49 protein-coding genes (2 of these 49 running past the window's edge) are annotated in these 57,671 nt (G+C 60.3%); 15 read left to right on the top strand and 34 right to left on the bottom strand.

The genetic code is table 11. The features are described from left to right. Together ACMFWR_RS29345 and ACMFWR_RS29340 are read right to left on the bottom strand one after the other, a co-directional pair. On the bottom strand, nucleotides 1-323 hold the 5' portion of the coding sequence (locus tag ACMFWR_RS29345) for a TetR/AcrR family transcriptional regulator (RefSeq protein ID WP_413195889.1). Its footprint begins 271 nt before the window's first position; 323 of the gene's 594 nt are visible here — the first part of the coding sequence; its start codon is at nucleotides 321-323; the stop codon falls past the left edge of the window. 171 nt (nucleotides 324-494) lie between these two features. Next, complete coding sequence (locus tag ACMFWR_RS29340; protein ID WP_413195888.1) at nucleotides 495-1,160, bottom strand: response regulator transcription factor; 666 nt, start codon at nucleotides 1,158-1,160, stop codon at nucleotides 495-497. Between the two features lie 534 nt (nucleotides 1,161-1,694). Between ACMFWR_RS29340 and ACMFWR_RS29335 the strand changes: the two genes are divergently transcribed. The 7 genes from ACMFWR_RS29335 to ACMFWR_RS29305 all read left to right on the top strand — a co-directional run bounded on the left by ACMFWR_RS29335 (nucleotide 1,695) and on the right by ACMFWR_RS29305 (nucleotide 7,054). Beyond that, nucleotides 1,695-2,618, top strand: a complete 924-nt coding sequence (locus tag ACMFWR_RS29335) for a DNA-3-methyladenine glycosylase family protein (protein WP_413195887.1) — start codon at nucleotides 1,695-1,697, stop codon at nucleotides 2,616-2,618. Between the two features lie 376 nt (nucleotides 2,619-2,994). After that, a complete protein-coding gene (locus ACMFWR_RS29330; RefSeq protein WP_413195886.1) occupies nucleotides 2,995-3,546 on the top strand; it encodes a carboxymuconolactone decarboxylase family protein in 552 nt (183 codons plus the stop codon). A 187-nt stretch (nucleotides 3,547-3,733) separates the two neighbouring features. Further along, nucleotides 3,734-4,126, top strand: a complete 393-nt coding sequence (locus ACMFWR_RS29325) for a RidA family protein (protein WP_413195885.1) — start codon at nucleotides 3,734-3,736, stop codon at nucleotides 4,124-4,126. A 350-nt stretch (nucleotides 4,127-4,476) separates the two neighbouring features. After that, nucleotides 4,477-4,995 carry a DUF1993 domain-containing protein gene (locus tag ACMFWR_RS29320; protein WP_413195884.1) on the top strand — a complete coding sequence of 173 codons (519 nt, stop codon included), beginning with the start codon at nucleotides 4,477-4,479 and terminating at the stop codon, nucleotides 4,993-4,995. A 93-nt stretch (nucleotides 4,996-5,088) separates the two neighbouring features. Further along, nucleotides 5,089-5,403 (top strand): high-potential iron-sulfur protein, encoded by a 315-nt coding sequence (locus ACMFWR_RS29315; protein ID WP_413195883.1) that lies wholly within the window; start codon nucleotides 5,089-5,091, stop codon nucleotides 5,401-5,403. Between the two features lie 141 nt (nucleotides 5,404-5,544). Further along, nucleotides 5,545-6,147, top strand: coding sequence for a methylated-DNA--[protein]-cysteine S-methyltransferase (locus tag ACMFWR_RS29310; protein WP_413195882.1), 603 nt, complete (start codon nucleotides 5,545-5,547; stop codon nucleotides 6,145-6,147). Between the two features lie 88 nt (nucleotides 6,148-6,235). After that, on the top strand, nucleotides 6,236-7,054 hold the full coding sequence (locus ACMFWR_RS29305) for an isocitrate lyase/PEP mutase family protein (RefSeq protein ID WP_413195881.1): 819 nt from the start codon (nucleotides 6,236-6,238) through the stop codon (nucleotides 7,052-7,054). A gap of 229 nt (nucleotides 7,055-7,283) precedes the next feature. On the opposite strand, the gene ACMFWR_RS29300 is transcribed toward ACMFWR_RS29305, so the two are convergent. Beyond that, nucleotides 7,284-7,790, bottom strand: coding sequence for a YkgB family protein (locus tag ACMFWR_RS29300; RefSeq protein ID WP_413195880.1), 507 nt, complete (start codon nucleotides 7,788-7,790; stop codon nucleotides 7,284-7,286). A gap of 380 nt (nucleotides 7,791-8,170) precedes the next feature. Here ACMFWR_RS29300 and ACMFWR_RS29295 point away from each other — a divergent pair, with 380 nt between their 5' ends. Continuing rightward, nucleotides 8,171-8,476, top strand: coding sequence for a carboxymuconolactone decarboxylase family protein (locus tag ACMFWR_RS29295; RefSeq protein WP_413195879.1), 306 nt, complete (start codon nucleotides 8,171-8,173; stop codon nucleotides 8,474-8,476). Nucleotides 8,477-8,536: 60 nt separating this feature from the next. Here ACMFWR_RS29295 and ACMFWR_RS29290 read toward each other — a convergent pair whose 3' ends face one another. Beyond that, nucleotides 8,537-10,099: a carboxylesterase/lipase family protein gene (locus tag ACMFWR_RS29290; protein WP_413195878.1), complete on the bottom strand. Its 1,563-nt coding sequence runs from the start codon at nucleotides 10,097-10,099 to the stop codon at nucleotides 8,537-8,539. 160 nt (nucleotides 10,100-10,259) lie between these two features. Further along, nucleotides 10,260-11,165, bottom strand: coding sequence for a LysR family transcriptional regulator (locus tag ACMFWR_RS29285; RefSeq protein ID WP_413195877.1), 906 nt, complete (start codon nucleotides 11,163-11,165; stop codon nucleotides 10,260-10,262). A gap of 107 nt (nucleotides 11,166-11,272) precedes the next feature. Between ACMFWR_RS29285 and ACMFWR_RS29280 the strand changes: the two genes are divergently transcribed. Further along, nucleotides 11,273-12,388: an NADH:flavin oxidoreductase gene (locus ACMFWR_RS29280; protein WP_413195876.1), complete on the top strand. Its 1,116-nt coding sequence runs from the start codon at nucleotides 11,273-11,275 to the stop codon at nucleotides 12,386-12,388. Between the two features lie 113 nt (nucleotides 12,389-12,501). Here ACMFWR_RS29280 and ACMFWR_RS29275 read toward each other — a convergent pair whose 3' ends face one another. The 3 genes from ACMFWR_RS29275 to ACMFWR_RS29265 form a co-directional block, all read right to left on the bottom strand. After that, nucleotides 12,502-13,941, bottom strand: a complete 1,440-nt coding sequence (locus ACMFWR_RS29275) for an ATP-binding protein (RefSeq protein ID WP_413195875.1) — start codon at nucleotides 13,939-13,941, stop codon at nucleotides 12,502-12,504. Between the two features lie 123 nt (nucleotides 13,942-14,064). Continuing rightward, nucleotides 14,065-15,579 carry an ATPase domain-containing protein gene (locus ACMFWR_RS29270; protein ID WP_413195874.1) on the bottom strand — a complete coding sequence of 505 codons (1,515 nt, stop codon included), beginning with the start codon at nucleotides 15,577-15,579 and terminating at the stop codon, nucleotides 14,065-14,067. A gap of 226 nt (nucleotides 15,580-15,805) precedes the next feature. Beyond that, a complete protein-coding gene (locus ACMFWR_RS29265; protein WP_413195873.1) occupies nucleotides 15,806-16,516 on the bottom strand; it encodes an SDR family NAD(P)-dependent oxidoreductase in 711 nt (236 codons plus the stop codon). A gap of 113 nt (nucleotides 16,517-16,629) precedes the next feature. On the opposite strand from ACMFWR_RS29265, the gene ACMFWR_RS29260 reads away from it, so the two are divergent. Then, nucleotides 16,630-17,523 (top strand): LysR family transcriptional regulator, encoded by an 894-nt coding sequence (locus ACMFWR_RS29260; protein WP_413195872.1) that lies wholly within the window; start codon nucleotides 16,630-16,632, stop codon nucleotides 17,521-17,523. Nucleotides 17,524-17,624: 101 nt separating this feature from the next. On the opposite strand, the gene ACMFWR_RS29255 is transcribed toward ACMFWR_RS29260, so the two are convergent. Continuing rightward, nucleotides 17,625-18,737 carry an NADH:flavin oxidoreductase gene (locus ACMFWR_RS29255; RefSeq protein WP_413195871.1) on the bottom strand — a complete coding sequence of 371 codons (1,113 nt, stop codon included), beginning with the start codon at nucleotides 18,735-18,737 and terminating at the stop codon, nucleotides 17,625-17,627. Nucleotides 18,738-18,785: 48 nt separating this feature from the next. Beyond that, nucleotides 18,786-19,526, bottom strand: a complete 741-nt coding sequence (locus ACMFWR_RS29250) for an SDR family NAD(P)-dependent oxidoreductase (protein ID WP_413195870.1) — start codon at nucleotides 19,524-19,526, stop codon at nucleotides 18,786-18,788. A 122-nt stretch (nucleotides 19,527-19,648) separates the two neighbouring features. Here ACMFWR_RS29250 and ACMFWR_RS29245 point away from each other — a divergent pair, with 122 nt between their 5' ends. After that, a complete protein-coding gene (locus ACMFWR_RS29245; protein ID WP_413195869.1) occupies nucleotides 19,649-20,539 on the top strand; it encodes a LysR family transcriptional regulator in 891 nt (296 codons plus the stop codon). Here the strand turns inward: ACMFWR_RS29245 and ACMFWR_RS29240 are convergent. The 3 genes from ACMFWR_RS29240 to ACMFWR_RS29230 all read right to left on the bottom strand — a co-directional run bounded on the left by ACMFWR_RS29240 (nucleotide 20,536) and on the right by ACMFWR_RS29230 (nucleotide 24,677). Next, nucleotides 20,536-21,669: a hypothetical protein gene (locus tag ACMFWR_RS29240; RefSeq protein ID WP_413195868.1), complete on the bottom strand. Its 1,134-nt coding sequence runs from the start codon at nucleotides 21,667-21,669 to the stop codon at nucleotides 20,536-20,538. The two genes, ACMFWR_RS29245 and ACMFWR_RS29240, sit on opposite strands and share 4 nt — an antisense overlap. A 316-nt stretch (nucleotides 21,670-21,985) precedes the next feature. Beyond that, nucleotides 21,986-23,329: a dicarboxylate/amino acid:cation symporter gene (locus tag ACMFWR_RS29235; RefSeq protein WP_413195867.1), complete on the bottom strand. Its 1,344-nt coding sequence runs from the start codon at nucleotides 23,327-23,329 to the stop codon at nucleotides 21,986-21,988. A gap of 181 nt (nucleotides 23,330-23,510) precedes the next feature. After that, nucleotides 23,511-24,677 carry a mandelate racemase/muconate lactonizing enzyme family protein gene (locus ACMFWR_RS29230; protein WP_413195866.1) on the bottom strand — a complete coding sequence of 389 codons (1,167 nt, stop codon included), beginning with the start codon at nucleotides 24,675-24,677 and terminating at the stop codon, nucleotides 23,511-23,513. A gap of 132 nt (nucleotides 24,678-24,809) precedes the next feature. Here ACMFWR_RS29230 and ACMFWR_RS29225 point away from each other — a divergent pair, with 132 nt between their 5' ends. Next, nucleotides 24,810-25,772 carry a LysR family transcriptional regulator gene (locus tag ACMFWR_RS29225; RefSeq protein WP_413195865.1) on the top strand — a complete coding sequence of 321 codons (963 nt, stop codon included), beginning with the start codon at nucleotides 24,810-24,812 and terminating at the stop codon, nucleotides 25,770-25,772. Between the two features lie 105 nt (nucleotides 25,773-25,877). Here the strand turns inward: ACMFWR_RS29225 and ACMFWR_RS29220 are convergent, their stop codons facing one another. From ACMFWR_RS29220 to ACMFWR_RS29185, 8 genes are all read right to left on the bottom strand, one after another. Next, nucleotides 25,878-26,513 (bottom strand): DsbA family protein, encoded by a 636-nt coding sequence (locus ACMFWR_RS29220; RefSeq protein ID WP_413195864.1) that lies wholly within the window; start codon nucleotides 26,511-26,513, stop codon nucleotides 25,878-25,880. A 118-nt stretch (nucleotides 26,514-26,631) separates the two neighbouring features. Then, a complete protein-coding gene (locus ACMFWR_RS29215; RefSeq protein ID WP_413195863.1) occupies nucleotides 26,632-27,759 on the bottom strand; it encodes an alkene reductase in 1,128 nt (375 codons plus the stop codon). 283 nt (nucleotides 27,760-28,042) lie between these two features. Further along, complete coding sequence (locus ACMFWR_RS29210) at nucleotides 28,043-28,918, bottom strand: GNAT family N-acetyltransferase (RefSeq protein ID WP_413195862.1); 876 nt, start codon at nucleotides 28,916-28,918, stop codon at nucleotides 28,043-28,045. Between the two features lie 243 nt (nucleotides 28,919-29,161). Next, nucleotides 29,162-29,533, bottom strand: a complete 372-nt coding sequence (locus ACMFWR_RS29205) for a hypothetical protein (RefSeq protein ID WP_413195861.1) — start codon at nucleotides 29,531-29,533, stop codon at nucleotides 29,162-29,164. Nucleotides 29,534-29,725: 192 nt separating this feature from the next. Further along, nucleotides 29,726-30,667, bottom strand: a complete 942-nt coding sequence (locus tag ACMFWR_RS29200; protein ID WP_413195860.1) for a hypothetical protein — start codon at nucleotides 30,665-30,667, stop codon at nucleotides 29,726-29,728. Between the two features lie 141 nt (nucleotides 30,668-30,808). Beyond that, nucleotides 30,809-31,216 (bottom strand): response regulator transcription factor, encoded by a 408-nt coding sequence (locus tag ACMFWR_RS29195; protein WP_413195859.1) that lies wholly within the window; start codon nucleotides 31,214-31,216, stop codon nucleotides 30,809-30,811. Beyond that, a complete protein-coding gene (locus ACMFWR_RS29190) occupies nucleotides 31,209-31,358 on the bottom strand; it encodes a hypothetical protein (protein ID WP_413195858.1) in 150 nt (49 codons plus the stop codon). The genes ACMFWR_RS29195 and ACMFWR_RS29190 overlap by 8 nt, the downstream gene beginning before the upstream one ends. Nucleotides 31,359-31,738: 380 nt before the next feature. After that, nucleotides 31,739-32,965, bottom strand: a complete 1,227-nt coding sequence (locus ACMFWR_RS29185) for a helix-turn-helix transcriptional regulator (protein WP_413195857.1) — start codon at nucleotides 32,963-32,965, stop codon at nucleotides 31,739-31,741. Nucleotides 32,966-33,177: 212 nt separating this feature from the next. Between ACMFWR_RS29185 and ACMFWR_RS29180 the strand changes: the two genes are divergently transcribed. The 3 genes from ACMFWR_RS29180 (at nucleotide 33,178) to ACMFWR_RS29170 (ending at nucleotide 38,368) form a co-directional block, all read left to right on the top strand. Continuing rightward, on the top strand, nucleotides 33,178-35,325 hold the full coding sequence (locus tag ACMFWR_RS29180) for a multicopper oxidase family protein (RefSeq protein ID WP_413195856.1): 2,148 nt from the start codon (nucleotides 33,178-33,180) through the stop codon (nucleotides 35,323-35,325). A 46-nt stretch (nucleotides 35,326-35,371) separates the two neighbouring features. Further along, the gene (locus ACMFWR_RS29175; protein WP_413195855.1) at nucleotides 35,372-35,860 is read left to right on the top strand and encodes a hypothetical protein; all 489 of its coding nucleotides are present in this window, start codon (nucleotides 35,372-35,374) and stop codon (nucleotides 35,858-35,860) included. Between the two features lie 387 nt (nucleotides 35,861-36,247). Beyond that, nucleotides 36,248-38,368 carry an FAD-dependent oxidoreductase gene (locus tag ACMFWR_RS29170; RefSeq protein WP_413195854.1) on the top strand — a complete coding sequence of 707 codons (2,121 nt, stop codon included), beginning with the start codon at nucleotides 36,248-36,250 and terminating at the stop codon, nucleotides 38,366-38,368. Between the two features lie 92 nt (nucleotides 38,369-38,460). On the opposite strand, the gene ACMFWR_RS29165 is transcribed toward ACMFWR_RS29170, so the two are convergent. From ACMFWR_RS29165 to iolG, 13 genes are all read right to left on the bottom strand, one after another. Continuing rightward, the gene (locus ACMFWR_RS29165; protein ID WP_413197382.1) at nucleotides 38,461-38,958 is read right to left on the bottom strand and encodes a hypothetical protein; all 498 of its coding nucleotides are present in this window, start codon (nucleotides 38,956-38,958) and stop codon (nucleotides 38,461-38,463) included. Nucleotides 38,959-39,019: 61 nt separating this feature from the next. Next, nucleotides 39,020-39,529, bottom strand: coding sequence for a tetratricopeptide repeat protein (locus ACMFWR_RS29160; RefSeq protein WP_413195853.1), 510 nt, complete (start codon nucleotides 39,527-39,529; stop codon nucleotides 39,020-39,022). Next, a complete protein-coding gene (locus ACMFWR_RS29155) occupies nucleotides 39,529-44,661 on the bottom strand; it encodes a cellulose synthase subunit BcsC-related outer membrane protein (RefSeq protein ID WP_413195852.1) in 5,133 nt (1,710 codons plus the stop codon). The genes ACMFWR_RS29160 and ACMFWR_RS29155 overlap by 1 nt, the downstream gene beginning before the upstream one ends. Continuing rightward, on the bottom strand, nucleotides 44,637-45,773 hold the full coding sequence (gene bcsZ / locus ACMFWR_RS29150) for a cellulose synthase complex periplasmic endoglucanase BcsZ (protein ID WP_413197381.1): 1,137 nt from the start codon (nucleotides 45,771-45,773) through the stop codon (nucleotides 44,637-44,639). Before bcsZ ends, ACMFWR_RS29155 begins: the two co-directional genes overlap by 25 nt. Before the next feature lie 119 nt (nucleotides 45,774-45,892). Beyond that, nucleotides 45,893-48,340 carry a cellulose biosynthesis cyclic di-GMP-binding regulatory protein BcsB gene (gene bcsB, locus ACMFWR_RS29145; protein WP_413195851.1) on the bottom strand — a complete coding sequence of 816 codons (2,448 nt, stop codon included), beginning with the start codon at nucleotides 48,338-48,340 and terminating at the stop codon, nucleotides 45,893-45,895. Nucleotides 48,341-48,343: 3 nt separating this feature from the next. Further along, nucleotides 48,344-50,593, bottom strand: coding sequence for a UDP-forming cellulose synthase catalytic subunit (gene bcsA / locus ACMFWR_RS29140; protein WP_413195850.1), 2,250 nt, complete (start codon nucleotides 50,591-50,593; stop codon nucleotides 48,344-48,346). A gap of 109 nt (nucleotides 50,594-50,702) precedes the next feature. Beyond that, nucleotides 50,703-51,503 (bottom strand): cellulose biosynthesis protein BcsQ, encoded by an 801-nt coding sequence (gene bcsQ / locus ACMFWR_RS29135; RefSeq protein ID WP_413195849.1) that lies wholly within the window; start codon nucleotides 51,501-51,503, stop codon nucleotides 50,703-50,705. After that, the gene (gene bcsP, locus ACMFWR_RS29130; protein ID WP_413195848.1) at nucleotides 51,500-52,318 is read right to left on the bottom strand and encodes a cellulose biosynthesis protein BcsP; all 819 of its coding nucleotides are present in this window, start codon (nucleotides 52,316-52,318) and stop codon (nucleotides 51,500-51,502) included. The genes bcsQ and bcsP overlap by 4 nt, the downstream gene beginning before the upstream one ends. A gap of 61 nt (nucleotides 52,319-52,379) precedes the next feature. Beyond that, complete coding sequence (gene bcsD / locus ACMFWR_RS29125; protein ID WP_413195847.1) at nucleotides 52,380-52,862, bottom strand: cellulose biosynthesis protein BcsD; 483 nt, start codon at nucleotides 52,860-52,862, stop codon at nucleotides 52,380-52,382. Nucleotides 52,863-53,774: 912 nt separating this feature from the next. Continuing rightward, nucleotides 53,775-54,428 (bottom strand): DsbA family protein, encoded by a 654-nt coding sequence (locus tag ACMFWR_RS29120; protein WP_413195846.1) that lies wholly within the window; start codon nucleotides 54,426-54,428, stop codon nucleotides 53,775-53,777. 124 nt (nucleotides 54,429-54,552) lie between these two features. Beyond that, the gene (locus ACMFWR_RS29115; protein WP_413195845.1) at nucleotides 54,553-56,055 is read right to left on the bottom strand and encodes an ATP-binding protein; all 1,503 of its coding nucleotides are present in this window, start codon (nucleotides 56,053-56,055) and stop codon (nucleotides 54,553-54,555) included. Between the two features lie 251 nt (nucleotides 56,056-56,306). Next, on the bottom strand, nucleotides 56,307-57,362 hold the full coding sequence (locus ACMFWR_RS29110; RefSeq protein ID WP_413195844.1) for a Gfo/Idh/MocA family oxidoreductase: 1,056 nt from the start codon (nucleotides 57,360-57,362) through the stop codon (nucleotides 56,307-56,309). A gap of 208 nt (nucleotides 57,363-57,570) precedes the next feature. Beyond that, on the bottom strand, nucleotides 57,571-57,671 hold the final stretch of the coding sequence (gene iolG, locus ACMFWR_RS29105; protein WP_413195843.1) for an inositol 2-dehydrogenase. 958 nt of this gene lie beyond the right edge of the window; 101 of the gene's 1,059 nt are visible here — the last part of the coding sequence; the start codon falls outside the window, past its right edge — the gene reads right to left on this strand; the stop codon is at nucleotides 57,571-57,573.

Genomic DNA, 57,671 nt, shown 5'->3' with positions numbered 1-57,671 from the left:
GAGTTCACGACCATGCAGCCCTTTCGCTCATGGTCGGTCAGCGATCGCTCGACGATCTCACCCAGAAAATGCTTGATCGCTTCGCGCGCCGGCAGCTTTGAGAAACGACGCACCGGCTCCGCGTAGGTCTGCTCGATGTAGTAATGGAGCGTCCGGGCGAATAGTGCGCGCTTGTCACCGAACGTGTTGTACAGGCTCGCGCTTGTGATCTGCATCGCGCCCGCCAGATCCCGTACGGAACTCGCCTCGTAGCCGTGCGTCCAGAAGTGAAGCAACGCTGCATCGAGTGCACCAGGTTCATCGAATTCTTTCGGCCGCGCCATGAGAGGTTCCTTGCTCGTCGCAGGCGATGGAGGAAGTCTGCACTCCCTCTCCCAGCCCGCCCGGCGCCTTCATTCTAGCAATACGCTCACGGCAGGGTGCGTCACCCCCGCGCATCGTAGCTGCCACGCGGGTCTTGATTGTTTTTCTGTGCTTGCGCTTGTCGTGCCGTCTTATCGGCTGGTCTGAATCCGCTCTTCCATCTTGACGAGTTCGGCAAAGGACTTCGCCTTCATTTTCGTCATCAGCTGTCGTCGATGGACCTTGACTGTGATCTCACTCAAATTGAGTTCGGATGCAATTTGCTTGTTCATGAGTCCGCGTGCGACGAGGGAGAACACCTTCTGCTCGCGCACCGTCAGCGACTCGTATCGCGAGCGCAAGTCGCGCTGCATATGCATGGCTTCGCGATCCGCCCTGTCGTGCATCAGCGCCGAACGTACGGCATCGATCAAGTGCTGGTCCCGGAACGGCTTGGACAAGAAGTCCCGCGCACCTGCCTTCATCGCCTGAACCGTCATTTCGACATCGCCGTGCCCGGTCACAAAAATGATGGGCACGCGAACGCCGGAGGTGGTGAGCACTTGCTGCAACTCAAGACCACCGACGCCGGGCATGCGGACATCGACGATCAGGCAGTTCGGCAATTGCGCCGACTCGCTCTCAAGCGTCTTGAGGCGATGCAGCAAGGAAACCGCTGAGGCATAGGGTTCGACGGCCACGCCGACGGAGGCCAGCAGGCCGGCGATCGCCTCTCGAACAGACGCATCATCGTCGACCACGTAAACGAGTGGGCTCGTGTCCGTTAGCGCGTCATTGAGGTGGGCCTGCGTATTCACGACCGTTTCCTTTTGCCGTTTCGTATGAGCATTGACTCCAGAACGATGCACCGACGAACCTGCTGGTCGCGACGCACGCAAAATATCGACGCGGGCCAGCTTGGGCGAGCCCGAGCTTGGGACGTCGTTGATCGACGCATTCGCCGGCGAGCAATTTAATGCGCGGCGCGATGGGCCACGAATCGTCGCAAACGTATCTGGGTCGATATCAGAATGTACTTTCGGCATTCTAGATCGATCGATTTAAAATGCAAGCCCAAGAGAAAGAATGACTCCAATCGCGTATTGAACAGACAAAATTGTGCGATCCACTGCAAGCGATAATCCTCCTGAGACATCGTCGTGTCATCAAGTGTCCCTCTGTTTTGGCTGCAAGTTCGACACGAATCACCCCGGACTCCAAAGCACATCACCAGGACACCTTGCGCGCGCGACGAGACTACGCTTGGAGACTTTGACTTTGCTCGCTCGCACGTCGCGGCTCCAGGCATGAATCCGGTGAATGACGACTCGCGGCCTCGCACATCACAAGACATGACATCCCGTTTCAGTTCAAGCTCCATCACACTTGAGTTGCCCTACGAGCCGCCGCTCGACTGGGCTCATATGCTGCGATTCTTCGCGGGCCGGGCATCGACCGGTGTTGAAACGGTCGAGGGCGAACACTATCGGCGTGCCATCGAATGGGACGGTGCAAGCGGAACACTCGACGTCGTCCGCCACGCTCGCAAGCACTGCCTGGTCGCACGCATCGAAGGCGAGGTCTGCCAATACGCTGAAGCGCTCATCGCTCCGCTAAAACGCCTGTTCGATCTCGACGCGAGTCCGGCGGCCATCGCGCGTTGTTTGTCCGCTGATCCGTGGCTCGCTTCGTTGATCGCGACGTCGCCCGGTTTGCGAGTGCCAGGTGCGTGGTCTGGTTTTGAGCTGGTGGTCAGGACAATTGTCGGACAGCAAGTCAGTGTCAAGGGTGCGTCGACGATCACGAACCGTATCGTCGAGCGCGCGGGCAAACGCGTTCAGTCACACGCACACGATGGAACGGCATGGCAATTCCCTACGCCGTCCGAGCTCGCCGCAGCGGACCTGACCGGGGTCGGCATGCCGACAAAGCGCATCGCCGCAGTCCAGAACTTCGCACGCGCTGTTGCGGACGGCCGAGTGCCGATTGACGTTCCGAACGCCGACCTCGGCACGGTTCGCGAATCCATGCTGGCGTTACCCGGCATCGGCCCATGGACGGTCGAGTATGTTGCAATGCGCGCACTTCGCGATCCCGATGCATGGCCAGGCTCCGACCTCGTGCTGATGCAGGCCATCGCTCGCCGCGACCCCGCACTCACAGGACTCAGGCAGCAGAACAGCCGGTCAGAAAACTGGCGACCCTATCGTGCCTACGCGGCGATGCATGTGTGGAACGGCGTCGCGCTGGAAGCGGGCGTCGCACGCGGCGGTTGACCACCCGGGAACTCCGACCGGGTCTTTCCATTCACGATACGTTCGCGCGCTATACGTATGTATATTGCAGCGCGACGCCCCCCTTTCTAAGCTTCCCTCCGAACGCTTCGCGTTCCGCACCCGTTCGCTCTGTTGAGCCGCGCACCCTGTGCCGGCCCTTCGATTCACGAACAAGGATCAAAGACACAATCGCCGGACTTTCTGTTGGGTCGGCACGCCTACGATAGCAACTGTTGAACAGGCATTCACTCTTAGCGGTTTCCAAGAATCCTTGCCTGCTTTGCTTAGCGCGACCTTGTCGATCCAAGACGTTTGAGAAGGTCGCAGATATTGATCCTGTGGAGCGCGCAACGCTCTCAACTCAATGGAGCTTTAAATGTCACTGATTCCCGTCCCGACCCGCGAAGAGATTCCCGAAGCATCGCACGCGATTTACGATCAGCTCAAGAAGACGCTCGGCGGACGCGTCCCGAACATGTTCAGCATTCTGTCGCTGAGCCCCAACGCGCTCGATGGCGTGCGCCATCTCCAGGGCTCACTGGCCAAGACGCTCAACGTCCGTACCCGTCATTTGATTTCTCTGGCCGTATCGCAAGTCAACGGATGCCAATACTGCCTTTCGGCCCACACCTACACGAGCGGCCTGTCGAAGATGACGCCCGAAGAAATTCTGCTCGGACGCCAGGGCAAGGCTGCGGATCCGAAGGAACACGCCGCCGCTGCATTCGCCAAAAAGCTCGTCGAGCTTCGTGGCAAGGTGCCGGCCGAAGATGTCATCGGCTTGCGCTCAGCGGGGTACACCGACGCCGAGATCATCGAGATCATTTCCCTCTGCGCTCAGTTCCTGCTGACCAATTTCATCAACAACGCGATCGACCCGGACGTGGACTTCCCCGCTGTCGACGTGGAACTCGGGGCAACTGCCTGAGGCACTTGCATCAAGTCGTGTGTTCGATCGTCAACGTCAGGTCCCTGCACACTGCGCGCGGCATCCGTGCGCTGGCGCGGCACGGTGTGTATGGACTCATGACGCTCGAACACGACCGCATTCTTTCACCCAGGCGCGCTTGACCCAGATAGATCGACGCGCCGTTCGATTCCAAAGGTTTCTGATCATGTCCCACACGCTCCACAAGATTGGCGTCTCGAGCCAGATCGGCGTCTATAGCGATGCCACCGAAGTCGGTCCGAATCAACGATGGCTGTTTACAGCGGGCACGCCTGGCCTGCATCCCGATGGCACGTTGCCGCCGGACATTACCGGTCAATCACAGCAAGCCTGGGAAAACATCATGGCCATCCTGAACAAGGCCGGGATGGATGTGACGGATATCGTCAAGGTGACCACCTCGCTGCTCGATGCGAAGTATGTCGGCGACTACGCCAAAGTCCGCAAGGAATTTCTGAAGGGCTATGAGCCGGCGTTCATGCTGCAAATCATCCCCGGACTCATCTGGCCCGAAGTGCTCGTCGAGATTGAAGTCATTGCTGCCAAGAAAGCAGACTGATCCCAGGCGCATACGTGTCGGAAGCATCCGCTCAAGCGGTGCTTCCGCCTCACACAAAACCGGACGCGTCGCCTTTGCCTGAGCACGCCGACGTTGTAGCAGCCATCAGCACCCCGCAACGCGCAACCCGCATCGCATAAGCCGCATCGCGGAAGCGGCGCGGCGCCTTCAAACGCGCCAACGTATCGCTTTCGATACGTGCGTATAACGTGAAGCGGCGCCGGGTTCATCGCGATACTTCTGTATAGCCAATCGTCCCTTCCGACCATTGCTATCCCGAACCGGATTTCCTTCAATAGAGCAAGCCTGCAAATGTGCTGGCATTGACCACCCGAAGGAGGGTCCGAATCGTGAGCGTTTCCATGTACCGCGCATCCATTCCAGTGCTTGTGCGCGGCCTGTCTGTGCTGAGCTCCCTGATCGTCAAGGGCGAGGAATACGCAAAGCTCAAGGGCCTCGAAGAGCGCACGCTGATCGAAGCGCGGCTGTTCGAAGACATGATGCCGTTTTCTGGCCAGATCCAATTTGCCACCGATACGGCGCGCCTGTCCGGCGAACGCCTCTCGGGCGTAGAGGCCCCGCGCTTCGATCCGACGGAGTCGACCTTTGCGCAGCTTCGCGAACGCATTGATCGGTCGACGGACTATCTCTTGAGTCTCAAGCCGGAGCGCCTGGAAGACAGCGCGTCGCGTGCCGTGACGATCAAGGTCGATGGCGCGCCCAAGGAGTTTCGCGGCGACGACTACCTGCTCATGTTCGGCGTTCAGAACTTCTTCTTTCACGTCACCACGGCCTACAACATCCTGCGACACAACGGCGTGCCGATCGGCAAGGCCGACTTCCTGGGAAGCTACGCAGACTATCCCTGAAAGCAGACTCGATGCGCCACCGTGCGGCAGGGTTACGTCGCGTTCTCGCGTGAGCCCGCCGCACCCGCTCAAATGCCTTTGCTGGAGTTGCCCATGCCGTCTAATCGCCGCCAGTTTCTCGTGACTACCGCGATGCTGTCCGCATCGCTCAGCTTGCCGCGCGTTGCCCTTTCCGACGACGCGATGGTGTCCGAGTCGGACTCGAATGCACAGGCCCTCGGCTATCGGGCCGATGCGACTACGGTCGACAAGGCCAAGTACCCGAAGTATGCGTCCGGTCAAATGTGTTCGACCTGTCAGTTTTATCAAGGCGCAGCTGCGGACCCCACCGCGCCCTGCCCGCTTTTCGGCACGAAGCGTGTGTCCGGGAAAGGGTGGTGCAACAGTTACATCAAGAAAGCGGCCTGATTCCGGACTTAGCGCGTCGTATCCGGGACTTCCTGCACAGCGAGAACCCACACAATAACGTCATGCGCGCTGGCACCGGATACCATCCCGTGCCGGCGCCCCGTATGACGCTGATCGACGCCCATCTTCGAAGAAATCGCCATGGCCTACGTTTACAAGTACGTTGACTCCCCACTCGGCAAACTTAAAGTCATTCTCAACGACGAGCGCCTTGCTGCGATCCTGTGGGAGACCGAACGGCCCGATCGCGTGCGGCTTGGTGAGATGGTTGAGGTTGACAGCACCCCCATGCTCGAAGAGGTGGAGCGTCAACTTCAGGAATACTTTGCCGGCCGTCGCTCGCATTTCGATGTGCCGCTGGATTTCAAGGGCACCGACTTTCAGAAAAAAGTCTGGCACGCATTGCTGACCATTCCCTACGGAGAGACGCGAAGCTACCTGCAGATCGCGGTACAAGTCGGCAATCCGAAGGCCGTGCGCGCGGTCGGCGCTGCCAACGGTAAGAACCCGATCTCGATCGTCGCGCCTTGCCATCGAGTCATTGGTTCCGGTGGCCAGCTCACCGGATTCGCCGGCGGTCTCCAGGCAAAAAACTATTTGCTCGCACTCGAGACGCGTGATCTTGCGCGTCTCGAATCGGCCCGACACGAAGACGTCACGGCCAACGGAAAAGTACTGCCCGCTTCGCGCTCGAACGCGCAAGCCACCCTCTTTTGCACCGACGATGCGTACGTCGACGCCTGATGCGCCCCCCGCAATACAACGGCGCGGCAGGCCCGTGCCGTCCGCGCGCCAGCCTTGCCTTATTTCCTCTCTGTTGTTGGAGTTTGGTATGTCCAATCAATCCCAAGCATTTCGTGCATTGCACACGGGTCCTCTTCCACTTCGGCTTGTCAACGCCTGGGATGCCGGCAGCGCGCGGCTTTTCGAAAGCCTTGGCGCCCACGCAATCGGCACAACAAGCGCAGGCATGGCCTGGGCGCTCGGCTATCCCGATGGGCGCATCCTGCCGGCCGGCGAGGCACTGGGTGTCGTGACCCGCATGACGCGCGTGCTTCGCGTGCCGCTTTCCGTCGATATCGAGCACGGCTTCAGTGATGATCCGGGAGTGGTCGCGACGCACGTCAAGCGGCTGATCGATGCGGGCGTGGCAGGTGTGAACATCGAGGACGGGTCGGACTCGCCGAGCTTGCTTGCCGCGAAGATCGAAGCCATCAAAACCGCCACCGTGCACGCAGGGGCCGACATTTTCGTCAACGCGCGAACCGATGTGTTCCTCGCGCAACTCGTCACGGCCCCGATGCAGGTCGAAGAATCGATTACACGCGGTGCGCTATATGCATCGGCCGGTGCCGACGGCTTGTTTGTGCCAGCGCTCCATCGCCCGGAAGACATTCAAACCATCGCAAGCGAGATCACGCTGCCGCTGAATGTGCTGACGTGGAAGGGATTGGCCGTCGCTGACGAGCTCGGCAAGCTAGGCGTACGCCGGTTGAGCCTTGGTGCAGCCATCTCGCAGGCGATCTGGGCAAAGGCTGCCACGTTGGCCGAAGCATTCCTCGAAGCAGGGCAATCGGACCCACTGATGGAGAACCCGATGCCGCGGCCGAGATTGCAAGGTCTCTTTACGGGCGTTGGCATGTCGAAGTAACGCGTGCTGCGCAAACACCCGTAGCCAAGCCGCGTATCTCCAGACGCGACATTCGTATGCTGTCCGGCTACCGCGCGCGTGCCGAGGCACCAAGCGTAGCGTTACATCGGGTGACAAAATCGGGCGACAGATTGAGCCATCGACGGACGCCGAGCCGATTGGGGCGTTGCAGCCCCGATCGGCGTTTCGATCTGTTCCAACCTCTTCGCCCCGCTAACTGCTCGAGCCATTACGTCGTCGACGCCACCGGCGATTTCGCGCCCACCGTTTGAGGCACGATCGACTTCATCAACAAGCAAGCCGACGCAGCAAGCGAAACCACGTCCTTGAGCAGGAACTGACCGATGTCGCCGGAGATCGCCGGGAATCCGCCGGCCGGCGCCGCCGCGACACCCGGCGTCGAGAGCATGAACGACAGCGTAATCAGAAAGGTCGCGCAGGACATGGCCGCGCCCAAGGCCGAAAAAAGCGGAATAAAGGAACCCAACACAAGCGCAACCGCCGTCGAAAGCTCAAGCAGTCCGACCACATCGCTCGCGCCTTGCACGCCGAGCAACGCATGAAGCCAGCTCATGATCGGACTGTGCTCGATAAACGGCGAAATTCCATGCGCTTCGTAGCTGGTGAACTTCATGCAGCCGAACCAGAGAAAAACGATCACAAGCGCCCATCGCAAGACCGCGACGGACCAGAATGACGGGTCCGATCGCTCGGCAATTCTAAAAGAAGAAAGCATGGACCTCTCCTCCAGATCGAGTTGGCTAACCACGAAAAATAGATTGAATGACGATGCATTCGACGTGCATCGTCCAGGCGTCAGATCGACTTTGACACCCTTCAAAGTCTATGTTCGTCAACTCGGTTTCACTACTGTACTCAGGTATAGAAGGCCGTCATGCTCCGCCCCGCTTTAGCGTTCAAACAGGGGCTCCCATGCAACTTAGTCAGCAGCGCTATACGTAAGTATCGCCGGCGTCTCAGGCGCGATTCGCGACGCTATGATTTGACCGGGATTTCCCTTCATAGGAATCCAGTCATTGCCGGTGGCTAAGCGAAAGCAGTGGGACGCCTGGGGAAACCTCCTTAGGTCCCGTTGGTGCACAAGGAGTAGCAGACATGTTTGACATGAAAAACCTGAGCCGCCTGAAGAACCTTGATAAGAATGCTGCGAAGACAGCCAAGGCTTTCTGGGCGTTTAACGACGCGGCCTTTGAGGATGGGGCGATCTCAGTGCTGAACAAGCAACTGATGGCCGTCGCCGTGGCGTTGACCACGCAGTGCCCCTATTGCATCGAACTCCACACCAAGGCAGCGCGGGACGCAGGAGCAACAGATGAGCAATTGGCAGAGGCCGCGCTCGTCACGGCCTGCATGAGAGCGGGTGCCGCAGTCACGCACTCTTCGCACTTGTTCCCGAGTTGATGTCGCCAGCGCGTCGAATGACTTGATCCGAGTTCGAGTCACACGACGCGCATGGCTCATTCAAGGCGCAACCACGTCAAGACGCGCCTTCCACGGATCAGTCATCTCAGACGTTTTCGACGCACCTTCGGGAGCGAACCAGAGCAGCTTGTCTTCCTGCGTCGAGTAGCGCGTCCATTGCGGCAAGCCCGCGCCGTTCGGATCGCCATTCTTTGCGAAATTCACCCAATAGGCATGCATCTGCTGGGCCATGGCACTGTCTTGTGCCGTGACTGCATTGGCGTAGCGAGCGTGAAGCGTGTCGAAGGCATACGGAATCTCGCTCGCATGCACGGCGCCTGGCCATTGCTGCTTCATCGAGTCGGCCACATACCCGAACCGGTATTCCCAGGTCGGTGCCCCGGCTCCGCTAAACGTACGCGCTACGAATCGCGCAGGCTCGACCATGAACTGATCGCTCGCGATCTCCATCGCGACGTCATCGGGCTTGGCACTGCCCGTCGGGGCATAGGCACTTCGCGCTGCCTCCTTTTTTGCCGCGCCTAAAGGTGCCAGCGCATCGTCAACCGAACTGACCTTCGGCGGAAAGCCGAGATCTGCAGCATTCGCGCCGACAATCAAAGGCACCTTGTGGAAATTCCCCGCCGCGTAGACATCCTGAGGCTCGCCCGTAATGAGCTTCCCGTCAATCATCGGCCCCGCGTAGGTCGGCACACGCATCGTGGACATATTGAGGCCATTGACGACCTTCCTCGCAGGGAGCTTGCGCAGCTTTCTCAGCGCTTGCTCACCCGAGCCATCGATATTGTTGGCCTTGGCGAACTCAGTGCCCGCACTCTCGGCTTGCTTGAGCGTGAGTCCGGGCGTGATGTTGTGACGTCCCGAACCGGACTCGATGATGGCGCGCTGAAACAGGCCATCCGTCAATGTCGACGTGATCAGGCTCGCCACCGAAAAGCCCCCTGCCGACTCGCCAAAGATCGTGACGTTGCCCGGATCCCCGCCGAACTTGTCGATGTTGGCCTGCACCCATTTAAGCGCCGCGATCTGATCCATGAGGCCGTAGTTGCCCAGGAGTCCGTCATCCGCATTCGCAGCCGTCAATGACGGATGCGCAAAGAAGCCAAAGCGACCGACACGATAATTGAAGCTCACGAACACGATGCCTTGCTTGGCAAACTCGCTGCCAGAATAGACGCCAGGCGACGAACCGCCATTGACGAACCCGCCGCCGTAAATCCACACCATCACGGGCAGCTTTTTCTCCGCAGCTTGAGCAGGACGCCACACGTTCATAAACAGGCAGTTCTCGCTAAGCCCTACGCCAAGCGGCGCCGCATCGCCAGGGAAAGGTTCCTGCAGACAGTCTTTGCCATATGCCCTGGCGTCGCGCACACCAGCCCACGGATGAACCGGTTGAGGCGCGCGCCAACGCAGCGGCCCCACCGGCGCCTGCGCATACGGAATGCCCTTAAACGATTCCACACCATCCGCTACGGCACCAGCGACACGACCGGACTGAATCGCGACGGTATGCGTATCCGTGGGCGTGTCGGCATGCGCGGCAAGCGTCGTCACGACGAGGCCGCAGAACGCACCTGTGACAAAGAGGCTTAACTTCATCGGAGTCCTTTTGCGTGTTGATCCGGGTGAAGACCGGTTGAAAACATTCTAGTCTGAGCAAGGACGTTATCCACGCCCAGACCAGCATGGCTACCTACCGCGACACAACGCAAATGTTTTACAACAAGATTGTTTTACAACGTTTGCGTTGTACAACGAGCTAGCGCGCAACCCCAATATGCGTCTTTGCAAGCTGCGTCAGCTCCGCCTCAAGCGCCTCAAGAAACACATGGACTCGATGAGGTACATAACGCCGACTCGGGATGACCGCCCACACCGAAAGCTTTTCCATCTCCGCGTCCTTCAACGGAATTTGCACGAGAGAGCCATCGGCTAGCTGTCTGAACACATCCCAGTAGCTCAGCATCACGATACCCAGCCCTTGCAGCGCCGCCGTACGCGCGGCATCGACACTGGTCGTGGTGACGTACGCCTCGATGCTCTTTCGTGTCAACACCCCGTCCACAACGAGAGGCCAACGTCGTACCGCACCGAGGCTGATGCACTGGTGCTGATCAATCTCCTCCACCGTCGCCGGACGACCCCGCTTGGCTATGTACGCGGGAGAGGCACAGATCAGCCGCGGATTCGGCGCAATCTGCCTCGCAACCAACTCCGAGTCCTCCAGCGGTGCAATGCGCAGCGCCAGTTCCAGCCCCTGCCCCACCACATCGACGAGGCGATCCGAGAGATCGAGATCAATACGAAGCTCAGGGTTCGCTTCCAATAGTCTTGGAAGCATGGGCATGACGACGGACTGACCGAAGCCCGTCGGGGCCGTCATCCGAAGCACCCCGGAAGCGTGTTTCGGAGACGGACTCAGTTCGGACCGAATACCGAGTTCAGCATCGGTCATCGCTTTCGCATACGGAACGAAAGCTTCTCCCTCCGCGGTCAGCGTCAACGCTCGCGTCGAGCGATGAAACAGACGTACCCCAAGGTCTTCTTCAAGAACCGCGATGCGCCGCGAAACCTGCATGGGCGCGACGTTGAGCTGACGAGCCGCAGACGACAAACTCCGCGCCGACGCGACGGCCAGAAAGGTGCGAACGTCCGAGAGAAGCATGGTTTATATCCGAAAGTGATACGGCGGCTTCACGCCTCGATGCCTGTTTCTTCGCCCACGCGACGCCTACGATGCAGTCACTTTCCCTTTCGCAGCGAGCAGAGAAAATGACTGACACGACTCCCCTGATCCTGTCCCCGTACAACGGCAACAGCATCGCAGTTCGCAATCGAATCGCAGTCTCGCCCATGACGCGCATCACGGCGACGGAGAACGGTCATCCGACGCAGACCATGTTCGACTACTACATGCGTTTCGCTAAAGGTGGCTTCGGGCTTGTCACGACCGAAGGCATCTACACCGACAAGGCATTTTCGCAAGGATACCGTTTTCAGCCCGGACTCTCCGACGACGATCAGGCGCGAGGCTGGACGGACTTTACGCAAGCAATGCAAGACGAAGGCGCCCTTGTCTTTGCGCAACTGATGCATGCGGGCGCGCTGAGTCAAGGCAATGTGTATCGCACGCACACCGTCGCGCCCTCGGCTGTTCGCCCAAAGGGCAAGCAAATGGAGTTCTACTTCGGCAACGGCCCGTATCCCGAGCCGAAAGAAATCACCGATGCCGAGCTTGAAGAGGCCGTTCAAGGATTCTTGAGCGCCGCACAACGCGCCATTCATATTGCCGGCTTTAACGGCGTCGAGATTCATGGCGCTAACGGCTATCTTCTCGACCAGTTCCTGACCGCGCACACGAACCTTCGCACCGACCGTTGGGGCGGCGATGCACTCAAGCGCGTGCAGCTGCTTGCGGACATCGTGAAGCTCGTCAAGCACTCGATCGGCAACGCGGCACCGGTCGGTATCCGGATCTCTCAGGGCAAGGTCAATGACTTCACGTCGAAGTGGCTTGGCGGTGAAGCGGATGCCGAAGCGATCTTCGGCACCCTTGCCGACGCCGGCGCGAACTTCATTCACGTCACCGAATATGAAGCGTGGCAACCTGCCTTCGAAGGCTCGAAAGACAGCCTGGTGACGCTTGCACGACGCTATGCACCCAATGTCACGCTCATCGCGAACGGTGGGTTGCACACGGCGGATCGGATGAAAGCAGTCGTCGACGCAGGTGCCGATGTGGTCGCCGTCGGTCGCGGAGCATTGGCCAACCCCGACCTGCCGAAAGTGCTCGCGCACAACCGTGAACCGAAGTCGTTTGACCACTCGATCCTGCAACCGATCGCGAATATCAAAGAAGCGGAAATCGCGATGCAGTCCGATCTGTGAGTCACGATAACGCCCGTCTGTGTGATTCCACGTGCCTCGCGCGGACTGCGCGAGGCACACTGCTCGGCATCGACTTCGATCGTCGGGCTAAAGAGACAGGTCTAGCCCAGCCTTCAAGCACTCATTTCATCAAACAGCGCGAACAAACTATCGGGCTCGACGGGTTTGACGAAGTGATGGTTAAAGCCCGCTTCTTTCGCGTGCCGGATGTCCTCGACCTGACCGTACCCTGTCAGCGCGATCAGCATCACGCCGGACATCGATGGCAATAGCTTCATGCGCCGGGCGACTTCGTAGCCATCGAGCCCAGGTAGCCCGATGTCGAGGATGACTGCGTCAAACCGTTCCGTTTCGCACTTCGCGAGCGCTATCGGACCATCCGGTGCCGTCACTGCATCGTGACCTCCTACGCCAAGCAAAATAGCGAGTGACTCGGCAGCGTCGCTATTGTCGTCGACGACAAGTATGCGAAGGCCTTGCGTATGGCGCGGCCTGGAGCGAGACGGTGAAGCAAGCTCCTCCTGCCTGGCCAAAACGAGAGGCAAATGAAGTACGACGCTTGCACCCTGGCCGATTCCATCGCTATGGGCCTCGACGTTGCCTCCATGCATGGCGACGAGCGTACGGACGATCGAAAGACCGATGCCCAACCCGCCTTGTGCGCGATCGAGCGCGCGACTCGATTGAGAAAAGAGTTCGAAGATCCGCGGCAGATCGTCCTTTGAGATGCCCGTGCCGTTGTCGCTGATTGTCACGACCGCCTCGCTGCCTTCCTTATGCGCCTGCACGCGGATACGGCCTCCGTCCGGCGTATATTTCGCCGCATTGTCGAGCAAGTTTCCGAATACCTGAGCAAGCCGCGTCGCATCCGCACTCACGTACATGGATTCGTCCGGCAAATCGGCTTCGAGCACATGACGTCGCGCAGCGATCGACAAGCGTGCGACATCGATGGCATTCGCCAGCAGCACGCCGAGGTCGAGCGTCTCCTGCCTGAGCGTGACCTTCCCGGTCGTAATGCGCGACACATCCAGTAGCGCTTCGAGCAAGCTCGACAGATGTCGGGTTTGCCGCTCGATAATGTCACGCGCCCAATGCATCCGCGGCGGCAACGCTTCTTCTGCAACCCGGATCGTCTCCACCGCATTGCGGATCGGTGTCAGCGGATTACGCAGCTCGTGTGCGAGCATGGCAAGAAACTCGTCTTTCTGGCGTGATGCGATAAGCAGTTGGGCATTCGCCGCCGCGCGCTCGGCAATCATTTCCCGGGCCTGATACTGCCGCCGCCTCGCCCGCAGTGCGCTGCGGGCAGCGCTGATCAGCGCATCACGGCTGACCGGACGCTCGATCAGCACGACATTACCCAGTGTCGCCAGGTGAAGCGACTCGGGCGTCGGCATGCCGCGCTTGCCGTTGCCCACAAGAAGGACGAATGGAAGGTCCGACCACGGCTGCTGGTTGATCAGCCACGCCTCCAGCAGGTCGAGTGCTTTGCGGTCGAGCGCTTCGTCGGCGATCAACGCGCATGCGGCGCCTTCACGTAACGAAGTCACGAGGTCGTCAATATCCGCACAAGCAACACACGTCATGTGCTCTCGTGCGAGCACTTGCTCAACGACTTGTGCGTCGCGTCCACGGGGCGCAGCGATCAGGATCCTTTCTTCCAATGCGGGCCCCTACTCGTCAACACCGTGGTCAAGCAGCGGCTGTTGACCGTGATAGGTCGGCAGACCGCTCATGACGCCTTCGAAGTCCTTGAGAGGCAAACCGACCCTCAACCCTGTATTTGCGATCCTGAACTCGCGAATCGAACGCTCATGAGCGTTCGAGCGGCTCTTCAGGACGGACAAAGCCGTCAGGACGTCACCGGCACTTTCAAAGTAACGGAACACGAGAAGCGCATCGCTGAGGTAGCTCAGATCGATGTCCGTGCCGACCGTGCCGATCAGCCCGTGCTGCCCCAGAACCATGAGCGTGATGACCCCCTGCTGATTCAAATAACTCAGGAGTTCGTGCATCTGCAACAGCAGATGTCGATGCCCGGGCATGGCCTGCATATAGGCATTCAGACTGTCGATCACGATCATCGACGCGTCGGCGTCTTCGACGGCTTCACGGACCAATGTGGCGAACTGGCCCGGCGACATTTCCGCCGGGTCGATCTGCTGGACCAGTAAGCGGTCGTTCTCGATGTAGGCATCAAGACTCATGCTCAGGTTTCTTGAGCGCGACAACATCGTGCCTAACGTCTCATCGAACAAAAAGTATTTGACGCGCTGTCCGCGTTCGAGGGCACTCAACGCGCAACGCACGGCGGTCGTCGTTTTCCCGGCGCCTGACGGACCGACAACAAGCAGGCTCGTGCCGGGGACGAGACCTCCACCAAGCAAGGCGTCCAGCTCTTCGACGCCGGTTGTCTGAGACGCGGCATCGAATTCGCGACGATGCTTGGCGGCGATCAAACGCGGATAGACGGTAATACCGCCCGTGTCGAGCCTGAAGTCGTGATAGCCGCCGGCGAACTTGACGCCACGCATCTTGACGATTCGCAAGCGTCGCTGTTCGGTGCCGTAATCCTGAAGCTGCTGGTCGAGTTCGATCACGCCATGCGTGATGCTGTGCAGTTGGAGGTCTGACAGCCGCGTCGTCTTGTCATCGAGCAGCCACACCGTGCAGCCCTGCGTCAGGAAGAACTGTTTGAGCGCCAGCACCTGGCGGCGGTATTTAAGGGCATCCTGCGCAAGGAGGCGCAGCTCCGAAAGACTGTCGAACACGATCCGCTGCGGCCGGACTTTCATGACCGCGCGGCGGACCTCTTCGACCGTCTCTCCAAGCTCGACTTCCGAAGGATGCAAGATCGACTGGCCGGCGTCTTCGGCAAGTCCGTCTTCACTGACGAGTTCGTGAATCGTCAGGGCGTCGAGCGACCAGTGGTGAGAGGCCGCGACCGCCTTGAGTTCGGCGGCGGTTTCCGACAGCGTGATGTAGAGACCCGCTTCGCCTCGTCTCGCGCCTTCCAGTAGAAAATGCAGGCCAAGGGTAGTTTTTCCCGCACCCGGAACGCCTTCGACCAAATACACCCGGTTTGCCGTCAGGCCACCATTCAGAACGTCGTCCAGTCCGCCCACCCCCGTGGAAATGCGGACAGTCGCGGCAGCGCCGCCAGGATTCGTCGTGTGTTCGTTTTGCATCGCCGTGCTCAGCTGTTATTCGCCACCCGGCGTTGTCTGCAGATTTCATGCCGGGTGCGAATTGCTGTACGAACGCGCGATGCCTGTTGAGCCGAGTGGAACCTCGTGATGTCGCGAAGCCGCCATCACCGGGTTCCACGTCAGGTCGGTAGCAACCTGAACGGACCCGGCAGCACGGCCGAACTTCACTGCCGTTTTGAACCTGACTGAACGGCAAGGACACGCCTTACCAGCGACCGGCGTGCCGGCCGCCATCTACGTTGATGGTCTGTCCGGTGACAAAGGCCGCATCTTCGAGATACATGATCGCGTCGACGATTTCGGACACCTCGCCCATGCGACCGATCGGGTGCATGGTATCGAGCAACGCATGTTTTTCTGCCGGATGCATGGGCGTCTTGATGACACCGGGCGCCACGGCATTCACACGGATGCCCTGTTTCGCATACTCGATCGCCAGGCCGCCAGTCACGGCGTAGAGACCGCCCTTGCTCAACATCGCAAGCCCCGCCGGTGCCCCCGCAATCCCCTGATGCACAACGGTCGCCGTGATCTGCACGATATGGCCGCTGCCTTGCCTGACCATTTGCCGAAGTACCGGCTGCGTGATGTTGAAGAAACCTTCAACGTTCACTCCCATCACATTCCTGTAGTCGTCAGGCGTGTAGTCGGTGAATGGCTTGCCGATAAAAATACCGGCGTTGTTGATCAGTGTATCGATCCGGCCGAAGCGTTCGAGCGCGATTTGAACAACACGGTCCGCGACTTCGCGATCGCGGATGTCGCCCGCCACCGCCACAACGCCATCGTCATCACTCTGCTTGATACTGCGCGAGTTCGCGATGACGACGTAGCCCTTCTTGCGATACGCGTCGACCACACCGGCACCAATGCCTTGCGAAGCGCCGGTGACGATGGCAACTTTCCTTTGAGTCATGGAAATGCTCCTTGCGAGTTGATTAAGACAGACGCGAACGGGTCAGGCATGTCGCGATCTGGCAAGAAGCGTATCGCTGGACACCGCGAAGCGGCAGTCGCTATCCTTGCGCAATGACTGATCGAAAACGCACAGCCCTCGACTGGCAGGATGTACGGATGTTCCTTGCGTTAGGGCGCTACCGCAGCCTGTCTGCCACTGCGCGCGCGCTGCAGGTGAATCACGCCACGGTGGCGAGGCGCATACAGTCTCTTGAAGAGAGTCTTGGCGACAAGCTGGTCGAGCGCAGACCCGACGGGTATCGACTCACACCGGCGGGAGAGCATGCGCTGCAAGTCGCGGCGGAAATGGAGGTTGCAGCACAGAACCTTTCCCGCCCTGCCATCGGTGCACCTGACACGCTACGTGGACTCGTCCGTATCAACGCGCCTCCGGCGCTTGCACAAGGATTTCTGCTAGCGCGCCTGACAGAGATCACGGCTACGCATCCCGGCCTGGATATCGATCTCGCGACAGACCTTCGGTCAATCAGTCTCAGCCGGCATAAGGCTGACATTGCGGTGCGCGTCGGCCACGCCGTGGATGCGGATCTCATCGCCAAGCCCCTGGGAAGCATGGCATTCGGCTTTTACGGAATCGCAGCGCAGTGCGATCGCGCCGAGCGCGGAGAATTGCCGACGTTTGTCGGTTACAACGAGGAGAGTGGCGACATGCCGGGCGCGGAGTGGCTGACGCGGCATTTCCCCCGATCACGCATTGCATTTCGGGGTGAGAACCACATCATGCAAGCCATCGCGGCAGGAAACGGAGCGGGCCTGGCGTTGCTACCGCACTACCTGGGGCGCAGCCTTCCCGGCCTGACGCTCTGCACGCTCGAGCCCGCGCCTCCGCCGCGTGATATCTGGCTGTTTGTCCGCAGGCAGGATCGTAACGTCGCAACGATACGAGCGGTGATGCAGCACGTGCAGGACTCGTTCAAAGCGAGCGAAGGCCTCTTCAGCGCTTAGTGCTTCCGGGCCGACCGAATATCTCGACCGAGCTCAGCCGACCTCCAGGCCAAATTCCTATCGATCATTGCATTGGCAGGGCAAGCACAGTGCGTGTGTGACTAACGCAGTGTCGCAAACGCCGCCGGCGTGAAGTCGGCGATCTGGTCGACACGATTCCTGCGTACTTTTTCAAGCCACGCGGGGTCCTGCAGCAGCGCGCGTCCGACTGCCACCAGATCGAATTCACCGCGCTCAAGGCGCGCAATCAAGTCATCGAGCGGCGTGGATTGAGCGCTGTATCCCCGAAGCGATTGGTAGACGTCACCAGACAGGCCGACCGCGCCGACGGTAATCGCGGTGATCCCCGTGAGCTTTTTTGCCCAGCCGGCAAGATTCAGTTCGCTATCGATCTCGGGGAACGCGGGCTGCGAGTACTTGGGCTGCGAAAGGTGGAAGGCGTCCGCACCGGCGTCAACGAGCACGCTGAGCCATTGTTCAAGCGCCTGCGGCGTTTCAGCAAGCCGTGCTTTGAAGTCTGTCGGCTTCCATTGCGAAAGCCGAAGAATCACCGGAAAACCCGGCGTCACTGCTGCTCGCACGGCCTTCAGCACTTCGACGGCAAAGCGCGAGCGTTCGACGAGCGTGGCGCCACCATAGGCGTCGTCGCGCAAGTTCAGGTGGTCATAGAAGAACTGATTGATCAGGTAGCCGTGCGCGCCCATCAGCTCGATGCCATCGAACCCGATGCGCTCGGCATCCGAAGCTGCACGCGCGAAGGCATCAATCGCGGCCGCCACATCCGATTCACTCATTGGCACACCGACTCGCTCGCCGGTCACTGCGAAGCCCGAGGGGCTCTCGTAAGGTGCTGCCGGTCTCCAATCGGGAGTCGCGTTTGAGCGCTTATGCCCGACATGAACCACCTGTGGTGCAATGCGCCCGCCAGCTGCGTGTACCTCGTCCACGACTCGCTTCCAACCCGCGAGCGCCGCTTCGCCATGCAAGCGGGGCATATCCGGTTCATTGAGCGCCGCCGGACGACCTATCCCCGTCGCCTCGGTAATGATGAGGCCGACGCCATGCTCCGCGCGGCGGCGATAGTAGCTGGCAACCTCGGCGGTCGGCACGCCCCCTGGCGACCTGGAGCGCGTCATCGGCGCCATGATCACGCGATTCGGTAGGTCGAGGGCGTTGAGCCGATAGGGATCGAAAAGGGCGTCAAGCATATTCATCGGGCATCTCCTGCAAGCTAGCAGCGGCGAGTCAGCGCGGGACAAATCTCAGACCTGACCGATGCCACCGTCGGCCATCAGATCGGCGCCCGTCACATAGGAACTCTGGTCAGAGGCCAGGAATAGCGCCGCGCTGGCCATCTCCTCGGCACGCGCGAGTCGGCCGAGCGGTACCATGCCCTGGTACATATCCACGAGTTCGTCGCGCCCCACCGTCTGCGAATCGAGGATCGGCGTGTCGGTCACACCGGGGCTCAGCATGTTCACGCGGATGCCGCGATCCTTGAATTCCGCCGCCCAGGTGCGGGCATACGAACGCAATGCCGCCTTGGTCGCTGCGTACGCCGTATGACCGGGAATACCCATGACGTGCATGGCCGACGAAACCAGCACGATTGAGCCGCCCCGCTTCATCATCGGCAGCTGCTTCTGCACGAGGAAGACCGGGCCGCGAGCCATCAGATTGAACGCCTTGTCGAAATGCGCGGGCGTGAGCGTGTCGATCGACGCCTGCTCCGTATAGCCCGCGTTCGACACGACGATGTCGACGACGCCCTTTTCCTGGCGGACCACATCGGCGACGCGATCAAGATCATCCAGGTCCGCGGCGTCGGCCTGGATCGGCGTGACGTTGCGTCCGATCAGCTTCGCGGCCTCGTCAAGCTGCGCCTGCCGACGGCCAAAGATAAAGACGTGAGCGCCTTCGGCGACGAAGCGCTGAGCGATAGCCAAACCGATACCTGTCGTTGCGCCGCTGACGACGGCAACCTTGCCTGCGAGAGTAGACATGAAAACCTTTTGCCTGTGTGTGAGGAACAGGCTCAGGTTAATTGCCATCGCGCCGGATGATAATCACCGAATTTCCCATAAGATCTATTCTTTAGGAGAATGGGTCGAGCGGGAGGAAGACAATGGACCGGTTTCAGGAACTGAACGCTTTTATGGCCGTCGTCGAAGCCGGCGGGTTTTCCGCAGCCGCGCGTCGGACAGGCGAATCGCAGTCGGCGATCAGCAAAGCCATCGGCGCGCTCGAAAAGCGCCTCGGCGTGATGCTGTTCAATCGAAGCACGCGCAGCGTCACGCTGACCGACCAGGGCCAGCGATATTACGAGCGGACCAAACCGCTGATTGAGGAGATGCATGAAGCCGACTGCGAAGTGGCGAGCAGCAGACTCGATACTTCCGGTCTGATCAGGATTGCCGCATCCGCGACGTTTGGACGCCTGCACGTGCTGCCACTTGTGCCCGAGCTGCTGTCACTCGTTCCCGGGCTGCAGGTCGATCTGGTTCTGTCGGATTTCGTGCGAGACATGGTGGACGACCGAATCGATCTCGCGATTCGAGTGGGGCCCGTCAATGATCCCGATGCGGTGGTCAAGCGCGTGGCAACGACGCCTCTCGTGTGCGTCGGATCGCGCAGTTACTTCGAGCGACACGGATTACCCAAAACGCCAGCCGAGCTTGCGAATCACAACTGCCTTTTATACGGCGGGCTTACGGAGCTGGCGGACTGGCCCTTCGAAGGACCCGAAGGTCGATTCAGCGTATCGGTCCGGGGCAATCTGTCGTCCAACAGCGTCGAAACGATCCGGGCCGGTGTGCTGGCCGGCGTCGGGATCGGATTGTTTGCCAAGGTTTCCCTCGCCGACGAACTGCGAGACCCGGACGTGATCCCGATTCTCGGTGAGTTCATCAGCGAGGTCAGAGACGTGAGTCTGATCTGGCCGAAACGGCGATTCGTACCGGCGCGCGTGCGTCGCGCGACGGAGTTTTTTGCTAAGGAGTTGCCGTTGCGGATTTAATGTGGCGCCCCAACGAAACCGTGGCACACGGACTCCGCATCGCAGTAGTAGCCGACGACCATGCCTCTGTCGTTGATGGCCGTTGGCGTCGTGTAGAGCGAGCCAGGAGGATCGAACGTCACGATCCTGCCACCGGGGAGCCACAAGAACCCATGCTCCAGCGAGAAATCCGCAAGGATGTAAGACCCTGTGATCACGCCCAATGAATTGATCCCCGCAGGACTCGTTCCGTAGTTGTTGCCGGGTGCGTCGATCGTTTTCATCGTGCCATTGGCCGAGCGCAAAAACCCGTGGACCGTATCGCATGCGGCATCACTGCAATACGAACCGGTGATCGCACCCTCCGCATTGATGGAGACAGGCGGTGAGTTGGTCAAGAATGCAATCGGAGGATCGTACGTCGTGATCTTGCCATCCGGAGACCGCACGAAGCCATGAAGCAGGCCGCTAGCGTCGCGATAGAACCCTGCGATCACGCCAAATGCATTGATGGCTTGAGGACTGGTGTACGTCGAGCCCGTCACGACGAAATTGGTGAAGATGCCATTCGCGAGACGCACGAAGCCGGCAAACTCAGAAGCCGACCTGAGGTAGCTCCCCGTGACGGTTCCCGCGAGATTAATGCCTGTCGGCGACGTGAAATCATGCGCCTGTCCCGGGACATCAAACGTCGTGTATTTCCCGCCCGGCGAGCGCAGAAAACCGTGATTCTCACAGCCGGCCGGAGGCTCCGTTGCGGAACAGTTGGTCGCATAGCCACCGGTCACGACACCCTCGAGGTTAATCGCGTCGGCGGTACTACAAACGTTCTGTGTGACCGTGCTGCAGGTCGCACCCGGCGGATCAAAGACGGTGATCGCACCATTCGGCGCGCGCACGAAGCTATGGATCAAACTACCTGCGTCAATGAAGTACCCCGTGACCACACCCGCGAAATCGATCGCCGTCGGAAAGATGCCGCCGGAATCGCCGGGCACATCGAACGTTGCAAACGTTCCGCTGTTGGCCTGTGCCTGTGCTTGCGTTTGCGCGTTAGCGAGCGGAACGCACAACATCAACGCGCTAACGAGCTTGGACAGATCACGGATGGCTCCGGCCACGAACGCTAAGCACTTCGCCGCTGTCTTCATGACGTCACTCCTTGGGGCGTGTGGCACAGTGACGCATGGAGGTTCATGGTGATCAACAACCGCAGCGATATCGCATTGCACGTCACGTCACGTCACGTTTGCCACCGTTTGTGTATAGAACATTTCTTTAGCGACTAAACGGGAATCGATTTGCGCGCATCGGCATGCGTCCTACTCGCGTTCCATGCGAGTGCCGGATGCGTGATTTCTTAGTTCACAGATCGAGTGCTCTCTATGCAAAGCCACGCGGCAGAAACGTGCACAGACGTTGGCGCCGAGCAACACGAGTACTTTCCGGTCACTCAGCAGAACAGCCTCAGCGATGCGACCCTGCCGGCAAAGCAACCTCTAGCGGTACTGGCGCTTCTCGAGAACTATCCAGACCGCCGACATCGGGGTCACGATTCAGGACCGCACGAGCCCGATCGAGGTCGATTGCACCTTCCCACCGCGCGACCACAATCGTGGCCACACCATTGCCGATCAGGTTGGTGACAGCGCGTGCTTCGTTAAGAAAGCGATCGACACCCAACAGCAGCACCAGCCCCGAGACCGGAATCTTGTGCATAGACGCCAACGTCGCCGCGAGTGCGACGAAGCCCGCACCCGCCACGCCGGCAGACCCTTTCGACGTCAGCAGAAGAACGCCCATGACCACGATCTGATCGAACAACGTCAGATGGATGTTCATCGCCTGCGCCACAAACATGGCCGCCATGGTGAGGTAAATGGCCGTGCCGTCGGCGTTGAACGTATAGCCCGTGGGAAGCACCATGCCGACAACGGGACGCGAGCAGCCCAGGTTCTCCATCTTCATCAGCATCTGGGGAAGCACGGCCTCGGTCGAGGCCGTTCCCAGCGTGACGAGAATTTCATCCCTGATATAGCGCAGATATTTCCAAAGCGACAGGCCGCTTAGTCGCATAGCGACACCGAGCACAACGACGACGAAGCAGATCGACGTCAGGTACAAACACAGCATCAGTTGCCCGAACGAAGCCAGCGTACCGATGCCGTACTTTGCAATGGTGAATGCCATGCCGCCGAACGCCCCAACGGGCGCGACGTACATCACGATGCGCACCACACCGAACATACCCTGCAGGAACATGTCGAGCATATCGACGAGCGGCGCGGTCCGCGGGCCGAGTTTTGCCAGCGCAATCGCGAACAGCACAGAGAAGAAGATGATCGGCAGAATTTCGCCATTGGCAAAGGCGCCGACAATGCTGTTCGGCACGATGCTCATCAGGAACTCGAGCATCGAGTGATCGTGCGCGGCCCGGGTGTAAGTCGCGATCGCCGAGCTGTCGATATGCGCCGGATCGACGTTCATGCCGCTGCCCGGCTTGATCACATTGACGACAAAGAGGCCGATCAGGAGCGCGAGCGTCGATGCCAGTTCGAAGTAGAGCAACGCCTTGACACCGACGCGCCCCGCTTCGTGCAGGTCGTTCATTCGAGCGATGCCGACGACGACCGACGCGAAAATAATCGGTGCGAGCGACATGCGAATGAGCTTGATGAACAGGTCGCCCAGCGGTTTGAGTTCAGCGCCGGTGTCCGGGTAGAAGTGGCCGACCAGGATGCCGGCCACAATACCGATCAAGACTTGTACATAAAGCTTGGAAAGCGTCTTCTTGAGTTTCGAGGGCCGCATGTCTGTCTCCGGAGCATGGCGCCATCCACATTAATTTCCGCGACCGTTAATCACTGTGCGTGCAGCGATTGTTTTCCGGTCGCGGCGATGCGTTTCCCGTCCGATCCTCGAAAGGGACATGCACCGGCCTCCCTAAGCCGGCGCATAAGGTCGTGCATAAGGTCGTGCCTCAGGTCGTCCCTCAGGCAGACAGCTTCTGCATTTCCGCAAAGAGGTCGGCCTTTCCTTCAAACCCGATACCCGGCAAGTCCGGCATCGTGATGTAGCCGTTCTCGACCTTCACACCATCGGGGAAGCCGCCGTACGGCTGGAACAGATCCGGGTACGACTCATTGCCGCCCAGGCCAAGACCGGCCGCGATATTCAGCGACATCTGGTGGCCGCCATGGGGGATGCAACGGGTCCGTGACCAACCGTGTTGATGCAGCATGTCGAGCGTGCGCAGATATTCGACCAACCCGTAGCTCAACGCGCAATCGAACTGCAGCCAGTCGCGATCGGCTCGCATGCCGCCGTACCGGATGAGATTGCGTGCATCCTGCATGGAGAAGAGATCCTCGCCGGTCGCCATCGGTTTGTCGTAGTAGTTCCGAAGCGTCGCTTGCAATTCGAAGTCGAGCGGATCGCCCGGCTCCTCGTACCAGAACAGGTCGTACTGCGAGAGTGCCTTCGCGTACTGAATCGCGGTATCAAGATTGAAGCGACCGTTCGCATCGACTGCGAGCTTCTGGCCATCACCGAGCACACTCAGAATCGAGTCGATACGCCGAAGGTCTTCGTCGAGCGACGCGCCACCGATCTTCTTCTTCACGACCGTGTAGCCACGGTCGAGATAGCTGCGCATCTCGTCTTTCAGCTTTTCGTGATCCTGGCCCGGATAGTAGTAACCGCCCGCTGCATAAACGAAGATCTTGCGATCGGGCTTGCCATCGCCGTAGCGATCAGCCAGCAACTGGAACAGCGGCTTGCCCTCGATCTTGGCGACCGCATCCCACACCGCCATATCAATCGTGCCGATGGCAACGGAACGCTCACCGTGACCGCCGGGTTTTTCGTTGGTGAACATCGTCGCCCAGATCTTGTGCGGGTCGAGGTTGTCACAGGTGGCATCGACGAGAGAATCGGGATCGGCTTCGAGAATGCGCGGAATGAAGCGCTCGCGCATCAGCGTGCCCTGGCCGTAACGGCCATTCGAATTGAAGCCGTAGCCGACGACGGGCTTTCCATCGCGGATCACGTCGGTCACGACGGCGACCAGGCTCAGCGTCATCTTGCTGAAATCGATGTAGGCGTTTCGGATCGGTGAGCTGATCGGAACGGTTTTCTCGCGGATTTCGACGATTCTCATGGGCGTATGTCCTGGTCTGGCGGGATCGCTATAGGCAGGCCGAGGGCATTCGGCTCTGCTGCATTGGGACGTAGCATAGTCCGCGTCGACCGGCCTATACTTCACCAATATTCATTTCATTTTTAACCAAAAGTGAAAGCTGATTCGACCATCGACTTCGAGTTTTTCGTTCAGCTGGCGAAGCTGAAGAGCCTCTCCGGCGCGGCGCGTTCGCTCGGCATGACGCCGCCGGCGGCAACCAAGCGACTCGGCATCCTTGAGGAAAGATTTGGCACGCGGCTCGTCAATCGAACGACGCGCAGTGTGAGCCTGACTCCGGAAGGCGAGACCTACGCACGGTTTGCTGCGCAGATTCTCGATCAGGTGCGCGAAATGGAAGACGCGATCGCAGGGACACCAGCGGAGCCGCGCGGGCGTCTGCGCATCAATGCAACGTTGGGCTTCGGGCGAACGACGATTGCGCCGTTAGTGTCCGAATTCGCCAAACGGTATCCGCACATCGACGTTCAGTTCGTGGTCACGGACCGTCCCGTCGATCTCGTTGAAGGCGCTTTTGATATCGCGATCCGATTTGGCGAGTTGCCGGATCAGCGGCTGAGGGCGCGTCGCCTGATGAGCAATCGCCGGTTTCTTTGCGCGTCCCCGAAATATCTGGAGCGACACGGCGTGCCCGAGCGCATGGAGGACCTGGTCGATCATCGATGCATCATTCACACACAAAACGACGATGCCTACGGTGTCTGGAGATTCGTGCAGGACGATCACATGGAGACGTTGAAGGTCAACGGCTCACTCTCGAGCAACGATGGGGATATCGTGCTGCGCTGGGCGCTCGACGGTCACGGCATTTTGATCCGCTCCGAGTGGGATCTCGCCAAATACATCCAGAGCGGAAGGCTTCGTCTGGTGCTGTCAGATGTCGTTCTGCCGTCCGCGGATTTGTTTGTCTACTATCCGGGACAACGCAACGAATCCCCTCGTGCTCGGGCGTTCATCGACTTTCTCGTCAAGCACTTCGAGGCGCCTTTTGTTCCGGTTGATGTGGGTAAGGCGCCTACGGAGCGTAAGCGGATCAGTCGAGCAAGAAGGAGCTGACGTTGCGGCAGCTCCTTGCGCGGTGACACTCAGGTCTTGACCTCTGCTTCCCATTCGGAACGGGTCGCAGAGGTGTACCGACAAACGCTTAGCGTTCGCTTGAACTCAAGCGTGCACCAGCGACTTCAGCGCTTGAGTGATCTGAGCCGCCTGGGCATATCCCGAGGTCAACCGGCCAACACGCCCATCCTGCTCAACAAACAACGAGGGGAAGCCAGTCACGCCGAGCTGACGCGTCAGGAGAAAATCCGCCTGCGCCGCTTTGACCGCTTCGTTCGACGACCACACATCGAAGAAGCGATCCGCACCGCATTCAATGCCTTGCGCCTTCAGGGCGTTGTCCGCGAGTTCCGCGAGCACGTGCCCGCTTGTCGTATCGAGCCCATCGACATAGAAGCCACGCTGGAGTGCGCGGAACACCTTGAGCAGGTCGGCATCCGGAGCAATCAAACGCGCCGCCACGACGGCACGGCAAATCGGCTCGGTGTCGTACACGAAATTCTTGCGCGCCATCAGCGCATCGCGATTGAATACAGCGCCGCTCATCTGCTCGACGCGAGCCCAATGCTGCAGGCGCATCTGCTTGCCCGCATCGTCGAGCACCGTGGTCGAACCCGCCAACATTCCGCCGACAACGACTTGCACATCGAGATCGGGCATGTCTTCCTTGATCGCGGTCATTTCCTTGCCAAAGCCATAGCACCACGAGCACATCGGGTCGCCTACGAAAATCAGCTTCATTGCTGCTCCTGCTTCCAAGATTGAGTGACGCTGATCATAGGGGTGTGCTCCCTGTCGACCAATAGCTCGAATCTCAAGACACTTTTAACATCGTGTAAGTGCTGAGCGGCGCCGATCGCTAGCTGGCCGAATAAGGCGCGTAGTCGACATAGCCTTCGGCACCGCCGCCGTAATACGTGGCGGGGTCGGCGACCGTCAGGGGCCAACCGTTCTTCAGTCGCGCGACAAGATCCGGATTGCCAATAAACGGTGCGCCGAAAGCCACCAGATCGATGAGCTTGTCTTCGATCATTTTGTCGGCGAGTTCATGCGTCATGCCACCGGCAAGAATCAGCGCCGTATGCGGGAGTGCCTGCTTCATCTTGCGCAAGAGCCCGAAAAACCCTGACTCTTCCTCAATCGTCGAAAGCTGATCGAGCTGCGGTGCGCCGGTCTGATTCATCACGTGAACATACGCGAGCTTGCGTCGACCGATTTCGCGGGCGAGTTCTGCATACGTGCTGTCGATCTCGGGATAGTGAGGCATATCGAAGAGCTTGCCGTACGGCGAGATACGAATGCCGACGCGCTCGGCACCCAGCCGCTGCACGACCGCGTCCGTGGTCTCGAGGACAAAACGCAAGCGGTTGGCCAGCGTATCGGCCGCGTAGCGATCGGTCCGGTCGTTGACACCCGGATTCAGGAACTGCTCAAACAAATAGCCGTTCGCCGCGTGAATCTCGACCCCGTCGAAGCCTGCTTCGATTGCATTGTCAGCGGCCTGTGCGAACTCTTCGACGATGCGCGCGATCTCGTGAGTTTCGAGCGCGCGTGGTGCCGGCGGCTGGAGGAAACCGGCGTTGCCCTCGTCGTCGTAGCCGTACGCCATCGGCCCCCCCGGCAGCTTCGACGATGCGCTGACCGGAAGCGCGCCGTCGAGGATGGACGGATGCGAAACACGACCGACGTGCCAAAGCTGGGCGAAGATTTTTCCGCCGACGGCATGGACGGACTGCGTGGTCAATCGCCATCCTGCGATCTGTTCAGCGCTGAAGATGCCCGGGTTGAACACATAGCCCTGACCCTCGCGAGAAATCGGTGTGCCCTCGCTGATAATCAGGCCCGCTGTCGCGCGTTGGCTGTAGTAGAGCGCCATGCGCTCATTAGCGATATCGTCGGGCGCGCGAGACCGTGTCAGCGGCGCCATCACGATACGGTTCTTGAGAGGGACGCCGCCCAATGAAAAGGAATCGAAAAGCTGCCGCATTACGTTTGGCCCTGCGAGATGGATCGGATGACGGGAAGCGCGTCGTCACGGACGCGTCGAGAGGATCGGTCTCAGACACGGCGCGCCTGATGGCGACCGCGTCAGCCGCGCGGAGCGCCGGCCCATGAGTTCCAGATTCGATGTGCGCCATGGTAGTCAACCCCGAACGGAGCAACAATCGACCACCATGGAAAATCAGTTGTGCGCAGTCGGCAATGACAATGCGGAGGGGAGCAGGTCAGCCAGCCGGTGCAGCGATCAGCGAATCAATCAGTCCGGCGACTCATTGAGCGTCAATCGCTCCGCTTGTCGACTGATATTCATGGCGAATATAGGACAGGTCGAATCCGGCGCGCAGCACGTTGCGATGCGATTGATTGGGCGACTGTTTGGCATCGAAGCCCGTCTCGATCGTGATCCGTGTGGCACCCAGATTCATGGCGTCGGCAACGCGTCGCGCCAACAATGCGCTTTGTGCCCCCTTCCCTCGGTATTCGGGCAACGTGGCTCCACAGCCCATCCAAGCGAGGTCACCGCGCACGAACAAAGCACCTGTCGCAGCGGGAGCTTCTCCGTCGTAAGCCACGTACGTTGTCCATCGTGGCCGCCCGGGCAGCGAACCGAACCACGTATCAAACCCTTCATCCATCCCGAACGCGTTTCTCAGTGTCTCGCCGAAATCAGCTCGCTTGTCTGCACCCACGACCCGTACTTCGTAAGGGCATTCGAGCACGTCCGGTTGTGCGGATTCAAAGTGAAATCTCGCTATCGATGCTTCGCTCTTCGCAAGTCCTTTAGCCGGCAACCATCGGTTTAGATCGTGCTCCGACATGCCGCGTGGAACGGGTACGCTCCATACCGACCCGCCAAACTGATCGAGCCACGCGATAGCATGGTCCACCGATGATTCATTGACTGTGGACGACACCCCCATACCCAGTGCTCGATTAAACAAGGTGTACGGAGAACTCCGAACCGCGAACAGCGCATATTCGCCGGAAAAATCGAACTTCAAGCCTGCTCTGGTCGCGAATTCTTCAGGCGCTGCGGCGAACAGATCCAGCCATGCTTCCATTTCCACTTGTTCCGACCAGGCGCTTTCGCTGCCAACGCTCGCCGCGCCAACTTCAAATTCATTCTCTTGGTTTATATCTTTCATGGTTTATTAAAGTAATGCGAAGAAACTCGCTTTCTTCTCGTATACGCGAGGAACCTGGCGCAAGACTTTAGAGAACGTATCTGAAATCGGCCATACCGCGCTGTCTCGCTTTCATGATCGATCGACCTGATTCTCGTAGCGAGTACGACGGCAGTGCACCTCTACCGTGCGAAACCGGGGCTGGTCGGCCGAAGCCCCGGTGCCACCGATTGAAGTCAACCCGTGGTCAGGCGCAGCGACTGCCTAAAGAACAATCGCCGGCAGTAACTTGTTGGCCTTGATGTACGTGTCACTATCGCACCAAGTGAAAAGCACTTGTCCCTCTTCGTTATGTTTAGCGTACTCAATTTTTTTGTCATCCGGGCCAGCGACCTGCACCATGTTGGCATTTGGAAACGCATTTCCAATTTCCTTGGATTTTCTCAATTCTTCAGCGTCAAATTCCTTGAACAACTTGCCTTCAGTGTCTCCGTGAAATCCGTAATACACCGTTATTGGCCCAGCTTTATTGATGTATTCCTGAACTTTCATCAGCTTTGGCACAAATCCATCAACATCGGATTGGCCATCGTTGGTGAAAACGTTTTTCGCGTATCGAACAATTTCATCAGGCATGACTCACTCCTTGATCTGATGTTTCTATAAAATAATTGACTAGCGAACTCTAGAATTTTTGACAAGCTTGAGATGGTCCAGGTCATCGGCGAATTTCTCACAACTTGCCGCTCTGCACGTTCTTAAAAGTGCGGGAATCGGCCGGCACGTCCTGAGTCAACTTGCGCGGGCGCCCCATGCACTGAAGTACCGCTACAACAAGACCAACTCCTTGCGTTTTGCCAATACGAGCGCGGCATTGTTTGCCGCGTTCAACAGCTTCTTCTTGTTGATCAGGTCGGCGGTGTCGGAGATCTTCGTGTTGATCTCTTTAATCATGTCTTCGAGAGCGATGAAGTCGGATTTGTAGTCTGCGATTGCAGCCTTCAGATCCCCCGGGTGCTTTGTCTTGTAGTCGGCAAGCTTCAAATCATGAACTTGCTGGCTCAGAGATGCGACCGCCGCTTCGAGATCATTCTGCTGGGCAATAAGGCCATTGATTCTGTCGAAGTTGGCAAGAGCACGCGCCCGATCGGCCGACATCCGAACATCGTAGATGTAGAAGTTTTGAACAATGATTTCGCTATTGAAGAAGTCTTTGCTACTGAACTTGTTCTCCATCACGCACACAAACATACTCATCCCGGGAATGATGTCCTTTTGCACAATTTGCTTGGACAAGTCGGTTTGCGTCCCGGTCTTGATGGCGGAAAGAATCCCTGTGATTGCCTGAAAGGCCGCATTGGCAATGATCGCTTCGGTTCCCGCCATCATTGTCAGAAGGTTTTGCGTCGTCGGCGAGATGGTGCTTCCCTTGGCGGCGGAAGCTGTAGGAACTTTGTCATCTTTGTCGCCTTTCGTCGGCGGCATGACGATGGCTTTCCCTCCAAAGATCGCAGAGCGAACGCCTTCAATCATATCGACCACGTTGTTGAGCGACCACGTCGCAGCGGTAGACAGGTGTTGGTACGATCCACTTGCCAGAGGCTGGGCATCATCCCATTTTCCGTCCGCGTAAAATTTCTTGATCTGCGCATCAAGCACCTTTTGAGCGTCTGCCGCGGTTTTGTCCAGCTCTGCGTTTCTTTCATCGATGTATTTTTGAAATGCAGTATTGTCCTGACCGATTGTTTTGATGTCTGTTGAGTGTCCCATTTGATCCTGACCTCTCTACGGTTCGTTAATAAGTAAATGGTGAGTCCGCTCACTGCATCACGAGTCCAACGGATCCCGTAATGCATCTTCAATCTAGAAGTCGATAGCGAGACTTCATATACCTCCGATGTCGTAGGTGGCCTACTCGTAAAGTGCAACAAGCTGCCCAATGCTGCGAAGATTTAGTTTGCGCAATAGGTTTTCACGATGCTTGCGGACAGTGAGATCGGCGATTTCAAGCTGTCGCGAGATGTGCTTGCTTGTGTGTCCCTGGATTAGCAGTTTCATCACCTGGAGTTCCCTTGGCGAAAGGACATCGTCCAATGGGCGTTCAACCAGCTTGGGCAAGTCGTTCTGCTGCCTGGCGTGCTCAATCAATTGCCTGGCATTCCGGAATCCTGCTTTGCGGAGCATGTTGCGACGGTGCGTCTTGACTGTGAACTCACTAATGGCAAGCTCTGATGCAATTTCCCGACAAGAAAAGCCCTTTGCCATCAAATGAAGGATCTCTTTCTCGCGCGGCGTGAGAGGTGGCCGCTGATCATTCATCGCCCGAATCCGCCAGCAGCCGAAGTGCCACCGCATCTCCATGCTGAATAGATTCAAATAGGCTTATTGCCGCGACGAAGCGCAGCGCCAGCACCGGCTGCAGATTCGTATTTTCCGGGCCGCATTCGCGCCGGTATCCCATGTGGATGGGCGGGTTTTAGGCGTTCGAGGTGAAAACCGGTAACAAGTCTTATGCGCCGCACGATAGCGGCGCGCTCGTCCATAAACTGCCTTTCCACGCTCGACTGAAAGGGGACATCGCGCCTGGCGACCGCAATTCACCCTATGCGTGTCGACAGTTGCAACGACTTTTTGGATTGAGATTTCTTCCCTGCGGATAAGTGGCGCGAGGCAAGTGCCGGATTAGGTCGCTATTGAACCGTCCATATGTGCGTGACCGGTATTTCGGACCCGCTTAGCAGGTTTTCGGGCAACACAGTTTATTCTGCGTAAAACAGGGTCAGGCCTTTGCGCCGTCCTTCGTCATTCATTCGCCGCGCATATACTCATGGCGACGAAGCATTAAATTGTTGCCCGTCCGTGAGCTCCGGCACGGCCGACAACGGACTGTCCTTCCACTTCGGCTTGCATTGTCGCCGTCAACGCAATGACGCGTTCGAACTCGCGAAGTCCTGACGTCCCGGTCTTTCGCAAGATGGCGCGAATCTGGCTCCGTACCGTTTCAAGCGATACGCCTCTCGTACTCGCCACAACCTCCGCCGTGCTGCCACCTGCCAGCGCGACCGCCACGTGTGCTTCGGCACGCGTAAGCCCGAAGATGTCGACGAGTAGCTGCACGCGTGGCGACAACGGTCGGTGCAGATGACGCGCAACCACAGCGGCCACACCGTGGATGACACCGGCGCCTGGGTTGAGCCGCGCCAACGAAGACAAATGACGCGGAGCGGGACACACGAGCGTCGAGAGCGTGGCGGCATCGCCGGTCAATGCACTCGCCCCTGGCGCACGAATCTGCATGCCCCCGCCGACGCCACCGCGAGATGCGGCAGCCACAAGGCGACAAAGACGGGCGTCATCGTCGAGATGACGGGCAAAAAGCCTCGACGCAGTCGCGACCGGCCCCGGGCTGTGCCGGGCCGTGGACAATCCCGACCCATTGTTGCTGAGCAATGTCACCGCTTCGGCATTGCAGTAGAGAACCCGCATCTGCGGATCGACCAGAAACACGGCGATGGGCAGTATGTCGAGGACCACTGAACCGGGATCGGCCACGGGCGCCAGCCGCTCGCGCATCTGAAGCGCACGCTGAAGGTGCGGAAGGAGTAGCGAAAGCGTTCGCCGGTTCGCTTCTTCGAACGGCCTGGATGAGGCATCCCGATGCAGTCCGAGCGGAATGACTTTAGACGTGCCGATGAGCCCGCCGATCATGTAGCGACGCGAACTTTTGCTACCGAAATCCGCGTAGAACGCGCTGTTCACATAGCGCGCGTCCGGAACGATCTCGTGACCGAGTCGGACATCCCCGCGCCGCTGCGCGGCTAGTTCGAGATTCACTTCACGCGCAGCCGCACGATAAGGATCGAGCGCAACGTAGTGCGACGCGTAGTGCTCATCGTAGGCGTCGGTGCGCATTAAAAGATTGCCCGACACGCCACGCTCATCCGACAACCACAGCGTTGCGCGTTGCGCCTCCAGGAGCTGCATCAACTGATCGCCAACGTCCTGCCAGCTTGCCCCCTCGCCAAACGCCGCGGCATAGATCAGATCGATGACCTCTGTGATTTCCATGCGATGCAAGGAAGCCCCCGTGTGCGGACACGATTTGGCGCGACCATCCCCAGTTCTGGGGATGTCTGGCTGCGCGCAGTATCACATACTTCAATCGAGCCTGACCTTGACGTTTCGAAGACATACCTAGAGCGCAAAGGAGCGCGATCATGCCCCGGATTGCAGCGGCGTATTGCAAGCCTGCGGCACGGTCCTCGCGGAGATCGGTCGCGATGACTATCGCGATCCTGTCGTTGATTCTGCTGGCCCACGGTTGCCACGGCGACGACAGCAGCAATACCGGCCCGACACTCATCGCGCGGACGAAACTCGACGGTAACTGCTTCGCGAAGTTCGCGACCAGCCTGCCGGTGTTTGGACCGGCAGGCTCGATACCCCGCGTCGATCTGGGGGCGCATCCCAACATCACCGTCACCATGGTCGAAACCGCGCAGCCGGTGCTGCCGCAGGGTGCCTTCGCAAAATGCGGCGCCGGCGTTTCGTTCGGATCAACGCGGGTCTGGGCGTACCAGACCGTGGATTCCGGTACGGGAGAACTGCTTGGACCGGCGCACTGGCCCGCGGTCACCCTTGTGGCTCAACGGGGTGTTGCCGTGCGTGCCACGTACGTCAACAAGCTGCCGAGCTTTGATCCGGACCGTCCTACCGGTCCGGGCATGGTGCAAGGTGAATTGCCGTTCGACCAGACCGTGCATTGGGCCGATCCATTGAAAACCGGTTGCGCGATGCCCATGTCCGGCTCCAAACCGAGTTCCTCATGCAACCAGAACTACATCGGACCCGTTCCCGCTACGGTGCACTTGCACGGTGCCGAGCTGCCGGCCGCATACGATGGCGATCCGGAGTCGTGGTTCACACCGAACGGTCTGAAAGGCTCTGACTATCACACGGTCGGCAATTCGCGACCCGGCACAGCGATCTATGAATATCCGAATCTGCAGGAGCCCGGGACGCTCTGGTTCCATGATCACGCATTGGGGGTCACGCGCCTGAACGTCTATGCGGGGCTTGCGGGGTTTTACTTTCTCAAGGATCCGAGCTCGGAGCCTCAAGGCTATCCAGACGGTCCGCAGGAAATCGAAATGGCCGTGCAGGACCGCATGTTCGACACCACTGGCCAACTGTATTTACCGACTCAGCAACCTACGGCCAAGCATCCATTCTGGAGCCCGATATTCGAGGGCGACGTCGCAGTCGTGAATGGCGCGGCTTTTCCGTATCTCAACGTCGAACCCAAGCGCTATCGGCTGCACCTACTGAATGGCAGTCTGAATCGGGGCTATACCTTCGTGTTCGGCAAAGCACCGGTCTATCTGGTGGGAAGCGACGACAACTATTTCGACGCACCAGTTGCACTTGCCGCGCCTTCTGGCGGGGGTTCCGCCGGGCTCTCCGTCTCGCCGGGCGAACGGGCCGATATCATCGTCGACTTCTCGAATTTCGCTGGCCAGACGATCGAACTCACGAACAGCCAGCGGGGTCAGGACGTCCAGCTACCCGACATCATGCAATTTCGCGTCGCTGCGTCATCCTCCACACCTGACTCGAGCTGCGACCCAGCCACTCCCGATATCTCCACGGGGAGATGTGCAAGGCCAACCCCGATGACGCACATGACGGATGGAAACGGGAACGTTCGACCTGGGGTGAAGATCGATAAAGTCCGGCAAATGATCCTTTACGATCACGTCGAAAAATCCGGCGGACCGGTTCCCACCGATATCAAGGAATACGTCAACAACACGACATGGAATGGCCTCGAATCGCCTTCGATCGCCCATGATTTTCCGAGCGATGGCGTTAGCGAGACGCCGCGCGTGGGCTCGACCGAACTCTGGGAAATCGTATATCTCTCGACCATGCCTGGCGCGAGCCATCCGGTCCATGTGCATCTTTCACAGTTTCAGGTTCTGAATCGCCAGACGATCAATGCGAGCCAGTATCTGGCGGATTGGAACAAGGCGTTTGGCTCGAATGGCAGTAGCAAGGCTCCGCTGCCGGCCGGTTGCGCGGCAGGCGCCTATTGTCCCGACTACGGCCCCCCGCTGGACTATGCGACACCCAACAAGGACGGTGCGCTGGGTGGAAATCCCGCTTTTAGTGGCTACCTGCAAGGCGCTATCACGGCGCCGACACCGGCAGAGTCCGGATGGAAAGATACGGCGGATGCACATGCCGGCGAAGTGCTAAGAATCCTCGTTCGCTGGACGCCGTCGAGCGCGCCTCTTATCGCGAACCAGTCCTACGCTGGACAGAACCTTTACGCGTTCGATCCGACGCAGGGGTATTACGTCTGGCACTGCCACGTCATCACTCATGAAGACAACGAGATGATGCGGCCCTATCGAGTGACGAATTGAAGGCGGGCAGCGAGCCTGGTTCGCGCGTGCGCCGGGAATGACGAAAATGAATCGGCCGATGGTTTGCTTGGCGGTCGCTGCGGCTCTTTGCCTGATGCTCATCGCGACTCACATGTGGATCCGCTTCGAGAATGACGTCACGGTCTATATGTTGTCTTGCGACGGCGCGCAGATGAACGGGACTTGCGAAGGCACGGAAACAACCGACGTGCCGTTCTCTTACCAAGTCTCCGCCGACCAGCATTCCGTACTGTATTGGCGCGTGAATGATCCCGGTTTGATACGCAGGTTTCCGTTCTGTGCCATTCATGACTCAACAAGCTGGCTGTGTGAGTGGGATGACGACGGTGCGCCCAAGACGAAGTTCGGTATGCAGGCCGGGCGTTATGTCGAGGTTGGGACGTGCGTGACTGACCCGGGCGGCCCGATGTTTTATCAGGTTTCAGCGTGGCGATGGTGGCGCGTGCGGGTTCGAGAGTGGCTGTTTTCAGGGGCGGCACGATCGGCGCGAATGCCGTCCAACATATCGCACTGAGGTGATTGCGATGCCCCTATTTGCACACCCGTTGTGCGTAAGCCATAGCACCCGCCCTGTTTGAAAGCTGCGCTCTTACTGGCGTGCACTGACCCATCCGATAGAACTCGACCACAGCACGAATACGACGCCATGTGTCCCGCATGAAGCGCTCGAGCCTCCAGGTATCCGCACCGCTATGCGCGCCCGCCCGATGGCGGAACCAGAGATCGCTCCCGAAGAAAACTCGTCTGCTGCTGTAACCGCCCTCTTGTTCTAGACGAACTAGCAGTTGGATTACCTACGCTCTTGTGTGAACAAGACTGCCTGGGACGCGAGCAGGACACTTTCAAACACTCTCGTTGGTTCGCTTCCGCTGACCTTCGTTCTTGTGGAATGACTGCCCTCATGTTGCGAAACATTCTTCGATTTGCCTCCGTATCCGGTCCTGTCCTGCGTTCGGTTTGCACGCCTTGGTTGCTATTCTTTACACGGCTCTGGTTCGGGCAGGTAGTCTTCGTACACCAGATTATGGCGATGGCGGAAACGAGCCACGGTGGACCATTTTCCGACGGCCTGCATGTTCCTTCAGGGCTCGACGCGGCACTCCACGGCGTTGTGCCACTGCTGCTGACCATAGGCTTGCTGACGCGGCCAGTCGCGCTCGTACTGATTGCAGAAGTCATTTCAGGTAGCCACGGCGCCTTGGGCGTGGGTACACAGGGTGTCAGACTCGCCCTGCTTGCATGGCTGGTTGTGAGCGGTGCAGGATCTGTATCGGTGGATATCCTGTTGGCGCGAGGTTTGTCATGGGTTCCGTTCCGCCCGATCCGGCTCGTGCGGGAAGCCTATGTCCGGATTGAACGTTATCTGTGCCCTCTCCTGCTATTCGCGGTTCGTGCGGCGTTCGCCGTTTCGATCGCCGACACTATGCTCCCGACGATGTCGTGGGTACATGGCGCCATGCTGGGCACTGGTTCCGCGCCTCTCGTCCATCCAGCATGGCTTGCGGTAGCTCTCGCGTTGTTGTTTGCGCTGGGCTGCGCTACGCGGCTTACTGCATTGTTCGTCGCAATGATGGTCCCTGTAGCCGGTATTGCCATGTCAACGGACGACCGCTTGGCATCTCTGTTTCTGCTGCTGTTAGTGGTAGCGGCGGGTGCTGGCACCTTTTCACTCGACTGGCTGGCGGCCCGGTGGTTCCGAATGCGAGCACAAAGAATCGACGGTGTGCCGGAGAACCTGCCGCACGTCGTAGTGGTCGGTGGTGGATTTGGAGGCGTCGCTACAGTGCAGGGGTTGCGCAATTCCCGCTGTCGAATCACGCTGATCGATCAGCACAATCATCACCTTTTCCAGCCCCTGCTCTATCAGGTGGCTACCGCCGCTTTATCACCTTCCGAGATCGCCACGCCTATCCGCAGCCTGTTCCGTCATCAGCGCAATGTTCAGGTCAGACTGGGAGAAGTGACAGGAGTCGATTCGGCTGCGCGGGAGATACAGATCGGCATGGCGCGAGTCGACTTCGATTATCTGGTGTTAGCCACTGGTGCTCGCCACAGTTACTTTGGAAAAGACTCCTGGGCTCCCTTTGCGCCAGGGCTCAAAAGTATCGACGATGCGACGGCCGTGCGCAGTCGACTGTTGCGCGCTTTCGAACAGGCCGAAAGCGCAGCAACCGAGACTGAGCGCGCAGCGTGCCTGACTTTCGTAATCGTTGGCGGGGGACCTACAGGAATTGAATTGGCCGGAGCTATCTCTGAACTGGCTCGACATGGTATGACAGAAGAATACCGGACCATTGATCCATCGACGGCACGCGTTATCTTGTTGCAGTCAGGGCCGAGACTTCTGCCCGCATTCCCAGCTGCGCTATCGAGCGCAGCGGAGGACTCTCTGCGAGCGCTCGGTGTCGAGGTTCGTCTCGAGACTCGCGTTCAAGGGGTGGACGATAATGGTGTCGACATTGGCCAGCAGCGCATCGAAGCTCGCACCGTCTTGTGGGCAGCGGGCGTTGCAGCATCACCTGCAGCTCAATGGCTCAATTTGAAAGCAGACCAGTCCGGTCGGATTGCAGTAAGAGACGATCTGTCCGTACCAGGCCTGCAACGTATCTTCGCAATCGGCGATACAGCAGCCTCCCTAAGCTGGAACGGCACAGCGGCTCCCGGTCTGGCGCCTGCCGCAAAACAACAAGGACGATATGTGGCACGTCTAATCGCTGCGGAGCTGACGGCGCGACGTCCTCCACCTCCGTTTTGTTATCGTCATTTCGGTAACCTTGCCACAATCGGCAGACAGGCTGCCGTCGCCGAGATCGGCAAGCTTCGGCTTTGGGGAGCGCCTGCCTGGTGGTTTTGGGGTGCAACTCACATCGCCTTTCTGGCCGGCGGACGGAACCGGATGATCGTCATTGTTGATTGGCTCTGGGCATATCTGACCTACCGGCGCAGCACACGACTTATTACAGGCGACGCGCGAAAGAGAACTGACGGTGGTCACCGCCTCCGCATCGACGAGTTTCACTAACCGACCATCACGGTTGGATGCTAGCGAGATCGCGATGTGCATACGATCTGCCACGCCTCACCAAGACCACGGGATTGTGCGCCGACACCCCTCTAAAACTTATACCTCAACATAAACCCCACCGTCGCCGGCAACTGATCCGACGGAATCGGCGGAATCAAAATAAAGTTGATCCCCAGCTTCCCATAGTTCGTCATGACGATCGGCGCCACAACCGGCCCAACGGTGTGATTGCGTCCAAGGCCCCAGTCGCCGTAGTTGTAGCCCGAGATAATCCCCGCCATCACGCCGACGCGCACGTAAGTCCACGTGAGAAAGTCGGGCGACCATAAGCCCCCGCCATACCACGACGGACGGTCGAGCGAGTTGCGGAATCCACCCGCGGTCAGCGCCCAGTTGTGATTCACCCAGCACTCAAGTCCGAGCCCCGGATTGAATTCGTTGAAGTGCTTCTGCGGATTGATGTGATACGACGCCAGCATCCCGTCAAGCCAGACTCCGTCGCTGCACAGTTCGAATGCCTGTGCCGGTGTCGATGCTCCATATGCGACCGCCGCGCATACGCATGCCTTGACCATTGCGCCCCGCATTGCGCGCAGCGTTGTACTCGTACCTGCCACAGTCAGCCCTCGATGTTATTTTTTGTCGAAACTACCAAGGTTGCACGCCGGATGTGACGCCCTGACGGCTGATTGCCCGGTCGGCGTCGGCGCCATTCTCGTCGGTCAGGCCCGGCGTCTGTCGTTGCATCCAGTCGGTAAGAATCCGCAGGTTGGCCCGGATGTCTTCCCGTTCAGGGGCAATCGCAACGGCGCGCCTCAATAACTGAAGCGCTCCGCCGCTGTCCCCCAGCATGGCGCGTGCCGTGGCGAGATTATTCAACAAAGCAGGGTCGTCGGGCGCCTGCTTGAGTGCCGCATTGAACTGATCAGACGCCGCCTGTGCGTCGCCAGCCGCAAGGGCTGTGCGTCCGGCGTCGATCAGCTGACCCACGGAAGACTGATTCTGTGTGGCGTCGTTGCCACTCCAGTCGACTTTGGTGACAAGCGAATCGTAAGTATTTCGCGGTGCTTGAGCGTGGACGAGGTTCGATGACACGAGGCCCGTCACGACGACGAGGCCTGTGGCCACGCGCACGATCGCGCCTTGTAGCTGCCTCATCAGTACTGCGGATACTGCGAAACAAGCGGTGTCGGCGGCAGCAACTGCGCACCGCTTTGCCGCGTGAACGCGTAACGCATATAGACCGACGCATACCACTGGCGATAGTCGGTGGCGTTGTCCACCCCACCTACGCCGCCGACAAACAACTGCGGCGCGAGCTGGTACTCGAGCACGCCAAGCAGGTTGTAGCGGATGCCGGTTTTCGACTGACCGGGTAGCGTGGCTGTCAGCGCGGGGTTTTCGTTTGCCCCGGCGTTTGCCGCCGCGGTCTGGTATCCGGAGTTGCTCGGGAAGTACGGCTCCGAATTCTCACGGAAGTGCTGCACGCCGATCGATCCGTTGACGCGATACGCGAGATTGCCGTCGCGGCCGTAGTAGTCGACAGGCAAGTTGAGCGCGACGTAGGTCTGCGGACTGAAATAGCCACCCTGCCCGAACGTGAAGCCGCCGAGGTTCTTTCCATACCCCATGACCATCGCGTTGACGCCTGCGGTCAGCGTCTCGTCGAAGCCATTGATCAGGTGCGTGTAGAAGCCGCCTCCGCCTTCGGCACGCGTGTTGTTCTCGACGTTATCGCCTTGCAGGTAGCTATATGAGCCGTAGACGTACGCGCCGTTGCTGCCGTCGTCCCAACCCAGTTGAGCTCGCGCACCACTGCTCATCACGCCGCCCCATTTGACGCCGGAGCGCGGATCGGTGGTGCCCGCATACGACAGCACGCTGTCTGTCACCGGCTGACGTGTCGCGGACAGCTGATACGACATGAGGTCGTTGATCGTGCCGCGATAGCCGATATCGCCGGTGATATTCGTTTCCTGGAAGCCGAGCGGCGTCGAGCCGACGGCAAGGGTCCACGAGCGCGTCTGATAGCCGACCTGCAGGCCGACGCCTTGCGCATGCTGCGATCCAGGCGCAACGGTCGTGCTCGGCACGGCAAGGCCGGTGCCGAACTCGCTTTGCGTCGAGGGCGACCCATCGGGCGTACCGCCATCGAGATACACGGGTGTCGCTCGCACGACGATATGTCCGTCTCCCGCTCGCACACGGCCTTCGATCGGCGTTTCGATATCGGTCAGTGTCGACAAGCCATCGGTGCCCTCTCGATTGCGGAAGCTCAGGCCCGCGCTCATGGTGCTCGCCTGCTCCCGATTGATCTGGTCGAGTTCGTCCTGCACGCTGACCGCGGTGTTCGGTGGCGGCGCACCGACCTGGATCGTCGGGCCGGTGTTGGCGTTCGGCAGAGCGGATGCGATCGCGGCGGTTGCCGATGAATTCGCCGGCACGTACTGCACCGGCGCTTGTTGCTGCGGATAGGCCTGCTGCGGGTAGTAAGCAGGCGCCGGCTGCGCATAGGCCTGCTGTGGATACGGCTGTTGCGCATAGGCCTGTTGAGGGTACGCGCCGTAGCCTTGTTGCGGATAAGGCTGCTGCGGATACGGTTGGCCGCCACCTTGGGCATACGCAGGCGCGTAACCGGGCTGCACGTACCCCTGCTGCGGATAGCCTTGCTGCACGTATTGCGGGTAAGGTGCGTTCTGCTGACGATACGGTTGCGCTGGCTTCTTCGTCTTCGATGTCTTTGCAGTCTTGGTCGACGACGCCGGCTTCGGCAGCGGTGCGTACCCCGGGTTCGGCGGATAGTAGCCTTGCGCGGCTTGGCCGGGCCATGGTGCGGGCTGCGGCTGATAGCCCTGCTGCGGATAACCGGGACCGTATCCGGGTACATAGCCCGGCGCATAGCCCTGCCCGTTTCCCTGCGCGTACGGCTGCGCATACCCTTGCTGCACCGGATACGCAGGCGCTGGCACATAACCTTGCGCCTGTTGCTGGGCATACGCCTGCTGACCTTGCGTGGCCGCAGGTACGAGTTGCGGCGCGCTCGGCACCGGCACCATCGGCTGTTGTTGTGCCGACTGCGGATAGGCCTGTTGCTGCGCTCCTTGAGGATACTGTTGCTGCGCAGCCTGCGGATACGGCTGCTGCGCGCCACCCCACGGCTGTGCAGCGGCCGCTTGACCCGCACCATACTGGCCGTAGTTCTGCCCAGGCGCATTCGGGTAGCCCTGCTGCGCATTCGGATACCCCTGCGGCGCAGGCGCCATCGTCTGTGCCGGCGACGGATACGCTTGAGTCGCCTGCACCTGCGACGCAACGCTCGCCGGCACTTGCGAATACGCGGCGGGCTGGTTCGGGTAAGCCTGATAGCCATCCCCGCCACCCGAATCCGATGCGCCGTTCGCATCCGGACCATAGCCCGGCGACGGCACGGTGGACCACGGCGCGACGCTCGCCGGGTCGACCGACGAACGCGGACCCAACTGATAGTTCTGACCCGGCGTAGGCGCCACGTAGGGCGCCGGCGGGGCCGGTGGCGGAGTGTAGGGCATGGTCTGTGTCGAGTAAGGAGCCGTCGAATACCCCGCCCCGGCGGGAACCTGCGCCGGCGCCGGAACGGCCGCCGGATAACCATATGCCGCGTTGTTCGGCGCGGGCGTCGGTGTCTGCGTCGCGCTCATATCCGGACCGCGGATACCGATAAACGGATTGAGCGCGGGCGTGGTGCCGCCACTCAACGACGCATCCCATCCGCGCCCGACAAGGCGCATGTCGAGCGGTCCGTTCGCGCCGCCCACAGGTGCGCTCTCGGCAATCAGCGATCGCTGAAAATACTCGGCCGCGAGCCTGTTGCGCCCCTGTGCGTGATACAGCCGCCCACCTGTTGCAAGTACGCGCGGATTGTTCGGCGCGATCTGTAACGCTTGCTGGAACAGCGTATTGGCGGTCGACCAGTCGTGATTGGCCGTGCCCGCGCCGACCGCGGACATCAGCGTGTTGAGATCGTTGGGCCGCACCTCGAGTGAACGCTGGAAGCACTTGATCGCTTGCCCCGGCTGATTGGCCGACGCATACATGCGGCCCAGTGCGCTTTGCAATTCCGGATCGTCGGGCCGCACGGCGAGCGCAGGCGCGATCGCGTCGAACGCCCCTGCGAGATCGCCCTTGACGCGCAACGCATCGGCACGACGCAACTCGACGGCCATATTGATGTTGCTGAGCCCTTCGCGTTGCTCAGGTGTCAGCGACATCGACTGAAGCCGCTGGAGCACGGACACCAGCTCCGTCTCCTGCTGAGTCGAGAGCAACACGCCGGCGTACTGCAACAGCAATCCCGCATCGGGCCGTGACGATTGAGCGAGCACGGCACGCATCATCGACAAGGCATGGCCCGTATCGCCGATCTGCGCGTACGCGCTGGCCAGCGTCGAGATCAACTCGGGATCGCTGCCCGCCACAGGTTCGGCATTGGCCAACGTGGCGCGCGCCGCGGCAGTCTGCCCGCGCTCGGCGAGCGCCGCAGCGGTATCCGCCTGTGCGTGAACCCAGAGCCGATGCTGAAGCGTCGTCATATCGCGCTTACGTTGTGCAGGCGGCACGCGCTGCAGCAACAGCAAGCCGTTGTTCCAGTCCTTCGTTTCGGCGGCAAGCAATGCAGCCGCGTAAAGCACGTCGGGCGAATCGGGGTGAGCAGCCAGCAAGCCATCCATCAGGCTGCGTGCACTGCCCGTTGCGCCGAGCTTCACATAGACACGACCGAGATCAAGCCGCATCCACGGGTTCTCGGGGTCATTGAGCAGCGCATCTTCGAGCAGGCTTCTGGCAGTGCCGAGATCACCGCGTGACTCAGCGTTCCGCGCATCGGACTGCTCGGCCTGTGCCTTGAGCTTGTTGATGCCGCCGACTTTCTCGCGCTGCTCGGCGGTCAGCTGGTCGGCGAACTGCATCGCTTCTTGTCCGCGCCCTTGCGCGGCGAGCGCACCAACCAGGCCCCGGATCGCATCGGGGTTATCGGCCTGTCGACGCAGCACCATGCGATAGGCCGCCTCGGCAGCACGCGGGTCGCCCGAACTCAGCAATGTCTCGCCGAGCAGATTCTGCGCGGTGACTTCGCTCGGGTCGACGGCGATCGCTTTTTCGAACAGGCTCTTTGCCTGAGGGATCTCGCCATTGCTGCGTGCGCCAAGCCCTTCACTGACGTCGCTCCAGTAAGTTGCGCTCTTGAGTGCATCGCGCCAGCGTCCCGGATTGCCCGCCTGCATCGCGCGCTCGAGATAGCCCTTGGCCTCAGAAAATTTCTCCTGCTTGAGCCGCACGACACCCATGCCACCCAACGCATCGCCATCGTTGGGCGAGGCTTTGAGCACGCTTTGAAACCGTGCTTCAGCGGTCGTCAGATCGTTTTGACTCGCGGCGTCGAAGCCCTCGGACACCGCCCGGCCACGCGCGTTTTGCGCCGCGCCGATTGCTGCGCGCTCGCGTGCGCTTGCCTCTTGTGCGGCCAGTGCGTCATAGCGCGCCTTGACGGCCGCATCGTTCGGATTGGCCTGCAAATAGGCTTGATAGAGCGGCTCATCCGAAGCGCGCCCGCCGAGCCAAAGCAACGCCTGACGCCAGCTTGTGCGCGCGGCTTGTCCGACATCGGGCGAGCTCGCAAGCTTCTGCAATTGCGCAATGCCATCGCGGCGCGTGGCTTCGCGATAGGTCAGATGCTGCGCCAGTGCGAGCGCAAAGCGCGGCTCGTCAGGGTGCGCTTTGACGAGCGCTTCCATCCCGCGACGCGCTTCGTCATAGCCCTGCGGCGTCGCACCGAGCGACTGGTAGTACTCGAGCGCGACATCGGGCGACACGGGGCCGTTCGTAATCGCTTGCTGATACTTCTGCACGGCGGCCGCCGATTGGCCTTGCTCAGCGAGCTTGCGCGCGTCCTGAATGGCCGATCCGCGCGGCGTGCTCTCGCCGAGCCGGCTCGCGAGATCGTCGATACGCGGATCGTTCGGCGATGTATCGCGCAACTGCACCAGATATTCCTGCGCCTGCGTGGGCTGCTTGCGGTCGACCTCGACGATGCCCATGCCATAGAGCGCATCGGGCTGTTTCGGATCGATGCGCAGCACCTTCTGCCACGCTTGCTCGGCGAGGTCGCCACGCTTGTGGTTCTGCCAGTATTTCCCTTGGGCGATCAGCACCGCGAGCGCATCGTTCTGCTCGGCGGCGTACACCTGCGATAACCCGGCACCCGCCTGGAAGGCCGCGAGTACCGCGACGATCAGCGCGCGTTGACGGACTGGCATGCTCCCTCCCAGCGCGGCTCGAGCCGCCCATGAATGTCGAACCGGTAACGCTGCTCGGCCGCTCCCGTGCCGAACAGGGCCAGTGCCCGATCGTAATAGCGCGCCCGCCCAAAATCACTGGCCAGATGATGTTCGGCAAGCGTGACGGCCTGCGCGTCGTTCAAGGCGTTGAAATACGGCAACAAAGCCCCCCAGAATCCGACAGGAGCGGCGCCTTGCCCGGCCCCCGTTGTCGTTGCGACGCGCTCAGGTATCGTGCCGTTCGCGTCGGCCGCCGCGCGCATGCCGCCCAGCGCGGCAAGCTGACGCTGCGCCAATGGATCGGACGACGGCGTGAGCGCGGCCCATAAATACGTGCGAATCGCGTCGTAGCTGCCGGTGTCCCCGCTCACCGGATCGACGACATACCCTTGCCCGACATGAAAGGCGGCCCAATCCGGTGCGTAGCCGTGCGGCGACACGATCCGGATCATCTCGGTCGCGCTGCTTGCCATCGCAGTCCACGGCCCTTGCGGATCTTCCTGCGCGAGCCGTCGCAGCACGAACAGCGGTGTATAGCTCGGATTGAGCCGCGCAAGGCCGTTCTGATAAAAGCCCTTCGGCCCGGGCAGCAGCACTGGCCCGACACCCGGCAACGAGGCCGTCTCGTTCGCGCGGATCTGGCTCAGCAGCGACAATGCGGTCTGTGTGTAACGGCTGTCATTCCATAAGCGCCCGGCTTCAAACAGGTCATACGCAATCCAGACATCGGAATCCGCGGCGGAATTCGGATCGATCACGCCATAGCTTCCATCGTCGCGACGCCCCCATTGCCATGAAGGCAGGCGCGCGCCGTCGGGTCCGAACTGACCGCCCGCCAGGTTCTGGCGAGTCCAATTCAACGCGCGATCGAAGGTGGCCCGATCGTTCGCGACCAACGCGAAGAACATCGCATACGACTGCCCTTCTGACGTGGTCTGCTGACGCGGCGTATCTGCGTCAACGGCATGCCCGTCGGGCTGCACGATATGCGAAAGCCAAGCGTCGTATTGCGGCCACGCGCACGGCGCGGCCTGTCCTGCCGCGGATGCAAAGCTCAGGCACGCGCAAGCAGACCAGCAAGCAGACCACATGGCGCGTCGAGTGGCGCGCAACGGCACGCCCGCCTCGATACGCCTTGCAACGCGGTCCATCGCGCGCCGCGTCGTGCGCGCCTTCACACACCCCGTCTCGCGCTCCCTCGTGCGCCCCGTCATGCGCCGTCCTTCAGACGACGCGCCGCGATACCCCGCAGCGTCCGGTACATCAATGCGGCCAGAATGACGGCGGCCAACACACCGCAGATGATCAGCATCCACGGATGCTCGGCCATCGCCCAGCGCAGGTATTGCACGGGCGGCAGGCTGCCCACGTAATACAGCTCGCCGTTCGACAGCGGCGTGATCGTCTTGCCGTGGATCACATCAAGGCCGCCCTGAATGCGGCTCACGAGATCCGGATCCATCAGCGCGCGCGTGATGTCGTACGACGCATTCGTGTCGGACATCACGATCGCGACGACGCTGCGTTCGGGCTTGAGCGGCGATTCGAATCCCATCATCAGCGCGCCGCTGTTGTCGTTGGTCAGCGAAATATCGCCGCGCTTGGGCGCGGGGACTTCCTGATGCGCTGCGCCCTTCCACCAATCAACGAGGCGGAACGCGATGTCGGATACCGGGAAGGTGCTCGCCTGATCGGAGCGCGAGTACGGCATGAACTGTTTCCACCGCTCGAACAAGGGCTGATTCGACGGCGCGCCGATCACGATCAGGTCCTTGTTCGCAAACTTGTCGACACCCTCCGCATGCGTGACCGACACGCCTGACACGGGATATCCCGTCGAATCGCCCATGCGGCCCATCAGCGCGAAATACATGCTGTAGTCGACGTTGCTCGGATGGTCGGGCAGCACCACCGCCGTCTGCGACAGGTCAGCCATTCGCGTGAACGGGAAGCCGCTCGTCGAGAACGCGGCCAGATCGGGCATCGCCATATAGTGCGGATACGCCGACAGATCGATTGTCGAGCGCGGGTCGATTGAGCCCTGGACGTTGTCGACGAAGGTGCCCTGGCATTCGCCCGTCTTCGGGATCTCGTAGTAGAAGTGAAACCGCAACTGTGCCTGCGACGCGAGCAGATGCGGCGGGATATAGATCGTGCGTCGAGCGGTCGTCGACGGGTCGGGCAGGAATCGGCTGAACCAGCGGCTCATGTCCGAGGCCACCGTCGACTGCGCGGGAATCCGGATCGCCTGCACGAAATCGTTGTTCACGCTCACGTTCAGCGACGACTTGTCGGGCGCGGGACGCGTCGTATAGCGATACCAGAGATCGATGGGCACGCCCCGGCTGTGCCAGCCGAACAAATCGGGCGCCACGCGCACGGGAATGCGCACGGCATCGGCGCCGTAGCCCGACACGCTCAGATCACGCGCCGGCGCCAGTTCGCCGAATCGCACGGGCCGATCGCTCGGCACCCAGTTCGGCGCGTCATAGGGCTCACGCGGCTTGATATCGTCGGCCTGCGTGATCACCGCTGTCGGGCCCGACAGCGCGGCCTGACCGATGCCGAGCACGGTCGCGGCCTTCTTGAGTTCTTCGTCATCACGACCCATCACGAGCAGCAGCATGCCGTGCTCGTTGGCCGGGCGTTCGACGATCGACAAGGTCGGCCCGGTCAATGCCGGAATCGTCACATTGGCGGGCTTGGCAGCTTCGGTCGCGAACACGACTGCATTGCCCGTCGGCGGCAATTGATCCGTCATCGCCGGGAACAACGCGCCGCGATATCCAGCGAGCGAGCCGAAATACGACGACACGATGCCCGCCGATTCGAGTATTGCGTTGTCGGGCTGCGAGGGCATCACGATCGGTAACTCGAGCCGTCGCACATCGCGCCGATCGAAGAACGGCAAAGGCAATTGCGCGAGGTCGGCGCGCGAGGGCAGGCTCTGGAACGTGAGCTGTAACGCGCTCTCGTTGCTCACGGTCGCCCACAGCGTGCTGTTCGCCGGGTCTTCGCACGCCTTCGTGTAGTGTCCGATCAGCTGGATATTGACGTGATTGAAATCGGTCAGCAGCCGCGGCTCGATCGGCACGTCGCGTTGCAGCAGCATGCCAGCTTGTGCCTTGGGCAAGGGCAGCGTCGCTGCAATCTCGCCATTGACGATGATCTTCAGATGCGAGATATCGGGAAGCAGCGCAGGCGAGTAGGTATAGATCAGGTGCAGCGTCGCGGCGGTGACGACTTCGTCGGCGCGCACGGAGAACGGCACGCCGTTCTGTCCTTCGACGCCGCGCAGCTGCAACGGATCGAGTGCGCCGAGCTGCTTGAAGGTCAGCACCGCGCGACGGCCGGTCGGCGTGAGGTTGGTGTCGTCTCGCGTGGTCAGCACGTGATCGCTGACGGCGCGGTAGTTCGACGGGGCCGGCGTCGCAAAGGTCGGCTGTTGTGCCGTGTTCGGGTCGACGGGCGTTGCATCGCTCGGGGCTGGCACAGGCGGCGGCAACGGTGCGGTCGGCGCGCCGGTGCCGACAACGACATCGCTTGCCGCGGCGAGTGCGGGCAACACCACGCCGACGCTCGCCACAAGTACTGCGGCGGCAGCGCCGGCCATCCGGGCAAAGCGAGCGAGTCGAGACACCCCGTTCGTATGGCTCATGAATCAGCTTCCGGTATCGAGTTTGGTTTTTTTAGTCTTGTTCGCGTCGCGCTTGCCGAGCTTGGTCGCGTCCGCCATCACATGACCGAACAACTGCAAGATCCCGCGCGTACCGACGCGCAGCACATGCCAGAGTCCGCGCAGCGGCGTATCGGGTTTGCGTCCCTTGGCCCAGTCGGTCCACGCGTCAGCCCGCGAGAAGGTGCTCTGCACGAAGTCGAGTTCTTGTTGCGGCGTGAGGGTCGTAAAGCGCACGCCGACGCGATCGGTCTGCGTGAACACGATCACCGCGGGAAACACGAACTCTTCTTCACCGCGAAACAGCGACACTTGCACTTCTTCGTGCAGGGGAATCGTGACGCCGGCCGGAATCCGGATCGCCACGCCGCCTTCGGAGTAGTCGATCGTTTCGCACGCCAGCGTGCGTCCGTTGGCAAAGCGCAGCATCGCGCGAATGACCATGGCCACACGATGGCTGTCGCGTACCTGACGCACTTCGCTCGCAGCCGCAACGCTCGCGCCGAGGATCGTCATGTTGTACGCCGTCCAGGCCAGGTTCATCAGCGTGGTGCCGAAGTCGCCGCGCGTCTTGATGAACAGGTGCCCGACACCGACCAGAAAGCCTGCGAGGTTAACCGCGAGCAGGATCAGGTACGGACGCGAAATGTTCCAGTCGAAGTAACTCTGTTCGATACGGCCACCCTTGGCCGTCACGTTGAATTTGCCGAGCTTCGGGTTGATCAGCGCCATCAACGTCGGTGCGGTGATGTACGACGCAAGCACCGACTCGTAGACCTCGGCCCAGAACGAATGACGAAACTTGTTCTGCATGCGCGAGTTGGTGATGTTCGCGTGAATGATGTGCGGCAAGGCATAGGCCGCGATGGTCCATGCGGATGCCTGGATCACATGCGCGCCGAAGAACAGATAGGTCAGGGGCGCCGTCAGGAATACGAGCCGCGGAATGCCGTACAGAAAGTGCAGCATCGCGTTCAGATAGCACAGGCGCTGGCCGAGACTCAGGCCCTTGCCTGTTAGCGGATTGTCGGTCCGGAAGATCTGCGTCATGCCACGCGCCCAGCGGATACGCTGGCCGATATGGCCCGACAGGCTTTCCGTGGCCAGGCCCGCGGCCTGGGGAATCGCCAGATAAGCCGTCGAGTAGCCGCGGCGGTGAAGCTTGAGCGCGGTATGCGCGTCTTCGGTCACGGTTTCGACGGCGATGCCGCCAATCTCGAGCACCGGCGTGCGACGCAGCACCGCGCAGGAGCCACAGAAGAACGTCGCATTCCACAGGTCGTTGCCGTCCTGCACGAGTCCGTAGAACAGCTCGCCTTCATTCGGCACTTTGCGGAAGGTGCCGAGGTTCTTCTCGAACGGATCAGCCGAGAAGAAGTGGTGAGGCATCTGCAGCATCGCGAGCTTCTTGTCGCGCAGGAACCAGCCCAGTGTGATCTGCAGAAACGAGCGCGTCGGGATGTGGTCGCAGTCGAAGATGGCGAGATACTCGCCGTCGGTGATCTTCAACGCTTCGTTGATATTGCCGGCCTTGGCGTGTCGGTTGTGACTGCGGATCGTCCAGTTCACACCGACCTGCTCGCAAAACGCCTTGAATTCAGGGCGTCGTCCGTCATCGAGCACGTGAATGCGCAGCTTGTCGGCGGGATAGTCGAGTGCGATGGCCGCATACACGGTCGGTTTGACGACGGCGAGCGGCTCGTTGTACGTCGGGATGAAGACGTCGACGGTCGGCCACTGACTGCGATCGGCAGGCAACGGAATCGGTTTGCGGCGCAAAGGCCATGCGGTCTGGAAGTAGCCGAGCGTCAGCACGGTGAACGTGTAGCACTCGGCGGTGACGAGGATGATCCCGCACACGGCGTCGAAGGGACGATCCCACGCGGTCGTCTCCGTCAGCCGCCAGAACATGTAGCGGCTCGATACGATCAGCGAAAGCGCCATCATGACCAGCGTAGCGATATGGCTGCGCTGTTTGCGCATGAACATCGCGAAGGCCCAGAACGCGACCGCGAGGCCGACCTGCGGCCAGAACTCGAGCGGCACGACGACCACGAAATAGCAGAGCACCACGCACACGGCGATGGCGATCCAGCGCAACGGCGCGCTCGCGAACAGCAGCCCGGCGCTGAGCTTCATCATCAGCTTGTCGAAACGGCTGCGCTCTCCGCCCGGGTCGAGGTCGCCGGCGAGGTCGACAGGAATGCGTTCCGCCTCTTGCGTGACGTCGCTCATGAGGTCGTCCTGTGTATCAGTCAATCAAACAGTCAAACAAAACAAGGAAACAAGACAAGCAAGCAAAGCAGGCACTCAATCGAAAGTCGGTCTGATCTGCCGGGTCCGCCTAGGCTCGATGCGCGACTTCCTGTGCATGACGCTGGGGTGCAGCTTCGAAGCGCTGCATCAGCCAGTTCGCACAGCCCGACAGATCCTGTGTGGCCTGACAGTGCGGGTCGTAACGGTTGACGGTCGTGTCGTAGGCGAGTGCCTCGCTCACGCCCTGATCGAGATGGATCAAGCCGGGGTAAAGGCGGTCGTAGAGGGATTCACGAAGCACGCGAACCACGTCCTTGGTCAACTGCCGCCCCTGATCGACCTGGTTCATCACGAAACCGACACCGCGAAACTCGGGGCGCGGCTGCGCATAGGTCGTGACCAGCCGGTCCATCATCGGAATCGTTGCGTACGAGGCCGCGTCGGCCAGCACCACGGTCAACGCAAAGTCGCACTGGCGCAGCGCGGCCTTGAGGTAGACAGTCGGGCCCGGTGGGGTGTCGATCATCAGCAGATCGTCTTCGCCCATATGCAGCCCTTCAAGCCCATCACGCAGCCACGTCGGGTCTTCATCGACGACCTGCTCGAACGCGGCGCGATCGTCTTCATTGAGCGCGCCGTACGGCAACACACCGACGTCGCCCGTGCCGTCGATCAGCGTCGTGAGCCAACGTTCACTTGCAAGCGTCGCGCGAGAGACACCGTCGATCACGTCGAGCGGGATACCAAAGTGCAGGCGCAGCGCGTTTTGAGGATCGAGATCGAGCACGATCACGCGGCGGCCCTGCTGTGCGTAGAGCGACGCGAGGTTCGCGCACAGCGTGGTCTTGCCGACGCCGCCCTTGGCCGAAACAACGGCGATGGTTTTCATGCACCCTCCCCGCCACCCTGGCCGCCGCGTCCTGCAAGGCGGCTGAACACCGAACCGAGGTCGCGTGTGCGCGGCTCGGTCTGCCCGGCCTGAGTGGCTAGGGCAGACGACGATGGCGCGGGCGCGAACAGCTTGCCGAGTATCGAGCCCTGACGCGCGGAACCCGGCCGTGCGAACTCCGCGCGGCCTGCATCCGCTTCGACGCCGGTGATCGGGGTCGCGGACGGCTTGAACTTGTTCACCGGGACCACCGGCGGCGCGAAGTCATGCTCGGACGGCGGGCGAAGCTTCGACGTATCGGCCGTCACCACCGGGGGATAGCGCGTGGGTTCATCCGCCGCAGGACCGGTATGCACACGAAAAGCAGGCGCCGCGCCGCGCACGAACGGCAGCGGCGTCGCCGCGGGCTGAGGCGCACGCGGCGGTGAGAAGGTCGACGACGGCTCATGCGGCGCGGCACTCGAATCGGCGCGGCGAAGCGCCTGCGCCAGCGTGTCGCGGCCGGTCGACGCCGTTGCGAAAGTAGACGCGGGTGATGTCGCAGCGGCCACGGGTGCGGGTGCCGGTGCGGATGCTAGTGCAGCAGCCAACGTCGCTCCGTGTGCGCCCGAAGGCGACAAGGTGTGAGGCGAGAGCTTGCCGCTGTTGTCGGCGACATCCGGCACAAGGTCGGTTTCACTCAGCGCGAGCGAAGACAGCAATGGCCATCGCGACCGGGCCTCCACGGCCTGATCGTCGCGCGCGACTTCCTGATACTGCTGCGACTTGCCATCGAACTTGCCGAACAAGTTCTGAACATCTTCTGATGTGCTCATTGCCACCTCCCTGCCCCAACGCCATCCAGGATCGTACGGTCCCGTTCGTCACCCGCGCCTGTCAGCGCGCCAGTCGAAACTCGTAATACGGTTGTGCCACGCCACCCACATCGATCACGGGCGATGGCTCAACCTGCCGCAAGGCGAGCCGTTCTCCCGCGCCGAGATCGAAGAACCATCGCTGATAGGCGCCTTCCAGAAAGGCGCTCGCCCACACGGCCGCCTTCGCGCCGAACGCATGATCCAGCGGCGCGCAAAAATGCCGGACGGCGAGGTGCTCGGACAGGTCGACGAGTTCCGCCCAGCCCCAGTCGAGCGCCGTCCATACACGATTCAATGCGAGTTCAAGATCGTCGAGCGTGGCGCAGGCGCCGAGCGGCTTGCCTTGCGCGAAGCGCTCGCCGATACGCGACATCAAAGCGCGCAACTCGTGCACGTCGAGTTGCGTGTCGAATTCGTCGGCCATGGCGCGGAGCATGTCGCGCCACTGCGCGGAAACTTGTCGGTCGCCGTAGTAGGCGAGCATCGCTTCGGTGTGCGACATAGGGCTCCGGTCGATTGGTCTGGTATCTGCCCGCCTACGTCTGCAGCCCCTACCGGGGCACCACAGCATCGTATCGCCCTAAACACGTGTTCGGCATGCGCTCCATCGCTCGCGCCAGGACCCCCCCGGCTTGACCGATGTCGATGCACGACAAACCGCCCGATGGGACGAAATTACCGCCTTTCTTACAGAGCTTTCGAAACGACGGCACATATGTTGCTGTGTACGCAAACGAACAGTCCGATGCGCGCGGCAATGTTATGCACTACATGCCAATATTCTGGAATAGATATGTGGCAAAGCAAAACAAAAAATACGAAACACCCTCTAGTACACGTCCTGCTTGACGCAAATCCGTAAAAGCCATTGAGCCGGATGCACGCCGGTTTGAAGCGGACAACGTTACCGACTCCTCACGATGTGATGTATTTAATCGAGGCATGCTTGCTCAATTGATGCATAAGCAAGCATGGTATTCGCTCGATTTATGTGCAATAGGGGCGACGCGCAAAGCGGCGTGAATCGAAGCGGATCCGCGTAACTGTCGCAGTTGCAGATCCGTTGCGCGGCGACTAAGCGATTGTTCGGCCTTGGCTTTTTAGCGCGCATACAACATCGCCGGCTTGCTACGACGGATGCGTCAAACGCATTAGCCACATGCTTAACGCCCGCGTCATTCAGTGGACGCGCGGTATGCCTTTGGCTTTCGGATGATTGACGACGCAAGGGGGCGCCTAAAGACGGACAGATGCGCCGCAGTGCGAATGATTGAACGTTGTCGATACAACGATGATGAGTGCGCTAAGCGAAGGCTGCTTTGGCGAATGAAGGCGGTTGAGAGCCGTCGCAAATGTGCAACGGCCTGCGTCCAAGACGTGCGATGAACAAACGATGGACAAGCTGTACGCTCTTTTATTGCATCGGAGGAAAGCCGTCCGGAAAGAGACGTTCGACGGCTTCTTCGAAGTGCTGGACCGGCGCGGCACCACGCAGTGCGATCGCCTTGCCGGGTTCTTCCGACGTACCGGGTCGCGACACAATCGCGAACGGCACGCCCGTGATCCCCACTTCACCCGCGAGCCGTTCGTCTTCCATCACAGCGTCGGTATACCTGCCTTCGTTCAACGCTTCCTCAAGCGATTCCGGATCGAGACCACACGTCGCTGCGATATCGAGCAGCACATCGACATCGCCGATATCAAGCCCGTCTTCGAAGAACGCCTTGAAGAGCGCGCGATGCACGACATCGAAGCGGCCTTCATCACGTGCGAACAGCACGGCCTCGAATGCCTTACGGCTACGCGGCTGGACCGGCGGCAGCCGCATCGTGAGCCCGCGCTCTTCGGCCATCGGCAGCACCGAGTAAGCCCAGCTCCGATTGAGCTCTTCCGAATCGGGGTCGAGCAGCTCGGCCGGCTCGGGCCGCAGCTCAAACGCATGCCAGCGGAATTCGACAGTATCGCCATACGCGGCTCGGAACTGATCGAGCACCGGCACTTCAAGGAAACAGTAAGGACAGACGTAGTCGCTCCAGACGTCTATATATAGCGACGGGGTATTCGGCATGGATGGCTCACTGAAAGACAACGCCCCGGGGTCTTTCGCCCCAGGGCGTTGGTATGCAATGGCCGTATGGTATCGCGAGGCGGGTATCTGCCGCTCGGAGAGCGCTTGTCTGAAAGCCGGGCCATCAAGCCTCGTCACCCTCGCCGTCGTCGCCCGAATCGTCCGCGATGTCGTCGGATAGCACCGGATTAGCGATCTCTAACTTGTTGACGTTCTTGTATTGAAGGATGTTCGCACCGAGCGTGTAGGCATACAGGCTGCTCGGCTGGAACCGGAACGCGATGTCCTGATAGGTCGCAGTAGCCGAAATGGTTTTGGTCGTCACAAACAAGGGCCGATGCATTTCCGGGTGCATCCGCGCGAACTCAACGCAATTGCGCAACAGCGAGCGGTCCTGGTAAGGGCGATCGCTCCATTTCACTTCGACCATCCATGTCGGAGACTGTCGGGCTCCGTCGAGCGACACAATGTCTATCTCGCCCGAGCTCCATCGCGCGTAATACAACTCCGCACGGTCGCTGTGCTGCCACTGACTGAAGATTGCCGTCTCGGTCAGATCCCCCATCGCGTCGGACGCTTCGTCAACTTGCCCGAACAACGCCGCACGCATCGACGGACTGGTCAGATAGACCTTGAAGAACATGGCACGTTTGAAGCGTCTCGCGTTCTGATCAATCCGTTCGATCCGCCGGATCAGAAACGCCGCTTCGAGATACTCAAGGTAGCGCTTGATCGTGTTCTTCGCGACACCGGAACTCTTCGCCAGTCCCTCCAGCGAGACTTCATTCCCCGTGTTGTAGGCGAGCACCGTGAAGAGTCGATTCAGCTCCTGAATGTCAGAGATTCCGTACAGACTCGGCAGATCCCGCAAGAGCACTTTATCGATGATGTCGCTTTTGATGTACTGCCCCGGGTCTGATTGAATCACCCGGGAAAATACCACCTCTGGGTACCCACCGGAATTGAGGTAGCAAGCAAACTCTTTGTTGAGCTGGTCGATCGCCCTGCATCCATAGGCAGGGATGTCGCCCTCTTCTTTGAAGATCAGTTCGTCTTCCAGTCCTTTAAATTGCAGATATTCAGCAAACGTAAGAGGTGGCAGCACGAAGTTGCTGAATCGACCCGCACCCGATTCGTTGCTCTTCATTCGCAACGCCGCGGCAGCCGACCCTGATACGACAAACTTGATCGCCGGATACGAATCGACGAGTGACTTGAGATGAATCTCCCAGTCCTTGAGGTATTGCACCTCATCGAAGAAGACATAAAGCGATTGCCTGACGCCGTGCCCTCGTGTGGCCCGGAACATGTCGAGGAGCTTTTCGAGTCGAAGCCCCGTGTACAACGGGGTTTCGAGCGAAAGATAAAGAATTTGATCGTTCGCCACCCCAGAGGCCAGTAACGCGCGAATCGCGTGGTAAATCATGACCGTTTTGCCGACGCGACGCGGCCCCATCAATACGACGGCACGACGCACCGACCGCTCTTCGACAGCACGCAGGAACGGCTCGAAGTATTTCCGGCGAGGCAAAGACGCGTAGGGAATCTCGTCCGACGCCGTGCTTTCCCACCACGGGTTGTCGAACTTCAACCGGCCAATAACTTCCTGCTCTGAGATTTCGAACATGGGCAAATCGAGATCAGCAAACTGATTTTGATTGTGCGCACAGTCGAAAACAGAGTCAAGCGACTGATCTTATTTTCAGAATACTCTGTAGAGGGTTAAAGCCCAAGCCTGTGGCCATCCCCCGCATTAAACCCGGCGCACCGCGCGAACAAACGTTGCATGACCGCAAGCGGTGCTGCTCGGGCGCGTACTTTCCCAACATGCCGCTACGCGCCCCCTGAGCACTGACGATGTGCGCCCGGTCCCCTGTCTCAAGCCAGCGCCGGCACCGCGTCGAACGTGATGGCCTGCCCCGACAGCTGCGATTCGCGCAGGGCGATGCCGATCCGGGTGGCTTCGAGGGCGTCTTGCAAGGTGATCGGCAGGGGTTCATTGCCGCGTACCGCATCGACGAAGACCTGCGCTTCCGTGACGAAGGCGTCGGCAAAACGCTCGTAGAACGTCGGCGTGCATTCGTTCGAGATGCCATGTTCGTCGGCGATCTCGACGCGATTCGCGCGCGGGTTGCGGCCGACGTTCAACGCGCCGGCCGTGCCGATGACTTCGGTCGAGGTGTCATGACCATGCGCCATCGTGCGCGAGGCATAGAACACGGCAAGCTTGCCGCCCTCGAATTCGACGATCGCCACGCCGTTGTCGACGTCCTGCGACTCGGCGAGGCCCGGATGCAAGGCGATGGTGCCCGTCGCATAGACGCGTGTGGGCTTCGGGTTACCCAGCAGCCAGCGCGCGAGATCGATGTCGTGCACGCTGCAATCGAGAAAGATCCCGCCAGACGTCGGTGCGAAGCGCACAAAGAAACCATCGGGGTCGTTCTTGTCGCACGTCTGCGAACGCACCATAAACGCTTTGCCGATGCGCCCGCTGCGGATCTTCTCGAATGCGTCGCGGTAGCTCGCGTCGAACCGGCGGACGAATCCGATCAGTGTTTTCAGATGCGGGAAGCGCTTGGCCTCGGCGACCACGCGTTCGCACGCTTCGAGTTCGAGCGACAGCGGCTTCTCGCAGAACACATGCTTGCCCGCATGAAGCGCCGCAATGATCTGATCGGGATGCAGCGAGGTCGGCGTCACCAGAAAGACGGCATCGACCTCGGGGTCCGCAAGCATGGCTTCGTAGGTGTCATACAGGCGCTCGATGCCCAACGCATCACGCGCTGCACGTCGTTCATCCGCAATCGGCGAGCACGCCGCGACGAGGCGGGCGCCCGATACGCGCGTCGCCAGGTTCTCCGCATGACGGCGCCCGAGCCGGCCAAGGCCGACGATCCCGATGCGCACGCTGTCTCCTGCTGAAAAGCTGTTCATCCAACTCCTCCGTACACCTGAATGAAATGCGCCTCGAACGACGCAGATGCAGAGCACTGAGACGAGAGCCACCGATGACGGATGACGACCTCGCTCAGCCGATGTGATCGAGCCGCAGCGTTTCAGGCCACGGCACCCAACGCGCCGCGTTCATCGGGGTCGATGCCGCGGTTGCGTGGCCGGCGACATGGCCGGCCACCTTGCCCGATTACTGTGCCGCTGCGCCGACCGCCGCGAGCACGTCCGACAGCTTGCCGTCCGCATGGTCACCCACCTCGACCGGCTTGCCTTCGCGGAACGACTTTGCGG

Source organism: Pararobbsia alpina (assembly GCF_965118125.1).
GTDB lineage: Bacteria > Pseudomonadota > Gammaproteobacteria > Burkholderiales > Burkholderiaceae > Pararobbsia > Pararobbsia alpina_A.
Note: the sequence above shows the minus strand (reverse complement) of the source record. Positions and strands in the feature narration are given on the sequence as shown.

Coding starts and splice junctions, on each gene's coding strand:
- ACMFWR_RS29335 (WP_413195887.1), top strand. CDS start 1,695: ATGACATCCCGTTTCAGTTCAAGCTCCATCACACTTGAGTTGCCCTAC.
- ACMFWR_RS29330 (WP_413195886.1), top strand. CDS start 2,995: ATGTCACTGATTCCCGTCCCGACCCGCGAAGAGATTCCCGAAGCATCG.
- ACMFWR_RS29325 (WP_413195885.1), top strand. CDS start 3,734: ATGTCCCACACGCTCCACAAGATTGGCGTCTCGAGCCAGATCGGCGTC.
- ACMFWR_RS29315 (WP_413195883.1), top strand. CDS start 5,089: ATGCCGTCTAATCGCCGCCAGTTTCTCGTGACTACCGCGATGCTGTCC.
- ACMFWR_RS29310 (WP_413195882.1), top strand. CDS start 5,545: ATGGCCTACGTTTACAAGTACGTTGACTCCCCACTCGGCAAACTTAAA.
- ACMFWR_RS29305 (WP_413195881.1), top strand. CDS start 6,236: ATGTCCAATCAATCCCAAGCATTTCGTGCATTGCACACGGGTCCTCTT.
- ACMFWR_RS29300 (WP_413195880.1), bottom strand. CDS start 7,790: ATGCTTTCTTCTTTTAGAATTGCCGAGCGATCGGACCCGTCATTCTGG.
- ACMFWR_RS29295 (WP_413195879.1), top strand. CDS start 8,171: ATGTTTGACATGAAAAACCTGAGCCGCCTGAAGAACCTTGATAAGAAT.
- ACMFWR_RS29290 (WP_413195878.1), bottom strand. CDS start 10,099: ATGAAGTTAAGCCTCTTTGTCACAGGTGCGTTCTGCGGCCTCGTCGTG.
- ACMFWR_RS29285 (WP_413195877.1), bottom strand. CDS start 11,165: ATGCTTCTCTCGGACGTTCGCACCTTTCTGGCCGTCGCGTCGGCGCGG.
- ACMFWR_RS29280 (WP_413195876.1), top strand. CDS start 11,273: ATGACTGACACGACTCCCCTGATCCTGTCCCCGTACAACGGCAACAGC.
- ACMFWR_RS29270 (WP_413195874.1), bottom strand. CDS start 15,579: ATGCAAAACGAACACACGACGAATCCTGGCGGCGCTGCCGCGACTGTC.
- ACMFWR_RS29265 (WP_413195873.1), bottom strand. CDS start 16,516: ATGACTCAAAGGAAAGTTGCCATCGTCACCGGCGCTTCGCAAGGCATT.
- ACMFWR_RS29260 (WP_413195872.1), top strand. CDS start 16,630: ATGACTGATCGAAAACGCACAGCCCTCGACTGGCAGGATGTACGGATG.
- ACMFWR_RS29255 (WP_413195871.1), bottom strand. CDS start 18,737: ATGAATATGCTTGACGCCCTTTTCGATCCCTATCGGCTCAACGCCCTC.
- ACMFWR_RS29250 (WP_413195870.1), bottom strand. CDS start 19,526: ATGTCTACTCTCGCAGGCAAGGTTGCCGTCGTCAGCGGCGCAACGACA.
- ACMFWR_RS29245 (WP_413195869.1), top strand. CDS start 19,649: ATGGACCGGTTTCAGGAACTGAACGCTTTTATGGCCGTCGTCGAAGCC.
- ACMFWR_RS29240 (WP_413195868.1), bottom strand. CDS start 21,669: ATGAAGACAGCGGCGAAGTGCTTAGCGTTCGTGGCCGGAGCCATCCGT.
- ACMFWR_RS29235 (WP_413195867.1), bottom strand. CDS start 23,329: ATGCGGCCCTCGAAACTCAAGAAGACGCTTTCCAAGCTTTATGTACAA.
- ACMFWR_RS29230 (WP_413195866.1), bottom strand. CDS start 24,677: ATGAGAATCGTCGAAATCCGCGAGAAAACCGTTCCGATCAGCTCACCG.
- ACMFWR_RS29220 (WP_413195864.1), bottom strand. CDS start 26,513: ATGAAGCTGATTTTCGTAGGCGACCCGATGTGCTCGTGGTGCTATGGC.
- ACMFWR_RS29215 (WP_413195863.1), bottom strand. CDS start 27,759: ATGCGGCAGCTTTTCGATTCCTTTTCATTGGGCGGCGTCCCTCTCAAG.
- ACMFWR_RS29210 (WP_413195862.1), bottom strand. CDS start 28,918: ATGAAAGATATAAACCAAGAGAATGAATTTGAAGTTGGCGCGGCGAGC.
- ACMFWR_RS29205 (WP_413195861.1), bottom strand. CDS start 29,533: ATGCCTGATGAAATTGTTCGATACGCGAAAAACGTTTTCACCAACGAT.
- ACMFWR_RS29200 (WP_413195860.1), bottom strand. CDS start 30,667: ATGGGACACTCAACAGACATCAAAACAATCGGTCAGGACAATACTGCA.
- ACMFWR_RS29195 (WP_413195859.1), bottom strand. CDS start 31,216: ATGAATGATCAGCGGCCACCTCTCACGCCGCGCGAGAAAGAGATCCTT.
- ACMFWR_RS29190 (WP_413195858.1), bottom strand. CDS start 31,358: ATGGGATACCGGCGCGAATGCGGCCCGGAAAATACGAATCTGCAGCCG.
- ACMFWR_RS29185 (WP_413195857.1), bottom strand. CDS start 32,965: ATGGAAATCACAGAGGTCATCGATCTGATCTATGCCGCGGCGTTTGGC.
- ACMFWR_RS29180 (WP_413195856.1), top strand. CDS start 33,178: ATGACTATCGCGATCCTGTCGTTGATTCTGCTGGCCCACGGTTGCCAC.
- ACMFWR_RS29175 (WP_413195855.1), top strand. CDS start 35,372: ATGAATCGGCCGATGGTTTGCTTGGCGGTCGCTGCGGCTCTTTGCCTG.
- ACMFWR_RS29170 (WP_413195854.1), top strand. CDS start 36,248: ATGTTGCGAAACATTCTTCGATTTGCCTCCGTATCCGGTCCTGTCCTG.
- ACMFWR_RS29165 (WP_413197382.1), bottom strand. CDS start 38,958: ATGCGGGGCGCAATGGTCAAGGCATGCGTATGCGCGGCGGTCGCATAT.
- ACMFWR_RS29160 (WP_413195853.1), bottom strand. CDS start 39,529: ATGAGGCAGCTACAAGGCGCGATCGTGCGCGTGGCCACAGGCCTCGTC.
- ACMFWR_RS29155 (WP_413195852.1), bottom strand. CDS start 44,661: ATGCCAGTCCGTCAACGCGCGCTGATCGTCGCGGTACTCGCGGCCTTC.
- bcsZ (WP_413197381.1), bottom strand. CDS start 45,773: ATGTGGTCTGCTTGCTGGTCTGCTTGCGCGTGCCTGAGCTTTGCATCC.
- bcsB (WP_413195851.1), bottom strand. CDS start 48,340: ATGAGCCATACGAACGGGGTGTCTCGACTCGCTCGCTTTGCCCGGATG.
- bcsA (WP_413195850.1), bottom strand. CDS start 50,593: ATGAGCGACGTCACGCAAGAGGCGGAACGCATTCCTGTCGACCTCGCC.
- bcsQ (WP_413195849.1), bottom strand. CDS start 51,503: ATGAAAACCATCGCCGTTGTTTCGGCCAAGGGCGGCGTCGGCAAGACC.
- bcsP (WP_413195848.1), bottom strand. CDS start 52,318: ATGAGCACATCAGAAGATGTTCAGAACTTGTTCGGCAAGTTCGATGGC.
- bcsD (WP_413195847.1), bottom strand. CDS start 52,862: ATGTCGCACACCGAAGCGATGCTCGCCTACTACGGCGACCGACAAGTT.
- ACMFWR_RS29120 (WP_413195846.1), bottom strand. CDS start 54,428: ATGCCGAATACCCCGTCGCTATATATAGACGTCTGGAGCGACTACGTC.
- ACMFWR_RS29115 (WP_413195845.1), bottom strand. CDS start 56,055: ATGTTCGAAATCTCAGAGCAGGAAGTTATTGGCCGGTTGAAGTTCGAC.
- ACMFWR_RS29110 (WP_413195844.1), bottom strand. CDS start 57,362: ATGAACAGCTTTTCAGCAGGAGACAGCGTGCGCATCGGGATCGTCGGC.